Here is a 56,823-nt window from a genome sequence, read left to right on the forward strand (position 1 = left end):
GCCGCCGGGCCGCAGACGACCACGATGCCCGCACCTCAGCGCCGCGCGGGCGGAGATGGGGGTGCCCCCGGACGGAGTCTGGGGGAGAACCGGAGGATGCAGTGAACGGTCTTTCCACCGTCTTCATCCTCCTCGGGCTCTTCCTTCTCGGCGGTGTCTACTCGTTCTGGAAGCAGCAGCTGCCCAAGGGCCTGATCGTGCTGCTGTCCCTCGGTTCGGCGCTGTGTCTGGTCGCCGGCGTCCTGCGGCTGGAGGTATGGAATTGACCGCCCCGGCATCCCGTAAGAAGGTCGTCGTCTTCGACTACGGCTTCGGGAACGTCCGTTCCGCCGAGCGCGCCCTGGCGCATGTCGGCGCCGATGTGGAGATCACCCGTGACTTCGACCGGGCGATGAACGCCGAGGGGCTGCTGGTCCCCGGCGTCGGCGCGTTCGCCGCCTGCATGGCCGGGCTCAGGGAGGCCCGCGGCGAGTGGCTCATCGGCCGCCGGCTGTCCGGCGGACGCCCCGTCATGGGCATCTGCGTCGGTATGCAGGTCCTCTTCGGCCGCGGCATCGAGCACGGTGTCGAGACCGAGGGCCTCGACGAGTGGCCCGGCACGGTCGGCCCGCTCAAGGCCGAGGTCGTTCCGCACATGGGCTGGAACACCGTCGACGCCCCCGAGGGCTCGCGGCTCTTCGCCGGACAGCCCGCCGACGCCCGCTACTACTTCGTGCACTCCTACGCGGTGCACGACTGGGAGCTGGAGGTCGGCAACCCGCACATCGCCGCGCCGAAGGTCACCTGGGCCACGCACGGCGAGCGGTTCGTGGCCGCGGTCGAGAACGGCCCGCTGTGGGCCACCCAGTTCCACCCCGAGAAGTCCGGCGACGCCGGTGCCCAGCTCCTGACCAATTGGATCGAGACCCTGTAATGCCGAACGCATCGAAGCTCGAACTCCTCCCCGCCGTCGATGTCCGCGACGGCCAGGCCGTCCGCCTCGTGCACGGCGAGTCCGGCTCCGAGACCTCCTACGGCGACCCGCTGGAGGCGGCCCTCGCCTGGCAGCGGGCCGGCGCCGAATGGCTGCACCTCGTCGACCTCGACGCGGCGTTCGGCACCGGTGACAACCGGGCGCAGATCGCCGAGGTCGCCCGGTCCATGGACATCAAGGTCGAGCTGTCCGGCGGTATCCGCGACGACGACACGCTCGCCGCGGCCCTGGCCACCGGCTGCCGCCGGGTCAACCTCGGCACCGCCGCGCTGGAGACCCCCGAGTGGGTCGCCAAGGTCATCGCCGAGCACGGCGACAAGATCGCGGTCGGTCTGGACGTGCGCGGTACGACGCTGCGCGGCCGCGGCTGGACCCGCGACGGCGGCGACCTCTACGAGACGCTGGCCCGCCTCGACGCCGAGGGCTGCGCCCGCTATGTCGTCACCGACATCAACAAGGACGGCACCCTCCAGGGCCCCAACGTCGAGCTGCTCAAGAACGTCTGCGCGGCCACCGACCGCCCCGTCATCGCCTCCGGCGGTGTCTCCTCCCTCGACGACCTGCGGGTGCTGGCCTCGCTGGTACCGGAAGGTGTCGAGGGCGCCATCGTCGGCAAGGCGCTCTATGCGAAGGCATTCACCCTCGAAGAGGCGCTGGCAGCAGTGTCGTAACGGCGAACGAAAGGCCGCATGATGACCATCGAGCGCGTACGGACCGACAGTCCCTGGGAAGAGAAGATCGGCTTCGCACGCGCCGTGGCGGCCGGCGACCGCGTCCTGGTCGCCGGCACGATGCCACTGGTCGACGGCGTCCTCCAGGGTGAGGGCGACCCTTACGTACAGACCAAGGCCGCCTTCACCAACGCGCTGGCGGCGCTGCGGCCCTTCGGCCTCGGCGCCGACGCGGTCCTGCGCACCCGTATGTACCTCACCCACCTACGCGATGTGGATGCGGCCGGCCGCGCCCACCGGGAGCTGTTCGAGGCAGCGCCGCCCGCCTCGACCCTCGTCGTGGTCTCCGGCTTCGTCGACTCCCGCGTCCTGGTGGAAGTGGAAATCGAAGCATTCCGAGACGTGAGCCTCCCGGGGCGCGACCCCGGCACCCCTGAAGGAGCCTGAACCGACATGACCCTGGCGGTCCGAGTCATCCCTTGCCTGGACGTCGACAACGGCCGGGTCGTCAAGGGCGTCAACTTCAAGAACCTGCGGGACGCCGGCGACCCCGTCGAGATGGCGAAGATCTACGGCGAAGAGGGCGCCGACGAGCTGACCTTCCTCGACATCAGCGCCTCCTCCGGCAACCGCGAGACCACCTACGACGTGGTCCGCCGCACCGCCGAACAGGTCTTCATCCCCCTCACGGTCGGCGGTGGCGTCCGCACCCCCGAGGACGTCGACAAGCTGCTGCGGGCCGGTGCCGACAAGGTCGGCGTCAACACCGCCGCCATCGCCCGCCCCGACGTGATCCGCGAAATCGCCGAACGCTTCGGCAGCCAGGTCCTGGTCCTCTCGGTCGACGCCCGCCGCACCGACGCCGGGACCCCGTCCGGATACGAGGTCACCACCCACGGCGGCCGCCGCGGCACCGGCATCGACGCCGTGGAATGGGCGCACCGCGCCGCCGAACTGGGCGCCGGCGAGATCCTCCTCAACTCCATGGACGCCGACGGCACCAAGGACGGCTACGACGTCGAGATGATCGAGGCCGTCCGCAAGCACGTCACCGTCCCGGTGATCGCCTCCGGCGGGGCCGGCAAGCTGGACCACTTCGCCCCGGCCGTCGGCGCCGGCGCCGACGCGGTGCTGGCCGCCTCCGTCTTCCACTTCGGCGATCTGCGCATCGGCCAGGTCAAGGAAGCCCTCCGGGGGGCGGGGCACCCGGTGCGCTGACGCCCTCGCGCCCTCGGGGTGCCCCCCGTCTCCGCAGGCTGATCCACGGAGACCGGGGCGGCACCCCCTAGGCTCGCCCCATGAGCCGTGTCAACGATGTGGGTGGCCAGGCCGGGTTCGGCGCTCTGGAGATCGAGGCGGACGAGCCGCCGTTCCATGCCGACTGGGAGGCGCGGGTGTTCGCGCTGAACTCCGCGTTGGTACGGAACGGGGTCTACCGGCTCGACGAGTTCCGGGACGCCGTCGAGCGGATGGCCCCGCAGGAGTATCTGGCGGCGTCGTACTACGAGCGGTGGCTGCACGCGATCGAGACGCTGCTGGCCGAACGGGGGCTGCTCGGCGATGGCTGAGTTCCGGGCGGGGGAGCGGGTACGGGTACGCGCCGTCGATCCGGTGGGGCATACGCGGGTGCCGCGTTATGTGCGCGGGCAGGTGGGGCGGATCGTCGAGTGCCAGGGGCGCTGGGCGCTCGCGGACGAGAGCGCGGCGGGGGTTGCCGAGCCGCGGGTGGAGCCCGTCTACACCGTGGCCTTCGCGGCGGGCGATCTGTGGGGCGAGGGCGGTCACGAGGTGACGGTCGACCTCTGGGAGTCGTACATCGAGCGGGTGCGGAAGGACGGGGCATGAGCGGCGAGCACACGAGTGTGCCGGTGGCGGCGCGGGTCAGGCGGCTGGAGGAGCGGCTGATCGCGGCAGGAGTGGTCGGCGAGGCGCAGCTGGACCAGGCGCTCGCCACGATGCTGAAGGGGGCCTCGCCGGTCAACGGGGCGCGGATCGTGGCGCGGGCCTGGACCGACGAGGGGTTCCGGCGGCGGCTGCTGGCCGATGCGAACGCGGCGCTGCCCGAGGTGGGGCTCTCGATGGCCGGCGGCATCCAGGAGCAGCGGCTCAAGGTCGTCGAGAACACCGCCACCACGCACCACGTCCTCGTGTGCACGCTGTGCTCCTGCTATCCGATCGGGCTGCTGGGGCCGTCGCCGTCCTGGTACAAGAGCGAGGCCTACCGCTCGCGGGTGGTGCGCGAACCGCGGGCCGTGCTGGCCGAGTTCGGGCTGGAGCTGCCGGACGGCACCGCGATCACGGTGTGGGACTCCAGTGCGGAGAGCCGCTATATGGTCCTGCCCCGGCAGCCCGAGGGCACCGCGGGGAAGAGCGAGGCGGAGCTGGCCGCGCTCGTCACCCGGGAAGGGCTCATCGGGACCGCCGCGGTCTGACTCGGCGTTCCTGGCGTCTCGGCGTTCTTGCCGTCTCGGCGTCCCTCCCGTCTCAGCGCCCCTTCCGTGCCGCCCGGACGAACTCACGGTTCATCGTGGAGATGCTGAACAGCGGAATCCCCTTGGGGCAGGCCGTCGCACACTCCCCCGTGTTCGTGCACCCGCCGAACCCCTCCGCGTCCATCTGTCCCACCATGTCCAGGACGCGGCTCTCCCGCTCCGGGGCGCCCTGGGGGAGGGAGTTGAGGTGGACGACCTTGGCGGCGGTGAAGAGCATCGCCGAGCCGTTGGGGCAGGCCGCCACGCAGGCGCCGCAGCCGATGCACTCGGCGTGTTCGAAGGCGGCGTCGGCGGCCGGCTTGGGCACGGCGGTGGCGTGCGCCTCGGGGGCGGCGCCCGTGGGGGCGCTGATGTAGCCGCCGGACCGGATGATGCGGTCGAAGGCGGAGCGGTCGACGACCAGGTCCTTGACGACGGGGAAGGCGGCGGCGCGCCAGGGCTCGATGTCGAGGGTGTCGCCGTCCCGGAAGGACCGCATGTGCAGCTGGCAGGTGGTGGTGCGCTCGGGGCCGTGCGCCTCGCCGTTGATGACGAGCGAACAGGCGCCGCAGATGCCCTCGCGGCAGTCGTGGTCGAAGGCGACCGGATCGTCGCCGCCCAGGAGGAGTTCCTCGTTGAGGGTGTCGAGCATCTCCAGGAACGACATGTCCTGCGAGATGCCGTCCACCTCGTACGTGGACAGGGCGCCGGGGGCGTCGGCGTTCTTCTGGCGCCAGATGCGCAGGGTGAGCTTCATGCGTAGCTCCGCTGGGTGGGGTGGACGTACTCGAAGACCAGGTCTTCCTTGTGCAGGGTGGGGGCCGCGCCGGTGCCGCTGAACTCCCAGGCGGCCGCGTAGGAGAACGCGTCGTCCCGGCGGGCGGCCTCGCCGTCCGGGGTCTGCGACTCCACGCGGAAGTGGCCGCCGCAGGACTCGGCGCGGTGCAGTGCGTCGAGGCACATCAGCTCGGCGAGCTCCAGGTAGTCGACGACGCGGTTGGCCTTCTCCAGGGACTGGTTGAACTCCTGGCCGGTGCCCGGCACCTTGATGCGGCGCCAGAACTCGTCGCGGATCTGCGGAATCCGGTCGAGGGCCTTGCGCAGCCCCTCTTCGGTGCGGGCCATCCCGCAGTACTCCCACATGAGTGTGCCGATCTCACGGTGGAAGGAGTCGGGCGTGCGGTCGCCGTCGACGGCCAGCAGCAGGTTCAGCCGGTCCTCGGTCTCGGCCAGCGCTTCCTGTACGACGGGGTGCTCGGCCGTGAGCGTGTCGTGCTGCGGATGGCGGGCCAGGTAGTCGTTGATGGTCGAGGGGAGGACGAAGTAGCCGTCGGCGAGGCCCTGCATCAGGGCGGAGGCGCCGAGGCGGTTGGCGCCGTGGTCGGAGAAGTTGGCCTCACCGATGGCGAACAGGCCGGGGACGGTGGTCCGGAGGTCGTAGTCGACCCACAGGCCGCCCATGGTGTAGTGCACGGCGGGGTAGATCCGCATCGGCACCTCGTACGGGTTCTCCGCGGTGATCCGCGCGTACATGTCGAAGAGGTTGCCGTACTTCTCCTCGACCGCGGCCCTGCCCATCCGGGCGACGGCGTCGGCGAAGTCGAGGTAGACGCCCTGGCCGCCGGGGCCGACGCCGCGGCCCTCGTCGCAGACGTTCTTGGCGGCGCGGGAGGCGATGTCGCGGGGGACCAGGTTGCCGAAGGACGGGTAGAGGCGCTCCAGGTAGTAGTCGCGCTCGTCCTCGGGTATCCCGGCGGGCGGGCGGGTGTCGCCCTTGGCCTTCGGGACCCAGATACGGCCGTCGTTGCGCAGCGACTCGCTCATCAGCGTCAGCTTCGACTGGTGGTCGCCGGTGCGCGGGATGCAGGTGGGGTGGATCTGGGTGAAGCAGGGGTTGGCGAAGTACGCGCCGCGCCGGTGGGCCCGCCAGACGGCGGTGGCGTTGGAGTTCATGGCGTTCGTCGACAGATAGAAGACGTTGCCGTAGCCGCCGGACGCCAGCACCACCGCGTCCGCGAGGTGGCTCTCGATCCGGCCGGTGACCAGATCGCGGGCGACGATGCCGCGGGCGCGGCCGGCGACGACGATCAGATCGAGCATCTCGGTACGGGCGTGCAGCCGCACGCTGCCGGCCGCGATCTGCCGGGAGAGCGCCTGGTAGGCACCGAGCAGCAGCTGCTGCCCCGTCTGGCCGCGGGCGTAGAACGTACGGGAGACCTGGACGCCGCCGAAGGAGCGGGTGTCGAGCAGGCCGCCGTACTCGCGGGCGAACGGCACGCCCTGGGCCACGCACTGGTCGATGATCTCGACGGAGATCTGTGCCAGCCGGTGCACATTGGACTCCCGGGCGCGGAAGTCGCCGCCCTTGACGGTGTCGTAGAAGAGCCGGTGGATGGAGTCGCCGTCGTTGCGGTAGTTCTTCGCGGCGTTGATCCCGCCCTGGGCGGCGATGGAGTGCGCGCGGCGCGGGGAGTCCTGGTAGCAGAACTGCTCGACGTGGTAGCCCTGTTCGGCGAGGGTGGCACCGGCCGCGCCGCCCGCGAGCCCGGTCCCGACGACGATGACGGTGTGCTTGCGGCGGTTGGCCGGGTTGACGAGTTTGGCCTCGAAACGGCGGCGGTCCCAGCGCTCGGCGATCGGCCCGTCGGGGGCCGCCGCGTCGGCGACGGGCGTACCGGTCGTGTAGTCGGCGTAGCTGCCGTACGGCGTCCTGTCGGCGGTCGAAGTCATGTCAGCTCACTACTCCGGTCAGCACGGAGACGGGGACGGCGATGAAGCCCAGGGTCAGGGCGGCGGCGAGAGTGTTCGCCAGGGTCTTGAGGGTCCGGTCGCGGCCGGGCCGGCCCGCTCCCAGCGTCTGCGCGGCGCTCCAGAAGCCGTGCCGGATGTGCAGGCCGAGGGCCAGCATCGCCACGAGGTAGACGGTGTTGCCGTACCAGGTGGAGAAGGTCGCCACCACGTTCGCGTACGGGTGGCCGGCCTCGGCGCGCGGATTCACCGTCAGCGTCGTCAGGTCCAGGATGTGCCACACGATGAACAGGCCGAGGATGACACCGCCCCAGCGCATCGTCCGGGTGGCGTAGCTCGGGCGGCGGCGCAGAAGGAGGTGCGGCGCGAAGCGCCCCGGCCGGGGGTGGTGGCCGGGCGACGGGTGGGCATAGCGGGTGGGCCGGGCGGCGATGTCCCGCCGGCTGAGCTGGTACGCGGCCACCGCATGCACCACCACCGCGGCGAGGAGCACCACCCGCGCGATCCACAGGAACCACTCGTGGTGCAGGAACGGCTCGCCGATGGTGCGCAGCCAGGCGGCGTAGGCGTCGAAGTCCGCCGCCCCGAAGAAGATCTTGAGATTGCCCAGCATATGGACGACCAGATACAGCAGCATCACGATGCCGCTGACGGCCATCGCCGTCTTCTTGCCGACGGTCGAGCGCCACAGAAGGCCCGCGAAGGACGGCCGTCGATCCGTCCGTGTGTCCAGTGCCATGGGTCCCGACGGTAAGGACCTCGCCTCCCATCAGTCCAAGACATGGTCCGGCTCATCTCCATAGGCAGGGCCTATCGCCGCCGCCTAGCATTCCTCTTATGCAGTTGCAGCAGCTCCGCTACTTCACCGCCGTGGCCGACACCCGGCACTTCACCCGCGCCGCCGAGCGCGAACATGTCGCCCAGCCCTCCCTCTCCCAGCAGATCCGGTCGCTGGAACGCGAGTTGGGCGCGGAGCTGTTCCACCGCGCCCGTGGCCACATCACCCTCACCGACGCCGGGGAGACCCTGCTGCCGCTCGCCCGGCGCATCCTCGCCGATGCCGAGACCGCCCGCCGCGAGGTCCAGGAGGTCGCCCGGCTGCGCCGCGGCCGGCTGCGTCTCGGCGCCCCGCCCAGCCTCTGCGCCAGCCTCGTCCCCGACGTCCTGCGGGCCTTCCACACCACCTACCCGGGCGTGGAGCTGATCGTCACCGAGGACGGCTCGCAGGACCTCGTCCGGGCGCTGGCCGACGGCGCACTGGACCTGGCGCTGATCATCACCCCGCTCCCGGTCCAGGCCCCCGCCCTGGTCACGTCCGACCTGCTGCGCGAGGAACTCGTCGTGGTCTCCGCCCCCGACCGCCCCGGCCCCGTCGGCCGGCGCACCCGCATCCGGGTCGAGGATCTCCGAGGCCGGCCGCTGGCCATGTTCCGCCGCGGCTACGACCTGCGGGAATTCACCACCGCGGCCTGCCGCGCGGCCGGCTTCGAGCCCACCTTCACCGTCGAGGGCGGCGAGATGGACGCGGTCCTCGGCTTCGTCCGGGCCGGGCTGGGCATCGCCGTGGTCCCCAGCATGGTCGCCGAACGCTCCGGCCTGCGCGTCACCCGTTTCTCGACGCCCGGGATGCACCGTGTGGTGTCCGTCGCCCACCGGGGCGATGTCTCCCCGCCGCGCGCCGCCCGGGAGCTGGAGCGCATCCTGATGGACCACCTGGAGCCGGGCGGGCCCTGAACGGATACGGCCCGGCAGACGGGGGGAGCGGGGTCGATCAGGGGCGCGGCCCCATGGCAGGGGGCCACAGCCGGTCGTAGGCTGGCCGCATGTCGACCCATGCGAAGCGTGAACGGCTCCTTCTCGCCGACCTGTTGGAGAGCGCCGGCCCCGAGGCGCCGACGCTGTGTGAGGACTGGACCGCCCGGGAACTTGCCGCGCATGTGGTGGTGCGCGAGCGGCGCGCCGACGCGGCCGGCGGGATCCTCGTCAAACCGCTGGCCGCACGTCTGGAGCGGGTGCAGAAGGAGTTCGCCGGCCGGCCGTACGAGGAGCTGATCCGGCTGATCAGGACCGGCCCGCCGCGGCTGTCGCCGTACGCACTGAAGCAGATCGACGAGGCTGCCAACACCGTCGAGTTCTATGTCCACGCCGAGGACGTACGGCGCGCCCAGCCGGACTGGGCCCCGCGCGCGCTGGACCCCGTGTTCGCGGACGCCCTGTGGTCCAGGATCGAGAAGATGGCCCGGGTGCTGGGCCGTAAGGCGCCGGTGGGCCTGGTGCTGCGGCGGCCCGACGGGCGGACGGCGGTGGCCCACCGCGGCACCCCGGTGGTCACGGTCGTCGGCGAGCCGGGCGAGCTGACGATGTTCGCCTTCGGCCGGCAGGAGGCCGCCGATGTGGAGCTGGACGGCGACAAGGACGCGATCGGCCGGCTGATGGCGGCGAAGCTGGGGGTGTGAGCCCGCTCCGCCCTTCGCCTCACAAGTGGAACACCACCACCACGACCACCACGGCCACCACCACCGCCGCCACGAACACCGCCGCCAGCACCCGCGCCGCCACCCGCGCGGCGCGGTCCGGGTCCGGCGGCGGTGGCGGCACGGGCGGCTGCTGATGATGCATGGGTGCAGGATGCCGCACGGCACAATGGAGACCATGAGCAGCCGCGCCGCCACTCCGGACACCACCCCCGCCCTGGACCCCGCCATCGCCGCCCGCCTCAAGCGCGGCGCCGACGGCCTGGTCCCCGCCATCGCCCAGCAGTACGACACCGGCGAGGTGCTGATGCTCGGCTGGATGGACGACGAGGCCCTGCACCGCACCCTCACCACCGGCCGTTGCACGTACTGGTCCCGCAGCCGCCAGGAGTACTGGGTCAAGGGAGACACCTCCGGCCACGTCCAGCACGTCAAGTCGGTGGCCCTGGACTGTGACGCCGACACCCTCCTGGTCCGGGTCGACCAGGTCGGCGCCGCCTGCCACACCGGCGACCGCACCTGCTTCGATGCGGATGTGCTGGCCACCGAGGCTGCCCAGGACCAGTAGGCTCCGCTGCCATGACCACGGGAACCACCGGCACCGCCACTCCGGACCTCGACACCTTCCGCACCCTCGCCAAGGACCGGCGGGTCATCCCCGTCACCCGGCGCCTGCTCGCGGACGGCGACACACCGGTCGGGCTCTACCGCAAACTCGCAGACGAACGCCCCGGCACCTTCCTCCTGGAGTCCGCCGAGAACGGCCGTACGTGGTCGCGCTACTCCTTCATCGGCGTCCGCAGCGCCGCCACCCTCACCACCCGCGACGGGCAGGCGCACTGGCTCGGCACCCCGCCCGTCGGCATGCCCACCGGCGGCGACCCGCTCGCCGCGCTGCGTGCCACCGTCGAGGCGCTGCACACCCCCCGGGACCTGATCGAGGGCGAGGGGCTGCCGCCGTTCACCGGCGGCATGGTCGGCTACCTGGGCTACGACATCGTGCGCCGCCTGGAGAAGGTCGGCGAGCAGACCGCGGACGACCTCCGGCTGCCCGAGCTCACCATGCTGCTCACCTCCGACCTCGCCGTCCTCGACCACTGGAACGGCACGGTCCTGCTGATCGCCAACGCGATCAACCACAACGACCTCGACACCGGTATCGACGAGGCCTACGCGGACGCGGTGGCCCACCTGGACGCCATGGCCGACGACCTCGCCCGGCCCGCGGCCGCCAGTGCCGCCGCGCTGCCGCCGTCCGAGGTCCCGCCGTACAGCGTCAAATGGGGCGGCGCCGACTACCAGGACGCCGTCGTCGACATCAAGGAGCGCATCCGGGCCGGCGAGGCCTTCCAGGTCGTGCCCTCCCAGCGCTTCGAGACCCCGTGCACGGCGAGCGCGCTGGACGTCTACCGGGTGCTGCGGGCCACCAACCCGAGCCCGTACATGTACCTCTTCCGCTTCGAGGGGGGCGACGGCCCGGAAGGCGGCGCCTTCGACGTCGTCGGCTCCAGCCCGGAGGCGCTGGTGAAGGTCGAGGGCGGCCGGGCCATGGTCCACCCCATCGCCGGCACCCGCCCGCGCGGCGCCTCCGTCCAGGAGGACCAGGCCCTGGCCGACGAGCTGATGGCCGACCCCAAGGAGCGCGCCGAACATCTCATGCTGGTCGACCTGGGCCGCAACGACCTGGGCCGGGTCTGCGAACCGGGCAGCGTCGAGGTCGTCGACTTCATGTCCGTCGAGCGCTACAGCCATGTGATGCACATCGTCTCGACGGTCACCGGCCAGGTGGCCGAGGGCCGTACCGCCTTCGACGTGCTCACCGCCTGCTTCCCTGCGGGCACGCTCTCCGGCGCCCCCAAGCCGCGCGCCCTCCAGATCATCGAGGAGCTGGAGCCGACCCGGCGCGGTCTGTACGGCGGCTGCGTGGGCTACCTCGACTTCGCCGGTGACTCCGACACCGCCATCGCGATCCGCACGGCCCTGCTCCGGGACGGCACCGCCTACGTCCAGGCGGGCGCCGGGGTGGTCGCCGACTCCGACCCGGTGGCCGAGGACACCGAGTGCCGCAACAAGGCGGCCGCGGTGCTGCGCGCCGTCAACACCGCGAACCACCTGGGCAGGTAGCCCCTCCCCACCCCGCGCGCCGGTCCCCGGCGGCCGGTGCGCGATAGTGGTACGCGTGACTGCCGTACCCCAGACCCCCGCCGAGACCGAGCCCTCGGTCGCGTCCGTGTCCCCGCCGGCCGGGCCCGCGCCCGGCGCGAAACGCAGTCTCGCCCTGGCGCTGCTGGCCGGCGCGGCCGGCGCCGCCCTGGCGCTGCTGGCCTCCGGCCGCACCTGGGCCGAGGGCACCGCGGTGCTGGCCCAGGGCGAGCTGCCGCGCACCGTGACCGGCGCGGATGTGACCGGTGTGCCCGGCGCGCTGGCCGTCGTCGGCCTGGCCGCGCTGGTCGCCGTCTTCGCGGTGCGCCGGGCCGGCCGGCTCGCGGTCGCCGGTCTGCTCGCGCTCAGCGGGGTGGGCATCGTCGCCGCCGCGGTGCGGGGCAACTCCGACACCTCGGCGCTGCGCGAGAAGGCGGCCACCGCGGTCGGTCTGACCGGAGCCGATGTGCATCACGTCACGCACACCGGCTGGCCGTGGGTGGCCGCGGCCGGCGGTCTGCTGCTGCTGGTCGCCGGGCTGCTGGCGCTGGTGTACGGACGCCACTGGCCTGCAATGTCGGGCCGGTACGAGCGCACGCCCGGCGGCGCCCGCGGCCCGCGCCGTGCTCCGCCCGCGCCGGACCTGGACCGTCCGGAGGAGATCTGGAAGTCCCTGGACCGCGGTGAGGACCCCACCCGGTAACGGTGCTCCGCCCGGCATCGGTGACAATGGCCGACGAGGATCATCGCGCCCGGACCCGGCGCGGACAGAGCATCGAGGAGCATTCATGTCGAGCAGTGGCCACGGACACACCCCCGCCGCCTGGACCGGCGTCATCATCTCGTTCATCGGCTTCTGCGTCGCCGGAGCCTTCATCGTGCTGGCGAATGTGCCCGGCTTCTGGGCCGGGATGGCGCTGATCGGCCTCGGTGCCGTCGTGGGCGGTCTGATGCGCATGGCCGGTCTGGGCTCGGAGCCCAAGCGCGCGGCCAAGCCGCGCCCCCAGGCACAGGCACAGCCGCAGGAGGGCTGAGCTCCCGCTCCCCGTGGCGCCGCGCTCCGGCGCCACCCTCGTGGCATCCCTCGAAGGCGCCGCTTCCCGGCCCGTACGCACCCCCGGTGCCGTACCCGCCGTCCGTGCCCGTTCCGTACGGCGGCCGAGAAGCTGCGCCTTTGCGCGTGCGGCCGCACAATCGGCACGTGAGCGAACCCGTGGCGCGGCCCCGGCCCGAAGCCCCACTCCACGGCGGCCTGCCGCGCCGCCTCGCGGCGCCCCTGGGCTCATTGGCCGCCGCCACCGCCGCCTTCGGCTGGCTCGGTGCCGTCGACCCGAACGAGCCCGGCCACTACCCGGTGTGCCCGCTGCTGCACCTCACCGGCCTCTTCTGCCCGGCCTGCGGCGGTCTGCGCAGCGCCCATGCCGTCGCCCACGGCGATCTCGCCGCGGCGCTCGGCGCCAATGCCCTCGCCGTGGCCGGATACGCCGCCTGTGCGGCCTTCTGGGCGGTCTGGGTGAGCCGTGCGGTGCGCGGCCGCCGGACGGCGGGCCCGCGGCCGCGAGCCGTCCACTGGTGGGCGCTGGGCGGCCTGCTGCTGGTCTTCACCGTCGTACGCAATCTCCCCTTCGGCAGCGGTCTGGCACCGTGAGGCGCCGGCCGCCCGGTTCGGCTGCGGAGCCCCGCATGCGACCCGGAAATGTCCAGGTCGTGGGACCGCGGTCCACCGGATGTGAGACCTGCGTCCCATGGCGGATACCATCGGAGTGCCGGATGGGTCAGCGTGTCCCACAGGCCACTGTCCACCTCCACCGCTCAAGAAGGAGGCCGCTCGCGTGAGTGTGCTCGACGAGATCATCGACGGCGTCCGTGCCGACCTCGCAGAGCGGCAGGCGCGCGTCGGCCTCGACGAGCTCAAGGAGCGGGCCCAGAAGGCGCGTCCCGCCAAGGACGGCGTCGCGGCGCTGAAGGGCGAGAGCGTCACGGTGATCTGCGAGGTCAAGCGCTCCAGCCCCTCCAAGGGCGCGCTCGCCGCGATCGCCGACCCGGCCGGTCTGGCCGCCGATTACGAGGCGGGCGGCGCGGCGGTCATCTCCGTCCTGACCGAGCAGCGCAAGTTCGGCGGTTCGCTGGCCGACCTGGAGGCCGTCCGCGCCAAGGTCGACATCCCCGTCCTGCGCAAGGACTTCATCGTCACCGCCTACCAGCTGTGGGAGGCCCGTGCCTACGGCGCCGACCTCGCGCTGCTGATCGTCTCCGCGCTGGAGCAGGAGGCCCTGGTCTCGCTGATCGAGCGGGCCGAGTCGATCGGGCTGACGCCGCTGGTCGAGGTGCACGACGAGGACGAGGTCGCCCGCGCGGTGGACGCCGGCGCCAAGATCATCGGCGTCAACGCCCGCAACCTGAAGACCCTCGAGGTCGACCGCGGCAACTTCGCCCGGATCGCCCCCGAGATCCCCGACCACATCGTCAAGATCGCCGAGTCCGGCGTCCGCGGGCCGCACGACCTGATCGCGTACGCCAACGACGGCGCGGACGCGGTGCTGGTCGGCGAGTCGCTGGTGACCGGCAAGGACCCCAGGACCGCGGTCGCCGATCTGGTCGCCGCGGGCTCCCACCCGGCGATCCGGCACGGCCGGTCCTGAGCGGCCGGGGACGGCACACACCGACATGACCGCCACCGCCGCAGGCATCCGCTGCCAGGCCCGGGTTCCGCACCCGGGCCCGGTCGGCGTGCGCGCCGCGGCGGGGTCCGCCCGCGTCCCCTGCCCGGCGCTCGGCCGGGGATTCCCGCCCGTCGCCCGCCGCCGCCCCGAGCCGACGAGGCGCTGCGCGCTGCCCCCGTGGCACCGCGGCTGCCGGGCGCCCGCACGGCGGGTCCACGGGCGCAGGGTCAGGTATCACATCGGCTCCGAGCCGGGACAGATCAACGGCATGCGATGGCGACCGGGGTCCGCGCGCTGACGCGTCGGCCCCGTACCGGCGCCGGGTTGCCAGGGGGCACGGCGGTCGTCTGACCGCCTGCTCGTCCCCCCCCACCCCCGCCCCCTCCCTCGAAGGGGGAGAGGGGGGAGGGGCGGGGGAGCGCTGCGGCCGCGTCCCGTGACGTCGGCCCACCCCTCCGCGGAACCGCCGCTCGCGGCTCCCCGGAGGCAGCGACCCGTCCGCGCGCGCCGCATACCGTGATGCTCGAATCCCGAATCGCGAAATATCGCTGACATAACCGGACTTCCGGGGCAGCTGCCCCGGCAGAGGAGTGCGTCTGATGTCCTCCGATTTCTTCCTTCCCGACCCTGAGGGACGTGTGCCCAGCGCCGAGGGCTACTTCGGTGCCTACGGCGGCAAGTTCATCCCCGAGGCACTGGTCGCCGCGGTCGACGAGGTCGCCGCCGAGTACGAGAAGGCCAAGGCGGACGCCGCCTTCGCGGCCGAACTCAACGACCTGATGGTCAACTACACCGGGCGCCCCAGCGCGCTCACCGAGGTGCCGCGGTTCGCCGAACACGCCGGCGGGGCCCGGGTGTTCCTCAAGCGTGAGGACCTCAACCACACCGGCTCGCACAAGATCAACAACGTGCTGGGCCAGGCACTGCTCACCAAGCGGATGGGCAAGACCCGGGTCATCGCCGAGACCGGCGCCGGCCAGCACGGCGTCGCCACCGCCACCGCCTGCGCCCTCTTCGGCCTCGACTGCACCATCTACATGGGCGAGATCGACACCCGGCGCCAGGCCCTCAACGTCGCCCGGATGCGGATGCTCGGCGCCGAGGTCATCGCCGTGAAGTCCGGCAGCCGCACCCTCAAGGACGCCATCAACGAGGCCTTCCGCGACTGGGTCGCCAACGTCGACCGCACCCACTACCTGTTCGGGACCGTCGCGGGACCGCACCCGTTCCCCGCGATGGTCCGCGACTTCCACCGCGTCATCGGCGTGGAGGCGCGCCGCCAGATCCTGGAGCGCGCGGGCCGCCTGCCCGACGCCGCCGTCGCCTGTGTCGGCGGCGGCTCCAACGCCATCGGGCTCTTCCACGCCTTCATCCCGGACGCCGGCGTCCGGCTCATCGGCTGCGAGCCCGCAGGCCACGGCATCGCGACCGGGGAGCATGCCGCCACCCTGAGCGCCGGTGAGCCGGGAATCCTGCACGGGTCCAGGAGTTACGTCCTCCAGGACGAGGAGGGCCAGATCACCGAGCCCTACTCCATCTCGGCCGGCCTCGACTACCCGGGCATCGGGCCCGAGCACGCCTTCCTCAAGGACACCGGCCGCGGTGAGTACCGCGCCGTCACCGACGACGCCGCGATGCAGGCGCTGCGCCTGCTCTCGCGGAGCGAGGGCATCATCCCCGCCATCGAGAGCGCCCACGCCCTGGCCGGCGCCCTGGACCTCGGCAAGGAGCTCGGCACGGACGGGCTGATCGTGGTCAACCTGTCCGGGCGCGGCGACAAGGACATGGACACCGCCGCCCGTTACTTCGGCCTGTACGACACGGACGCCGCCGTCGAGGCGGACACCGACACCGCGGACGCGGAGATCGAGGGGGACGTCAAGTGAGCGGGAACATCAAGCTGCTGAGTGACACCCTGGCCGCCGCGAAGGCCGAGGGCCGGTCCGCCCTCATCGCCTATCTGCCGGCCGGGTTCCCGACCGTCGACGGCGGCATCGAGGCGGCCAAGGCCGTCTTCGACGGCGGCGCGGACGTCGTGGAGATCGGGCTCCCGCACAGCGACCCCGTCCTCGACGGCCCCGTCATCCAGACCGCCGACGACATCGCCCTGCGCGGGGGCGTGAAGATCGCGGACGTCATGCGGACCGTCCGCGAGGCGCACGAGGCCACCGGCAAGCCCGTCCTCGTCATGACGTACTGGAACCCCATCGACCGCTACGGCATCGAGCGCTTCACCGCCGAGCTCGCCGAGGCCGGCGGTGCGGGCTGCATCCTGCCCGACCTGCCCGTCCAGGAGTCCGCGACCTGGCGGGAGAACGCCGACAAGCACGGGCTTGCCACCGTCTTCGTCGTCGCCCCCAGCAGCAAGGACGCGCGGCTCGCCGAGATCACGGCGGCGGGCTCCGGCTTCGTGTACGCCGCCTCGCTGATGGGCGTCACGGGCACCCGCGCGTCGGTGGGCGAGCAGGCGCAGGACCTCGTGCGGCGCACCAAGGCGACCACCGGGCTGCCGGTCTGCGTCGGCCTCGGCGTCTCCAACGCCGAACAGGCCGCCGAGGTGGCCCAGTTCGCGGACGGTGTGATCGTCGGCTCGGCGTTCGTCAAGCTGATGCTGACCGCGGACGGTGACATGGCGGCCGGCCTCGCCGGGATCCGCGCCCTGGCCGCCGAGCTGGCCGAGGGCGTGCGCAAGCGGGCCTAGGGGACGTCTCCCCTGGAGGCACTGCGGCGACCGGACCTGGCAGGTACGCAGGTCCGGTCGCTGTCCCTCGATAGGGCGAACATCGGTGCGGAGGAGTGCGGCGGCACCCCTCCGCTTCGTTGTCCAGGGGCGTGAGCCAGAAGAATCATGAGGGTAAGAGAACCGCCCGCGAGCGGCTACAGGAACAGCGGGAAAAGGAGAGGGTGCGCGCCCGGCGCGGCCGTCAGGCCATCGTCGCCGGATCGGTGGTGGTGGTGCTGGCGATCGCCGGCGGTATTGCCGTCTGGGCGACTTCGGCCAACAGCGGCGGGACCAGTTCCGACAACGAGACGGCCCGCCCCAAGCAGGCCAGCGGCGGCAGCCGGCCCGCCATCCCCGTCGGCGCTCCCAATGCCCCTTCCACACTCACCGTGTGGGAGGACTTCCGCTGTCCCGCCTGCCAGCAGTTCGAGACCGGCTTCCGCCCGGCCATCCATGAGCTGGAGGACTCCGGCCGGCTCAAGAGCGAGTACCACCTCGTGACGATCATCGACGGGAACGCCGGCGGCAAGGGTTCCCGCAATGCCGCCAACGCCGCCATGTGCGCCCAGGACGCGGGGAAGTTCCGCGCGTACCACGACGTCCTCTACTCCCACCAGCCGCCCGAGCAGCAGGACAAGTTCGCCGACAAGAAGTACCTCCTCCAACTGGCCGGCAAGGTCAAGGGGTTGGTGACCCCCGCCTTCACCACATGCGTCAACGACGGCAGGTACGACGCCTTCGTGCAGAAGTCCACCGACGCCTTCGCCGAGACCGGTTACCGCGGCACCCCGACCGTTCTGCTCAACGGCAAGGACCTCGCCAAGGAGAAGGGCGGCCGGTTCAGCCCCGCGGACCTGAAGAAGATGGTGCAGGACGCCAACAAGGGCAAGCAGCCGGGGAAGAGCTCCTCACCGCACCCGGGCGCCGCACCGCACATGAGCACCTCGCCCCAGGGCAAGCAGGCCGGACGGAGCGCCTCGCCCCGGGCACAACACCCCGCAACGAGCGCCCCGCCGGGCTACTAGGCCCTGTCGTAGGCCTCCGCCCCGAGGAGCGCCGCGGCCCTCGCGGACACGCAGCGTCATGGTGTGCTCGCGGGGTCGTTACGCAGCCGTTGCCGGGTGGGTTGTCGTCGACCCCGCCCGGCGCGGTAGCGTCGTCCCTGCCATGGACCTCGCATTCATTCCCAGCCCGTCGGTCGGCGTCGTACATCTCGGCCCGATTCCGCTGCGCGGCTACGCGTTCTGCATCATCATCGGCGTCTTCGTCGGCGTCTGGCTCGGCAACAAGCGCTGGGTGCAGCGCGGGGGCCGCTCCGGCACCGTTGCCGACATCGCCGTGTGGGCCGTGCCCTTCGGGCTGGTCGGCGGACGCCTCTACCACGTCGTCACGACGTACGAGCCCTACTTCGGCCCGAACGGCCATCCCCTCGACGCCTTCAAGGTGTGGGAGGGCGGCCTCGGCATCTGGGGCGCGGTCGCGCTGGGCGCCGTGGGCGCCTGGATCGGCTGCCGCCGGCGCGGTATCCCGCTCCCCGCGTATGCCGACGCGCTCGCGCCCGGTCTGGCGCTCGGGCAGGCGATCGGCCGCTGGGGCAACTGGTTCAACCAGGAGCTGTACGGCAAGCCGACCGATGTCCCGTGGGCGCTGAAGATCAGCTCCGACCCGGCCATCGGGCGGATCGGCGGTACCTACCACCCGACCTTCCTCTACGAGTGCCTGTGGTGCATCGGTGTCGCCGCGCTGGTGATGTGGGCCGACAAGCGCTTCCGGCTCGGGCACGGGCGGGCCTTCGCGCTGTATGTCGCCGCCTACTGCGCGGGCCGCGCGTGGATCGAGTACATGCGGGTCGACGAGGCGCACCACATCCTGGGCCTGCGGCTGAACGTCTGGACCGCGCTGATCGTCTTCGTCCTCGCCGTCGCCTACTTCGTGGTCTCCGCCAAGAAGGCACCAGGACGGGAAGCGGTCGTCGAGCCGGGGGCGCAGCTCGCCGAGGGTGCGGACGGCGCGGCGGCCGAGGACACCGACCGCGCCGACGATGCCAAGGTCTCGGTCGAGAAGCCGTCGTCGAAGACGGCGTCCGAGGACGACGGGGAGACGGAGACGGAGGCGGGTGCCGACGGCGCCGACGGTGCCTCCGGGTCCGCGACGGACGAGCCCGGCGACAAGAAGGCCGCGGGCGCGTCGGATGCCCCCGCGGCCGACGCCCCCGCCGCGGATGCCGCCAAGCCCGCCGGGAGCGGCAGCACCAAGAAGCCCTGAGGCGGCCACCGGCTGCCGACCGCGCCGGGCGGACCCGATACGTCGGATCCGCCCGGCGCGGTGCTGTTCCGGCCCGGCGGCGCTCGGTCAGCGTCGGCGCTCGGCCAGCTCCAGCACCCGCCGGGCCCCCGCGACCACCGCCGCATCCACGAACCGGCCGTCCGGCAGCGCCAGCGCCCCGCCGCCCTCCGCCGCGGCCGCCCGCACCGTCTCCCGTGCCGCCGCGATCTCCTCCGCCGAGGGGAGGAACGCCGTTTTGATGACCGGAAGCTGGCGGGGGTGGAGCGCTGCCCGCCCCAGGAACCCCAGGGCGCGGCCCAGGGCACAGGACCGGGCCAGGCCGTCCAGGTCGTGGACGTCCGGGTAGACCGACTGCGGCGGCGGGGCCAGCCCGGCCGCGCGGGCGGCGACCACGGTCCGGCCGCGGGGCCAGGCCAGCCCCGTGTCGTCCCGCACCCCCAGCTCCCCGCACAGATCGGCCTCGCCGAGCGCGATCCCGCGGAGCGCCGGATGCGCGGTGGCGATGGCGAAGGCGTGCTCGATGCCCAGCGCGGATTCGAGCAGGGCGAACAGGGCCGGGGTGGCGGGGAGGGCGCCCGTGGCGGGGGTGGCCGTGGGGGCGAGGGTGGCGGTGGTGCTTCCCGGGGCCGTGCGGGCGGGGGTGAAGTGACCCGCGAGGGTGCGTCCGGCCGGTCGTACGGCCCCCTCCGCGGCGTAGGGGAGAGGCCCGGGAACGGGGTCCGCGGCGGTCGTCGCCCAGCCGGCGGCGCGGTGCACATCCGCCGGGCCCTGCACCTTGGGCAGCCGCAGACCGGCCAGGCCCGGCAGCGTGGCCAGCGTGCGGATCTCGGTCTCGGCGAGCGGACCGTCCAGCGCATTGACGCGGACATGGACCGGGCAGGGGCCCGGGGCCGGGCCGCTCAGCAGCTCGGCGGTGGCGCGCAGCGCGTACTCCTTGCGGTCCGGGGCGACCGCGTCCTCCAGGTCGACCACGACCACATCGGCCCCGCAGGCGAGCGCCTTGGCCACCACCTCCGGGCGGTCCCCGGGCACATACAGCCAGGTCAGCGGCGTGGGAACGGTCTCGTGCCGAGGCGTCGGGGAAGCCGGCCTCACAGCGCACCCGCCGCACGCAGCCCGTCGATCTCGGGGCCGGTCAGTCCGAGGGCGGCCAGCACCTCGTCCGTGTCCGCGCCGTGCGGGCGGCCCGCCCACCGGATGGCGCCCGGCGTCTCGGAGAGCCGGAAGAGGACGTTCTGCATCCGGAGGGTGCCGAGCTCGTCGTCCGGGACCTCGGTGATCGAGCCCAGTGCCTGGTACTGCGGGTCCGCCATCACCTCGCGGATGTCGTAGATGGGCGCCACCGCCGCCTCGGCCTTCTCGAAGGCGGCCATCACCTCGGCCCGGTCGTGCCGGGCGATCCAGCCGGCGACCGCCGTATCGAGCTCATCGGCGTGCCGGGCCCGTCCCGCGCCGGTCGCGAACCAGGGCTCGTCGATCACCTCGGGCCGGCCGACCAGCCGCATCACCCGCTCGGCGACCGACTCGGCCGAGGCGGAGACCGCCACCCATGAGCCGTCGGCGGTGCGGTAGGTGTTGCGCGGCGCGACGTTGGCGGAGCGGTTGCCGGTCCGCGGCTGGACATGGCCGAGCTGGTCGTACCAGAGCGGCTGCGGGCCGAGGACGGTCAGCATCGGTTCGATCAGCGCCAGGTCGATGACCTGGCCGCGGCCGGTCGCCGTCCGCCCGTGCAGCGCGGCCATCACGGCGTACGACGTGGCCATCGCGGCGATCGCGTCGGCGAGCCCGAACGGCGGCAGGGTCGGCGGCCCGTCCGGCTCACCGGTGATCGCGGCGAAGCCGCTCATGGCCTCGGCGAGCGTGCCGAACCCGGGGCGGCGGGCGTAGGGGCCGAACTGCCCGAAGCCGGTGACCCGGGCCAGCACCAGACGCGGGTTGGCGGCGGACAGCTCGTCCCAGCCCAGCCCCCATCGCTCCAGTGTCCCGGGCCGGAAGTTCTCGATGACGACGTCCGCCCCGGCGGCCAGCCGCAGCAGGACGTCCCGGCCGTCCGGGTGGGACAGATCGAGCGTGAGGGTCTTCTTGTTGCGGCCCAGCAGCTTCCACCACAGTCCGATGCCGTCCTTGGCGGGCCCGTGGCCGCGCGACGGGTCGGGCCGCTGCGGATGCTCGACCTTGATCACCTCGGCGCCGTAGTCCCCCAGCAGGGTGGCGGCGAGCGGACCGGCGAACAGCGTGGCGAGATCGAGCACCCGCAGTCCGGCGAGCGGACCGGAGGCGGGGGGATCCGGGGCGGTGCGCTCGCCGGCGGCGGGCCCGGCCATCGCGGACAGGGACGGGTCGGTCATGGTGCGGGTGCCTCCGGTCGGTGGGGCGGGGGACAGGGCGCGGCCAGTGCGGCGGTACGGGCCGCGAGGGCGTCGAAGCCGATGCCGTCGAGCCCGCCGACGCTCGTGGCGAGCCGGTTGCGCAGCGGTGCCGTCCAGCGGGCGGGCAGCGCCTCGGGCGATCCGGCGAGCAGTCCGGCCAGCGAACCGGCCGTGGCACCGTTGGAGTCGGTGTCCCAGCCTCCGGACACCGCACGGCAGATGGAGCCGGTGAAGTCACCGTCGGCGTGGGTGAGCGCGGCGGCCAGCAGCGCCGCGTTCGGCACGGCGTGCACCCAGTGGTGGTGCCCGTAGGCGGTGTGCAGCCGGTCGACGACGGCCGCGAAGCCGGCCGGCGTACCGGTGGGTTCGTCGTGTGCCGCCGCGATGCCGCAGCGCACGGCCTGTGCGAGGCGGGAGCGCGCGGGGATCACGGCCAGCCCGGCCCGCAGCGCGCCGTGCACATCGGCGCCCGCCGCGCCCGCCCCGGCGAGTGCGGCGGCGGTGAACATCGCGCCGTACACACCGTTCGCGGTATGGCTGAGCGTGGCGTCCCGCCAGGCCGCGGCCGCGGCGGCCGCCGGGTCGCCGGGGTGCGTCCAGCCGAAGATGTCGGCGCGGATCTGCGCGCCGATCCACTCCCGGAACGGGTTGCGGTGCCGCGCGGTGTGCGGTGGCTCGATGCCGTCCAGGAGATTGCGGTACGCGAGGCGCTCGGCGGTGAAGGTACGGCCGGCCGGCAGTTCGTCCAGCCACAGCCGCGCCACATCGGCGGTGGTGAAGCCGTGCCCGTGCCGTTCGAGGAGCAGCAGACCGAGCAGCGGGTAGTTGAGGTCGTCGTCCTCCGGCATGCCGTCGATGTTCTCGGCCAGCGAGGTGGCGCGGCTGCGGCGGTTCCACGGGTAGCGCGCGGCCACCGCCGGATCGAGACCCCGCTCGGTGAAGTACGAGGCCAGCGGCCAGTTGCCGGTCGAGTGGGCGAGCGCCCGTACCCCGCCGAGCGGCAGCTTCTCGACGGGCTTGCCGAGCAGACAGCCGGCCGCCCGCCCGAGCCAGGCGGCCTCCAGCCGGGCGGCCGGCACCGCGCCGCACGACTGCTGCTGCGGCTCGGGCCGCGGCCCGCCGCCCGTGGCCCGCGCTTCCCACCCCGCCCGGATCGCCGCCAGGGCGGTGGGCTCGTCCGTCTCCGACGGGCAGGGCAGCAGCGCGAGTTCATCGAGCAGAGTCCCGGCGAGTGCCCGCAGCGCCGGATCCGCCGGGCCGGGGGAGGCGCCTGCCCGGCCGGGTGCCGTCCCGCCGCCCGCCGCGCGCCACCGCCGCGCGATCCCGGCGGCGTCCCGGCCGTCCTCCGCCGCCTGCCGCAGCTCGTGACCGATCAGGTCCTCGGGCTGCACCCAGGTCACCCGGAGCGGCGGCGCGCAGGCGGTCCTGGCGACGGCCGCCGTGGTCGTCACCGCTCGCCCGCCTCCGTCATCGCCGGGATGGCCGAGATCGCGGTGAAGGCCTGCTCGTGGGTGCGGGCGCGGGCCCGGTCGCGGGTGAAGATCTCGCGGGTGACGGTGGCCAGCGCGGCCCCGGGCGCCTGGAGATCGAGGCGGCTGGCGCGGGCGACCTCCGTGCTCCACTCGGCCGGCACGGCGGACTCGCCGCGCAGGGCGCCGACCAGCGCGCCGCTCATCGTGGCGATCGAGTCGCAGTCACGGCCGTAGTTGACGGAGCCGAGGACCGTGGCCCGGTAGTCGCCGCCACCGATCAGCAACATGCCCAGGGCGATGGGGAGTTCCTCGACGGCATGCAGCCGGGAGGGGCGCCGGGCGCCGAGCGACGGGTTGCGGTAGTCGGGGCCCACGGTGTCGAAGGGAGCGATCGCCGCACGCAGCGGCACCAGCGCCGACTCGGGGTCGGTGAGCGACGACGCGGCCTCGCAGACCGCCTCGATCGCGGCGCGGGTGCCGTCCTTGGCCAGCCGCAGCGCCTGGACGACGACGGAGGACACCGTGGCGTCGGGCGTGAAGGCGGCGGCCACGGCCGCGGCGAACACCCCCGCCGCCTCCCGCCCGTACGAGGCCTGATGCGCGCCGGAGATGTCCAGCGCCTCGGCGTACGCCCGGTCCGGGTTGCCGGCGTTGACGATGCCGACCGGTGCCATGTACATCGCCGCACCACAGTTGACGATGTTTCCGACGCCCGCCTCGCGCGGGTCCGCATGCCCGTAGTGCAGCCGCGCCACGATCCACTTCTCGGCGAGGAAGATCCGCTGCAACGGCAGCGCCTCGGTCTCCAGCTCCGGGATCCAGCGCGGGGTGCCGATCAGATCCGGTACGAGGTGGTCGGCGATGTCATAGGCGTCGAGGTGGTCGCGCACCGTCTCGTAGACCCGTACCAGCGCATGCGTCATCAAGGTGTCGTCGGTGACGTGGCCGTCGCCCTTGTGGTACGGCGCGATCGGGCGGGCGGTGCGCCAGTCGTCGTGGAACGGTCCGACGATGCCCCCGACCCGGCCGCCGTGCCGCTTGACGATCTCCTCCGGCGACCAGCCCTCCACCGGCCCGCCGAGCGCGTCGCCGACGGCGGCGCCGACCAGGCAGCCGGCCGCCCGGTCCTCCAGGGACGGCGGGACGGGGACGGCGGGGGGCACAGGACCCGTCGGCGACGGCTTCGCGACCGGGGTGACAGTGACGGCCGGCAGGACCTGGGCGGCCGGGGGGCCGGAGGCGTTCGCCGCGCCCGGTGCCGCGGCCGGTGTCTGCTCGCTTGCGTAGGTCATGTGCGGGTGAGTCCTTCCACGGTGGGGGAGGGGCAGGGGGCCAGAAGGGCGCCGGAGACGGCTTCGGGGACGGCCGGAGGGACGGCCGCGTCCGCGGCTTCGGGGGCGGTCAGCTCCGTGAGGGCGAGCAGCCCGGCCAGCTCGACTAGGTCCGTGCCGGCCAGCCGTGGCAGCGCGCAGCCGGACAGCACCCGGCAGGCGTCGCGCCAGGTGCGGGGCAGGGCGTGGGCACCCCCGAGCGCTCCGGTCAGGGCCCCGGCCAGGGCCGGCGCGGAGTCGGCGACCCGGGAGAGGCAGGCGGCGGCCGGTACCGCCTCGGCGACCTGCCCGTCCGTGGCCAGCGCGAGCGCCAGTGCCACCGGGACGGTCTCGGCCGCGGCGATGCCGTAGCTGTAGACGTGGTCGACGATCTCGTGCTCCAGCACGGGCACCAGGGCGAAGGCGGTGCCGGGGCGGCCGGACGGGCCGTGGCCGTCGGTGGCGAAGGCCTGCGCGAGACGGACCGCATGCAGGGCGTTGCGGCGGATCTCGGTGCCCTCGGGGAGCTGGTCCAGCGCCGCTTCCACACAGCCGCCGGCCGCCGTGCCGCCGAGCGCGGCCGCGACCGCGGCGGCCATCGCACGGGCACCGTGCACCCCGTCGCCGTCCTGGGTGTAGCGCGCGTCGTACTCGGCCAGGTCGGCCGCCGCGGACGGCTCGCCCGGGTGCACCACGGCCAGCACGGCGGCGCGTACGCAGGCCGCGTCGTCGAAGAAGTGCGGGTTGTCGTGGCCGGTGGCCGGCGGCCGCAGCCCGGCGGCGAGATTGCCCAGCCCGGCCCGTACGGAGATCCGGGCGCGCAGCGGCAGCACGGCGGACTCCACCTCGGGCGCCCGTTCGGCGGCCGCGGCGACCTCGCAGGCCAGCGCGTTCCAGGCCAGATCGATCGCGGCGCGCATCCGGCGGTCCCGGCCCAGGTCGCTGAGCAGCGCACCGGCCGCCGTGAGCACCGATCCGGCGGTGAAGGCCGCCCACTCGGCGTCATCGGAGGGCCCCAGCCGCAGCGGCTCGGGCGGCTGATTGAGGGCGATCGGCACGGGCAGCGTGGTGGTCGCGTTCTGCTCGGCGAAGGTGTCCAGCTCACGGGTCAGCCGCCGGGTCCACTCCGGCATCCGCGCCGCCCGGTGCCGGGCCGCGGGCCACCCGGCGGCGTCGCCCGCGGCCACCCCGAGCAGTAGCCCTTCGATACGGCTCCGGGCGCCCGTGGTGTCCCGGGGGCCGTCCACGGCGGGGGCGGCGGCCTCCCGCGCGGTGCGCCCGCCGTTCATCCGGCCCCCACCCCGGCCTCGGCACCGGTGCCGATCCCGATGCCCGTTGCCGGCCCTGGGCCCGCCCCGGCGCAGGCTCCCTGTGGCGTCAGCAGATCCGCGATGTCCAGGACGTGATAGCCCGCCATCGACGGCAGACAGCTGCCCCGCGCCGGGCCGATGGCGCCGGCCCAGGCCTCGGGGATCGCGGCGACGCCGCAGAGCGCTCCGGCCAGCGCTCCGGCGACGGCCGCCGTGGTGTCGGCGTCGCGCCCCATGTTGACCGCGGTCAGCACCGAGGCGGAGAAGTCACCGCGGGCCGCCGCGAACGCGCCGAAGGCCAGGCCGACGGCCTCCGGCGCCAGATCCGTCCAGGGGTAGCCGCCGACCACGACGGCGGAACGCACCGCCCGCTCGGTGCCGAGCCGGGTGATGCCCGGGTCGTAGCGGGAGCGCTGGGCGGCGCCGACCGCCCGGCGCAGCGAGCGGGCGGTCCAGGAGTCCTCCGGTACGACGGACAGCGCCGCGGCGATCACCGCGTCGGTGTTGGGGGTTCCTCCTGGACCGGAGGCTGTCGAGGGTCCTTGGGGGAGGGCGACCATGGCGGCGGCGACCCCGGCGGCCACCGCCCGGCCCCCGTAGATCCCCTCGCCGTCGTGACTGACCGTGCCGTCGATGGCGACCAGCCGGGCCGCCTCGGCGGGCCGCCCGGCGGCGAACACCCCGAACGGCGCGGCGCGCATCGCCAGCCCGTCGCTCCAGGCGTGCCGGTGCTGGGCGGAGATGGGGGCGGCCAGGCCCCGGCGCAGGTTCTCCAGGGTGCCGCGCTCGCTGAAGCCCGCGCCGCGGAACGGCCCCTCGTCGCGGTCGGCGATCCACTGGTGCCAGGCGGCCTCGACCTGGGCGACGGTCAGCGCCGAGCCGTGCGCGGCGAGCAGCAGCCCCGAGAAGATGGCGTACTCGGTGTCGTCGGTGCCGGCCGGGTCGTCCTCGACATACCCCTCGATGCGGCCCCAGCGGCGGCGGATCTGCGAGGGCTTCATGTTCTCCGCCGGGGCGCCGAGCGCGTCACCGACGGCGAGCCCGAGCATCGCGCCGCGGGCCCGGTCGCGCACCGAGTCGCCCGCGGTGGGCACGGCCGGGTCCGCGGGCGGGAGGTGCACTGCGCTCATGGTGCGTGCCGTTCTGTCGTACGGGCCGGACCGCCGCCCGGGACCGCGGGGCGCCGGCCGGTTGCGGGCCGCTGGGCTGTATCCGTGCCACGCGACGGACCCGCTCTCCTGTCCCGGGCGGCAGGGTCACCCGGTCGACTCCCTGGGACGGCACCAGGACGGACCGTCCAAAGGGCCCCGAAAGGGCATGTGACCCGGATCTCATCACCGGCCGCGCGGAAAACCCGCAGGTCAGCGCGGTAAGTTCGGCCTTCCTTGCTAGCGGCGGAGGGTAATGGGCGCATAACTTCGAGGTGTTGGAGGGGGAAGTGCCGCCATCGGCCCACACCTCGATGCAGGGAGTAGGTACCGATATGTCCGTCATGGAGATCATGGATGCGGCGGCGCCGACGCATGTGGCCCACCGCGACAACCACACCCACCGCGATGTGAACGGCGGCTGGCTGCGCCCCGCCGTCTTCGGCGCGATGGACGGGCTGGTCTCGAACCTCGCCCTGATGACGGGTGTCGCCGGCGGTGCGCTGTCGCAGCAGACGATCATCATCACCGGCCTCGCGGGCCTGGCCGCCGGCGCGTTCTCGATGGCCGCGGGGGAGTACACCTCGGTCGCCTCGCAGCGTGAGCTGGTGCAGGCCGAGCTGGATATCGAGCGGTCCGAGCTGCGCAAGTACCCGGCCGACGAGCTGGACGAGCTGGCGGCCCTCTATGTCTCACGCGGGGTCGAGCCGGCGCTCGCCCGGCGGGTCGCGGAACAGCTCTCCCGGGACCCCGAGCAGGCCCTGGAGATCCATGCCCGCGAGGAGTTGGGCATCGACCCGTCCGACCTTCCTTCGCCCACCGTGGCCGCGCTCTCCTCCTTCGGATCCTTTGCGCTGGGCGCGCTGCTGCCTGTCCTTCCCTACCTGCTGGGGGCATCCGCCATCTGGCCCGCGGTGCTGCTCGCGCTGGTCGGACTGTTTGCCTGCGGGGCGGTCGTGGCGCGGGTGACGGCACGTTCCTGGTGGTTCAGCGGGCTGCGCCAGCTGGCCCTCGGCGGCGCCGCGGCGGGTGTGACGTACGCCCTGGGAGCGCTGTTCGGAACCGTCGTAGGGTGACGTGTCATGCGGGTGACTGCATAATTACCGCGTTACCCAGCGGTTTCGGTTTGTTGACGACCGGGCATAAGGCCCAGGCGTCGCGGGCAATGTCGCTCGGCGAACGCCGCCTTGCAGGACGGCGCAGATTCCGTCCGCGTACTGACTCACCGCATGCGCGGTGTCCGCATGTTGGAAGCCCCTTTTCGCTTTTCGAGAAGGGAGCGATCCTGTAACCTGCACGAAATTTCGCGGAGGGCCAACGTCGTCCCTCGGCAATGCCTATGCCACGACGACGTTGGGAGAGCCGATGCGTTTCGCGTCCACGCACTCCGCGACCACCAGCAGCGCCAGCGCCGCCGCCTGGTCGCCCATGGACGGCCGCCCCGCCCAGCAGGGGATGTACGACCCCCGCAATGAGCACGACGCCTGTGGCGTCGGCTTTGTGGCCACCCTCACCGGCGAGGCCAGCCACGCACTGGTCGAGCAGGCACTGACCGTCCTGACGAATCTGGAGCACCGCGGTGCCACCGGCTCCGAGCCCGACTCGGGTGACGGCGCGGGCATCCTGCTCCAGGTGCCGGACGCGTTTCTTCGCGAGAACGTCACCTTCGAGCTGCCCGAGGCCGGCGCCTACGCCGTCGGCATCGCCTTCCTGCCGTCCGATGCCCAGGAAGCGGCCGACGCCGTCTCACGCATCGAGACGATCGCCGGTGAAGAAGGCCTGGACGTCATCGGCTGGCGGGTGGTCCCGGTCGCCCCGCAGCTGCTGGGCAACGGCGCCCGCGCCACCATGCCCGCCTTCTCCCAGATCTTCGTGAGCGACGGTGAGAACACCGGTCTGGCGCTGGACCGCAAGGCCTTCGCGCTGCGCAAGCGCGCCGAGCGCGAGGCCGGGGTCTACTTCCCCTCGCTGTCCGCCCGGACGATTGTCTACAAGGGCATGCTGACCACCGGCCAGCTGGAGCCCTTCTTCCCGGACCTGTCCGACCGCCGCTTCGCCACCGCCATCGCGCTGGTCCACTCGCGGTTCTCCACCAACACCTTCCCGAGCTGGCCGCTCGCCCACCCGTACCGCTTCGTCGCGCACAACGGCGAGATCAACACGGTCAAGGGCAACCGCAACTGGATGCGGGCCCGCGAGTCCCAGCTCGCCTCGAAGCTCTTCGGTGCGGACAACGCCGAGCAGCTGGACCGGCTGTTCCCGGTCTGTACCGCGGACGCCTCCGACTCCGCCTCCTTCGACGAGGTCCTGGAGCTGCTCCACCTCGGCGGCCGCTCGCTGCCGCACTCCGTGCTGATGATGGTCCCCGAGGCGTGGGAGAACTCCCCCTCCATGGACCCGGCCCGGCGCGCCTTCTACCAGTACCACTCCACGATGATGGAGCCCTGGGACGGCCCGGCCTGTGTCACCTTCACCGACGGCATCCAGGTCGGCGCGGTCCTCGACCGCAACGGTCTGCGCCCCGGCCGCTACTGGGTCACCGACGACGGCCTGGTCGTGCTCTCCTCCGAGGTCGGCGTCCTGGACATCGACCCCGCCAAGGTCGTCCGCAAGGGCCGCCTCCAGCCCGGCCGGATGTTCCTCGTGGACACCGCCGAGCACCGCATCATCGAGGACGACGAGATCAAGGCGCAGCTCGCCGCCGAGCAGCCCTACCAGGAGTGGCTGGACTCCGGCCTGATCGAGCTCGCGGACCTGCCCGAGCGTGAGCACATCGTGCACACCCACGCCTCGGTCACCCGCCGCCAGCAGACCTTCGGCTACACCGAGGAAGAGCTGCGCGTCATCCTCGCGCCGATGGCCAAGGCCGGCGCCGAGCCCATCGGCTCGATGGGCACCGACTCGCCGATCGCCGCGCTCTCCGAGCGTCCCCGGCTGCTCTTCGACTACTTCACCCAGCTCTTCGCGCAGGTCACCAACCCGCCGCTGGACGCCATCCGCGAGGAGCTCGTCACCTCGCTGATCTCCTCCCTCGGCCCCCAGGGCAACCTCCTGGAGCCGAGCGCGTCCTCCTGCCGCAGCGTGACCCTGCCGTTCCCGGTCATCGACAACGACGAGCTGGCCAAGCTCGTGCACATCAACGCCGACGGCGACATGCCCGGCATGAAGGCCGTGACCCTCTCCGGCCTCTACCGGGTCTCCGGCGGCGGCGAGTCGCTGGCCGCCCGGATCGAGGAGATCTGCGCCGAGGCCGACGCCGCCATCGACGACGGCGCCCGGCTGATCGTGCTCTCCGACCGCCACTCCGACGCCGAGCACGCGCCGATCCCGTCGCTGCTGCTCACCGCCGCGGTCCACCACCACCTCATCGGCACCAAGGAGCGCACCCAGGTGGGTCTGCTCGTCGAGGCCGGCGATGTGCGCGAGGTGCACCACGTCGCGCTGCTCATCGGCTTCGGTGCCGCCGCGGTCAACCCGTACCTGGCCATGGAGTCGGTCGAGGACCTGGTCCGCGCCGGCACCTTCCTGCCCGGTGTCGAGGCCGAGACCGCCATCAAGAACCTCATCAAGGCGCTCGGCAAGGGCGTCCTGAAGGTCATGTCCAAGATGGGCATCTCGACCGTCGCCTCCTACCGGGGCGCGCAGGTCTTCGAGGCCGTCGGCCTGGACGAGGCGTTCGTCGAGAAGTACTTCCACGGCACCGCCACCAAGATCGGCGGCGCCGGCCTGGATGTCATCGCCAAGGAGGTCGCGGCGCGGCACGCCAAGGCCTACCCGGTCTCCGGCATCGCGGCCACGCACCGCGCGCTGGACATCGGCGGCGAGTACCAGTGGCGCCGCGAGGGCGAGCCGCACCTCTTCGACCCGGACACCGTCTTCCGGCTCCAGCACTCCACCCGCTCGCGCCGCTACGACATCTTCAAGCAGTACACCGAGCGGGTGAACGAGCAGTCCGAGCGGCTCATGACGCTGCGCGGCCTGTTCTCCTTCGCCTCCGAGCGCTCCTCGATCCCGATCGAGGAGGTCGAGCCGGCGTCCGAGATCGTCAAGCGCTTCTCCACCGGCGCCATGTCGTACGGCTCCATCTCGCAGGAGGCGCACGAGACCCTCGCCATCGCCATGAACCAGCTGGGCGGCAAGTCCAACACCGGTGAGGGCGGCGAGGACCCCGACCGTCTCTACGACCCGGCGCGCCGCTCGTCCATCAAGCAGGTCGCCTCCGGCCGCTTCGGTGTGACGTCCGAGTACCTGGTCAACGCCGACGACATCCAGATCAAGATGGCCCAGGGCGCCAAGCCCGGCGAGGGCGGCCAGCTGCCCGGCCACAAGGTCTACCCGTGGGTCGCCAAGACCCGGCACTCCACCCCGGGCGTCGGCCTGATCTCCCCGCCGCCGCACCACGACATCTACTCCATCGAGGACCTGGCCCAGCTGATCCACGACCTCAAGAACGCCAACCCGCAGGCCCGCATCCACGTGAAGCTGGTCTCCGAGGTCGGCGTCGGCACGGTCGCCGCGGGTGTCTCCAAGGCGCACGCGGACGTGGTCCTGATCTCCGGCCACGACGGCGGTACGGGTGCCTCCCCGCTCACCTCGCTCAAGCACGCGGGCGGCCCCTGGGAGCTCGGCCTGGCCGAGACCCAGCAGACGCTGCTGCTCAACGGCCTGCGCGACCGGATCGTGGTGCAGACCGACGGCCAGCTCAAGACCGGCCGCGATGTTGTCATCGCCGCCCTGCTGGGGGCCGAGGAGTACGGCTTCGCGACCGCACCGCTGGTCGTCTCCGGCTGCATCATGATGCGGGTGTGCCACCTGGACACCTGCCCGGTCGGCATCGCCACCCAGAACCCGGCGCTGCGCGAGCGGTTCAGCGGCAAGGCCGAGTACATCGTCAACTTCTTCCAGTTCATCGCGGAAGAGGTCCGGGAGATCCTCGCCGAGCTGGGCTTCCGCAGCCTGCGCGAGGCCATCGGCCATGCCGATCTGCTGAACACCTCCCGCGCCGTGAAGCACTGGAAGGCGCAGGGCCTGGACCTGGCCCCGCTGCTGCACGTCCCCGAGCTGGCCGAGGGCGCCGTCCGTCACCAGGTCATCGAGCAGGACCACGGCCTGGAGAAGGCGCTCGACAACGAGCTGATCAAGCTCGCCGCCGACGCGCTGGCCGCGGACACCGCCGAGGACGCCCAGCCGGTCCGCGCGCAGATCGCGATCCGGAACATCAACCGGACCGTCGGCACCATGCTCGGCCATGAGGTCACCAAGAAGTTCGGTGGCGCCGGCCTGCCCGACGACACCATCGACATCACCTTCACCGGCTCGGCCGGCCAGTCCTTCGGCGCGTTCCTGCCGCGCGGCGTCACGCTGCGCCTGGAGGGCGACGCCAACGACTACGTCGGCAAGGGCCTGTCCGGCGGCCGGGTCGTCGTCCGCCCGGACCGCGGCGCCGACCACCTCGCCGAGTACTCCACCATCGCCGGCAACACCCTCGCCTACGGCGCCACCGGCGGCGAGCTGTACCTGCGCGGCCGGGTCGGCGAGCGCTTCTGCGTCCGTAACTCCGGTGCCACGGTGGTCTCCGAGGGCGTCGGCGACCACGGCTGCGAGTACATGACCGGCGGCAACGCGGTCGTGCTGGGCGAGACGGGCCGCAACTTCGCGGCCGGTATGTCCGGCGGCTTCGCCTACGTCATCGACCTCGACAAGGCCAACGTCAACAAGGAGCTCGTCGACGCGGTGAACGCGCTGGACGACACCGACAAGCAGTGGCTGCACGACGTCGTGCGCCGCCACCAGGAGGAGACCGGCTCCACCGTCGCCGCCAAGCTCCTCGCCGACTGGGATGCCGCAGCCGCGCGCTTCAGCAAGGTCATCCCGCCCACCTACCAGGCAGTGCTCGTCGCCAAGGACGCCGCTGAGCAGGCCGGACTCTCCGAGTCCGAGACCCACGAGAAGATGATGGAGGCGGCGACCAATGGCTGACCCCAAGGGCTTCCTGAACCACGAGCGCGAGATCGCCAAGACCCGCCCCGTCGAGGAGCGCGTCAAGGACTGGAACGAGGTCTACCAGCCCGGCTCCCTGCTGCCGATCATCAGCAAGCAGGCGTCGCGCTGCATGGACTGCGGTATTCCGTTCTGCCACAACGGCTGCCCGCTCGGAAACCTCATCCCCGAGTGGAACGACTACGCCTACCGCGAGGACTGGACCGAGGCCAGCGAGCGGCTGCACGCGACCAACAACTTCCCGGAGTTCACCGGTCGTCTGTGCCCCGCGCCCTGTGAGGCCGCCTGTGTGCTGGGGATCAACCAGCCGCCGGTGACCATCAAGAACGTCGAGGTCTCCATCATCGACAAGGCGTGGGACAACGGGGACGTCACCCCGCAGCCGCCCGAGCGCCTCTCCGGCAAGACCGTCGCCGTCATCGGCTCCGGCCCGGCCGGGCTCGCCGCCGCCCAGCAGCTGACCCGGGCCGGCCACACCGTCGCCGTCTACGAGCGCGCGGACCGTATCGGCGGCCTTCTCCGCTACGGCATCCCCGAGTTCAAGATGGAGAAGCGCCACATCAACCGCCGCATCGAGCAGATGCGCGCGGAGGGCACCAAGTTCCGTACGGAGGTGGAGATCGGCCGGGACCTCGACGCCAAGAAGCTGCGCAAGCGCTACGACGCCGTGGTCATCGCCGCCGGTGCCACCACCTCCCGCGATCTGCCGGTGCCCGGCCGTGAGCTGAACGGCATCCACTTCGCGATGGAGTACCTCCCGCTCGCCAACAAGGTGCAGGAGGGGGACCTGACGGTCGCCCCGATCAGCGCCGACGGCAAGCACGTGGTTGTCATCGGCGGCGGCGACACCGGCGCGGACTGCGTCGGCACCGCCCACCGCCAGGGCGCGGCCTCCGTCACCCAGCTGGAGATCATGGGCAAGCCGGGCGACGAGCGGAACCCGAACCAGCCCTGGCCGACCTTCCCGATGCTCTACAAGGTCACCTCCGCGCACGAGGAGGGCGGGGAGCGGCTCTACTCCGTCTCCACCACCCACTTCGAGGGCGACGAGGACGGCAACGTCCAGTACCTGCACCTGACCGAGGTGGAGTTCAAGGACGGCCGCCCGGAGCCGAAGCCCGGCACCGAGCGGAAGATCCCGGCCCAGCTGGTCACCCTCGCCATGGGCTTCACCGGCACCGACCGGGAGAACGGCCTGGTCGAGCAGTTCGGTCTGGAGCTCGACGAGCGCGGCAACGTCGCCCGCGACGCGGACTTCGCCACCAACGTCCCCGGCGTGTACGTCGCCGGTGACGCCGGCCGCGGCCAGTCCCTGATCGTGTGGGCCATCGCCGAGGGCCGTTCCGCGGCCAAGGGCGTGGACCGCTTCCTGACCGGAGCCAGCGCCCTGCCGGCTCCCATCAAGCCGACGGATCGCGCACTGACCGTGTGACCGTCCCCTGATGTCCCGTACAACGTCGTACGGAACAGCCGCGGCGCCTGTCCCCCTCCCCCGACCGGGAGGGCAGGCGCCGCGGATTTTTGCCGTGGAGCGCTCCACCCGAGCGTCCCCGGCGTCCTAGGAGCCGCCGCTTCCGGCGGGGTAGCGCCGTCCCAACTGCCGTGCCATCTCCCGGGCGGGCGCCGGCACGGCCTGCGGCGGGGGAGTGCCCGACGGCCGGAAATCATGCACCGGCGGAAGCCACGCCCCCAGGTCGATCCGCCGGTCGCTCAGCGGCAGCACCCACCGCGGATCGGCATGCACCCGCAGCACCTGTGCCTCGATCTGCGTCCACGCCCCGTCCGTGACCGTCCGCTCCCCGAGCCGGCGCGCCTCCAACTGCACCGGACAGTGCACCAGTCGGGGCGGCCGCACCAGCTCGGACGGCTCCGTCCACGGTGCCTCCGTGGAGCCGGGCAGGGCGCTCGTCCCCTCCTCGGACCCCGTCCCGTCCGGCGGCAGATTGAAGACCACGTCCGGGCGTACCGCGAGATTCTGCGCGGTGCGGCCACGGGCCGGCAGCCAGACGCTGACGACCGGTCCGAGCTCCCACCGGATGCGCAGCTCGACCAGCACGAAGGTGCCGTCGTCGTTCTCCGTGGACAGCAGCGCCGGGGTGACCGAACTGCTCTTCTCCAGCGCGCCTTTCATGGACCCGAGGATAGAAGCCGGTTGATTCGGTGCTCACCGAAATGTTATGAGAGGTTACTCTGTGTACATGAAACGATGGGACGCCGATCAGGAAAGCGTCGCGGAGACCCCCGATCTGGCCGCCCTCGCGGCGCTGCTCGCGGACCGTACCCGTGCCGCCATCTGCATGGCCCTGCTCGACGGCGGCAGCTGGACCGCCGGTGAACTGGCCGAATTCGCCGCGGTGGCGCCGTCCACCACCACCGAGCACCTCAACCTCCTGGTCGCCGGGGGCCTGCTGGCCGAGGAGCGCCAGGGGCGGCGGCGCTACGTACGCCTGGCCGGACCGGAGACCGCGGAAATCCTGGAGAACCTCGCCGGGCTGGCCCCCTACCGCCGGGTCCCGGTCCGCTCCCTGGCCGAGGCCCATCACCGCAGAGCCCTGCACCACGCCCGCACGTGCTACGACCACATCGCCGGTGCGCTCGGCGTCGCCATCGCCGAGGCGATGACCGAACGCGGCTTGCTGGGACGGGACTACGGCCTGGTGCTGACCGGTGCCGGCGCCACCTGGCTGACCGCCCTCGGCATCCCCGACACCGACCCCGCGGCCGCCCACCGGGCCCATGTCCGCACCTGCCTGGACTGGACGGTGCGCCGCCGGCATCTCTCCGGCGCGGTCGGCGCCGCCCTCTACCGCCACGCCCTGGAACACGGCTGGATCGTCAAGGCCGTTGCCACCCGCATCCTCACCGTCACCGCGCCGGGCCGCACGGCCTTCCGCGCCCAGCTCGGCCTGCCCGACGACGCGCTCTTCCCCTCCCTCGCCCTCTCCGCTCCCCGCGCCTGACCGGTCAGGGCGCTCAGTCCGCGCCGACCTGGCCGATCCGGTCATCGCCGAGCTTGCGCTGGGTGTCCTGGAGCAGGATCCGCAGCAGGCCGGCGAGCTGCTCCTGCTGCCCGGGGGTCAGGCCGTCGATCAACTCGGCCTCGCGGTAGAGCACTTGGTCGACTGTGGACTCGACCAGCTCATGGCCGGCCGGGGTCAGTTCGACCAGGACCGCCCGCGGGCGGCCCTCGCCGGGCCGCCGGGCGACCAGCCCCTCGCGCTCGGCGCGGGCCACCCGCTGGGAGACCGCCCCCGCGGTGATCAGGGAGCGGTGGCCGAGCTCACGGGTGGTGAGGGTGTAGGGCTCGCCGCTGCGGCGCAGCACACTGAGCAGATCGAGAGTGGCCGGGTCCATCCCGGCGCGGGCCAGCACCCGCCGTCGGTCGTCGCCCAGCAGCTTCGCCAGCTGCCAGATCGGTGTCACGATGCCGATCGAGGAGACCGGTGTGCCGGGGCGCTCACGCTCCCAGGCGGCGGCGATCTCCTCGACGGGGTACGAGGAGGCGCGGGGTGCCGGCTGGCCGCAGTCGTCCTTCGCCTCGAATTCTCTTGCCACGGGCCCTCCCGGCGATGTTATGTTCAGCTCTAAATTCAGCTCTAAATTTAGAGCTGAACGTGATGGACGGAGTTCAGCATATGTCACGCACCATCCTGATCACCGGCGGTGGAACCGGCATCGGACGCGCCGTTGCCCACCACTTCGCGGACGCCGGTGACGACGTCCTCGTCACCGGCAGGCGCACCGGGCCCCTGGAGGAGACCGCGGCCGCCCGCCGCACCGTCCGTCCGCTGGCGTGCGACCACACCGACCCCCGGGCGCTCGCCGAGCTGCTCGCCGAACTCCCCGAGCGGATCGACGTCCTGGTCAACAACGCCGGCGGCAACACCGACCTGGACGCGGACGGAGCCGACGACCTGGCGGCCTACGCCCGGAACTTCCGCGCCAACCTCGACGCCAACCTGCTCAGCGCCGCGCTGACCACCAAGGCGCTGGACGGCCGGCTCGCGGCCGGCGGCGCGGTGGTCCAGATCGGGTCGATCGCCGCCGACCAGGGGGGCGGCGCCTATGGAGCGGCCAAGGCCGGGCTCGCCTCCTGGAACGTCGAGCTGTCCCGGATCCTCGGCCCCCGCGACATCACCGCCAACGTCGTCTCGCCCGGCTATATCGCCGGCACCGACTTCTTCCGTGACCGGCTCACCGACGAGCGCCGCGACCGCCTGGTGGCCGCCTCGGCGGTGGGCCGCCCGGGGTCCCCGGACGACATCGCGGGGACCGTGGCCTTCCTGGCGTCACCGGCGGCCCGGCACCTCACCGGCCAGGTACTGAACGTCAACGGCGGTACCCGCACCACCCGTTGACGCGCGCCCGGCCGGTGCGCGGGACTCGCGGCGGGGCGGGTCAGGAGTCGCCGTCCTCCGCGAGCCGGGCCGGGAAACCGCCGGTCGCGACCGGCCCCCAGCGCAGCGGCGTCACCCGGATCAGCGACTTGCCCTGCTTGCGCATCGCCTCCCGGTACTCGTCCCAGTCCGGGTGCTCCCCGGCGATGTTGCGGTAGTACTCGACGAGCGGCTCGATCGAATCCGGGGTGTCGACGACCTCGGCCTCGCCGTCGATCTGCACCCACGGGCCGTTCCATTCGTCGGACAGCACGATGACGCTGACCGACGAGACCCGGCGGGCGTTACGGACCTTGGCGCGCTCCGGATACGTCGACATGACCAACCGCCCGGAGTCGTCCACCCCGCAGGTCAGCGGCGAGCCCTGCGGGGTGCCGTCGCTGCGGCGGGTGAGCAGGATCGCACGATGACGGGGGCGGACGAACTCCAGCAGCTCGGGCAGCTCGACACGGGTGTTGCTGGCGATGGAAGGGCTCATACGGCGAGCCTAGGGGGTGTCTCCCCGAACTCCGTGGAGCAGCCTGCGACGCCTGGCACCGCAGGCTGCTCCACGGAGGTCAGACGCCGGTCCCGCCCCTCAGTCCTTGAGGAGCTGCTTGCCGGTCGCCGCGTCCACGACCTTGCGGCCGTCCAGCGCGCTCTTGAGGTGCACCGTCACCTTGTCGGTGGCCAGCTGCTCGGTGCACATCCCCTTGGAGCTCTTCCGCTTGCCCCAGCCGGTGATCACCACCAGGTCCTTCGACTCATGGCTGCGCGCACCGAAGCGCACATCGCAGGCGCTGTGCCCGACGGTGACCGTGATCTCCCGTACGTCCTTCTTCTCGGGGCGCTGGGCGGCGACCAGCGGCAGCAGTGCCTGCTGCCGGCCGTGGACCGGGGAGACCTTCGGCCAGTCCCGCACGATCTGGTCCGCGCGCTGCTCGAACGCATCCTGCTTCTTCGGCGGGGCCGCGGGGGTCACCTTCTGCTGATCCTGGCCACAGCCGGACAGTGCGACGGCGCCGGCCGCCGTCAGCGCGAGCAGGGCGGTGAGGGTACGGGTGCGGGAGAGGTGGGATCCTCGCATGACATGCCTCCTTGTGTCACCGATGGGACGTGCCAGGCGCAAGACAGGTTCCGGCCGCTTTCCGTCGAAGTCTGCGGGGTGGGGAGACGTCCCTCCGACCGGTCCGCCCACGGCATAACCCGGTCAGCCCAGGGCGTAACGGCGGCGGAACCGGGCCGCCCGCCCGTTAGCGTCCGGGCCATGGACGCACCCATCGAAATCACCCCCACCGTCTGGCAACTCCCCTTCCCTGTCGGGCATGTGTATCTCGTCGCCCTCCCCGACGACGGTTACGCGGTGGTCGACACCGGCATCCCCGGCTCGGCCCCCGCCATCCTCGACGCACTGGCCCGGCTCGGCGGCCGGCCCGGACAGCTGCGGCAGATCGTGCTCACCCACTTCCACCTGGACCACATGGGCTCCGCCGCCGACCTGGCCGCGGCCACCGGGGCCCGGGTCCTGGCCGGCGCACAGGAAGTCCCGTACATCCGGGGCGCCGCCCCCGAACCCGCGCCGGCGTTCACCCCCATGGAACGGTCGCTGCACGAAGGGGTCATGGCGGACCTGGCGGCCGCCGGACTCCCGCCGCTGCGCACCACCGAGGTCGATGTCGCCCTGCACGACGGGGACACCCTCGACGGCTGGGGGGAACCGGTACGGGTGCTGCATGTCCCCGGCCACACACCCGGCGGGATCGCCCTGCACCTCCCCGCGAGCCGGCTGCTCTTCCCCGGCGACATCATCGCCACCAGCCCCGACGGCAGCCGCGTCATCCTCGGCCCGGGCAACGTCGCACGCGAGGAGGCCGTCGCGTCCTTCCGCCGGCTCGCCGCCCTCGATGACGTCGACACGGTGTGCGTCCCGCACGGCATACCTCTGCGCACCGGCGTACGGGCCGCACTGGCCGCGGCCACGCCGGAGAAGGACTGGCTGTGAGGGGCGGGGCGGCCAGGGCCCACAGGAGCCGGGCCGGCCGGCCCGGCCGGTGGGTCACGGGCGCGGCGGCGGGGTCCCGGATCAGGGCGGCGACCAGGCGGCCTGCCCGTTCGGGACGTAGGGGACCGTGGCGCGCGAGACCCCGGCGCGGCGGGCAACGGCCGTACCCATAGGGGGAGTTGGGGTGGTCCGTGGGCCGGTCCGGTCGGTCATGCTGCCGGGCGGCCTCGCACAGGGGATTTGTGCGGCGGGTCGGGGCGGGGCGCACCTGCCGCGCCTGTTGACACGTGTAATCTCGCGCGGGTGCGGCCCGGCCCGGGGAACACGGGCCGAGGACCATCGGCAGGCGGAGAGCGCGCGCACCGGAGAGCGCGGGCACCGGAGAGAGGCACGGGCATGCAGCTGCACACCCACGAGTGGGGCACCGGCGAACGGACCGCGGTGCTGGTCCACGGGCTGATGTCCGATCACCGCACCTGGCACCGCGTCGGTCCGGCGCTCGCCGACCGGGGCTACCGGGTCATCGCCGTCGATCTGCGCGGCCACGGCCGCAGCCCGCGCGGCGACTACCACACCGAGCTGTACGCCGAGGACCTCGTGGAGACCCTGCCCGCCGCTCCCGAGGTCGTCGTCGGGCATTCCCTGGGCGGTCTGGCGCTGTCCCTCGCGGTGGAGCGGCTCCAGCCGCGGCGGGCGGTCTACAGCGATCCGGCGTGGGCGTTCCCTCAGTTCCAGGAGCCCGTCGACCCGGCCCTGTTCGTCGCGTTCAAGCGGGCCGACCGGGCGATGCTCCAGACCTTCAATCAACGCTGGAGCGATGTCGATCTCGACATCGAGCTGGCCACGATCGCGGACTGGGACACCGCCACCGCCCTCGCGCTGTCCGCCGTGCACCGGCAGGACCATGTGCCCGAGAAGCCGGTCGTCCCGTCGCTGGTGCAGTTCGCGGGGGAGGGGTTCCTCTTCTCCGAGCAGGCCGCGGCCGAGCTGACCGGCCGCGGCTTCGAGGTCCGTACGGTGCACGGCGTCGGACACACCATCCACCGCGACGACTTCGACGGCTTCATGGCGGGCCTGGAGGGGTGGGTCTAGGGCCTGCCCCGCCGTCCACTGGAGAACATCCAGGGTTTCGGCCGCCGCCCCGTCACGTATCGCAGTCCAGCAGCGTCTTGCACAGCCCGCAGCGTGCCTGGAGCCGGCCGCGGACCGGGACGCGGATCCGCTGGTGGCAGGCGGGGCAGGGGAACGACACCCGCAAGGGCGGCGGGCCCTCGAAGTCGTAGTCGGCGGTGGCGGGCGGCCGGCCGGCGCGCCGCGGATCCTGTGCCGCCCGGCGGTCCTTGGCGTAGCGCAGCCGGGCGGCCCAGCCGGCGGCGGCGAGCGGCGGCCGGCGCGCGTCCTGACGGGCCCGCGCCGCGCCCGCCGTGTACGCGTCGTACGCCTGCGGGCTGGTGAACCACGGCGCCGGGTCCTCGCCGAAGAACTCGGCCCGCTGGGCGAGGACATAGCCGAACTCCTCCGGCGTCAGATAGCCGAGCTTCTGCGAGAACGGGCCGTGCTCGCGGTAGGCGTCGAGCAGCAGCCAGCCCGCGCCGAGGTAGGCGGCGGCGGTGTCGGTGAGGATCTCGTTGTCGCGGGTGCCGGGGAACGACAGGTCCAGGCGGTGCAAGTACACATGCATCACCTCATGGGCCAGCGCGGCGCCGATGTCCTTGCGGTGCTTCTTGAAGCGGTCGTTGAGCTCGATGAAGTACTCGGGACCCGCGGTCAGTTCGACATACGCGGCGTGTTCCATCTCGCGGAAGGTGATCACCACCCGGGCGTCCGGCAGATGCAGCTGCCGCACCATCGCGCGGGCGACCCGCTGCGCCCCCAGATGCAGATCCTCGGTCTCGTCGAAGGCCACATCGACGGGCAGCACGCTGGTGGCAAAGGTGCTCACCGTGTCGTACGACAGGCGTTTGAACAGCGCATGGACGGCCGCACGCACCGTGTCGAGATGGGGGTATCCGTGCTCGATCTCACTGCCGCCCGTGGTCACCCGGCCACTGTACGGGGGGCCGGGAAGGTCCGGTATGGGCCGTACGGGGCCTGTGGGGCAGGGGAGTTGGCTGGATGCGCACCCTTGTCACCCCGATCGGGCAGTCCACATAATCACAGGGCGCTCTACGGACTCATCCCCCACTGGGTCCGGACGCCTTGCGGCGTGCTGCCCTCCTTCCACGCACCTTCTGCGGCGGCCACGTCCGGCTCCGGTGTTGGCATGGGCTCGTCAGCGACGGCAACCCCCCACGAAAGGAAGCCCGTTGCGCAGCTACCGGAAGCACCTCAAGAGAACCACTGCCGCCGGCGCGATCGCCCTGGCCGCCTTCAGCCTTCAGCCCGGTTCGGCCACGGCCGCCCCCTCTCCGGGCCCGTCCGGCTCCGTCCACACCAAGGTCGTCGGCGGCACCAAGGCCGACCAGGGTGAATTCCCCTTCATGGTCCGGCTGTCGATGGGCTGCGGTGGCGCGCTCTACGCCAAGGACATCGTGCTCACCGCGGCGCACTGCGTCGACGGCAGCGGCGACAACACCTCCATCACGGCCACCGCGGGCGTGGTCGATCTGGAGGACTCCGCCGCCGTCAAGGTCAACTCCACCAAAGTCCTTCAGGCCCCCGGCTACAACGGCAAGGGCAAGGACTGGGCGCTGATCAAGCTCGCCAAGCCGATAGACCAGCCCACGCTGAAGATCGCCGAGGACGACAAGCTCAACAACGGCGACTTCACCATCGCCGGCTGGGGCGCCGAGAAGGAAGGCGGCAGCCAGCAGCGCTACCTCCTCAAGGCGACCGTCCCGTTCATCGACGACGCCACCTGCCAGAAGGCCTACGGCGACCAGTTGACGCCCGGCGACGAGATCTGCGCCGGCAAGCTGGACACCGGCGGCGTCGACACCTGCCAGGGTGACTCCGGCGGCCCGATGTTCCGCAAGGACGACGCCGGGCAGTGGCTCCAGGTCGGCATCGTCTCCTGGGGCGAGGGCTGTGCGCGGCCCGGCAAGCCCGGTGTCTACAGCGAGGTGAGCGCCTTCGCTGCGAACATCAAGAAGGCCGCGGGCGAACTGGGCTGACGCGGCACGCACGCGAGGACGAAGGGCCCGGGGAGCCGCTCCCCGGGCCCTTTGCCGGGCCGGAGGTCCCGGACCTTGGTCCCGTCGCCGTACGGCCGTTGGTCCCACCGCCCCGGGACCAAGCTCGTGCTTCCGGCCGGGCCTTGTGCCGTCATGGATGACCGGACGGCCTATGGGCGGGGCCGCGACGGCTCCCTAGCGTGAACGGCATGACCACCGAGCCCCGTACCCGACCCCCGGCACGCGACCGCGACCGCCGTGCGACGGTCCTCGCCACCCTGCTCCTCGCCGCCTCCGCCGCGACCCTCGCCTATGTGCTGCTCGGCGGTCACCACGATGCCGTCGAGCTGCCGGCCGACGCCCCCTCGAACGCGGCCCGGGGCTGATCCGCACGTACCCCGGCGCCGGTCCGGGACGCCGCCCCCGGCCGCGGTTGCGGTCCGCGCGCACCGCCGTTCGGATGGACGGAGCGGGCCCGCGACCCCGAGGGCGCCGAGGAGGAACGACATGCCGATCAGTGTGGTGATCGCGGACGACCAGGAAGTGGTCCGGATGGGCTTCCGGATGGTCCTGGAGAGCCAGCACGACATCCAGGTCCTCGCCGATGTCACCGACGGCGAGGCCGCCCTCGCGGCCGTCGAACGGCTGCGCCCCGATGTGCTGTTGCTGGACATCCGGATGCCCAGGACCGACGGGCTGGAGGTCACCCGCCGGCTGACCGAGCGCGCCGCCGCCCGCCCCGGGCACCGGCCCACCCCAGGGATCGTCATCGTGACCACCTTCGACCTGGACGAATATGTGCACACCGCGCTGCGCGGCGGCGCCTCGGGCTTCCTCCTCAAGGACGCCAGCCCCGCGCTGCTGGTGGAAGCCGTACGGGCCGCCGCCGCCGGCGAGGCACTGCTCTCGCCCGCGATCACCGCCCGGCTGCTGCGCGACATGGTCCCCGCCGCCGGCCGGGGACGGACCGCCCGCACCCCCTCCGAGCCGCTCACCGACCGCGAACGGGACGTCGTCCGCGCGCTGGCCGGCGGCCGGACCAACGCCGAGATCGCCGGCGCCCTCTACCTGTCGCTGTCCACGGTCAAATCCCATCTGGCGAACGTGCAGACCAAGCTGGACGCCCGCAACCGGGTCGAGATCGCCTTCTGGGCCTGGCAGAGCGGTCTGTCCTCCGGCAGCTCGTGAGCACCCCGCGAAGGCCCCCGAAGGCGGCGCGACCCGGGCGGCGGCCGGAGGACGCCCGCCCGGCCGCGCGCAGGAGACCGCCCGGGCGGTGGACCAGGGCCCATCCGCGGGAAGCCGTCGTCGCCAGAGCCGCGCTGGCGGTCGTGCTGCTGCTCCTCGTCGGATTCGAAACCATGCAACTGGCCGGCCGGCCCACCCTCCCGCAGGCGGTCGTGGTGGCCGCCGGCGTCGTGGTCTGTCTGTGCGCGGTGCCCTCCGTCCGGATCCCGCTGACCGTACGGGCCCAGGCCGCGGCCGCGGTCTCCCTCACCGGGTCGGCGGTGCTGATCGCCGGGCAGCACGCGCCGCAGGTGTGGGGCCTGGGCGAGGGCATCGCCCTGCTCGTCCTGCTCACCGCCGTGATCCGCCGCGCGCCCGGCCGCACCGCCGCTGTCCTCGGCCCGGCGCTGGGCCTGGCCTGCGCACTCGCCCCGATGCGGGACGTCCGGCCGGGCCTGTTCACCGTCGTCTCCGCCGTGCTCACCGTGGTCGTCGCCGCGTACTCGACGATCCTGCGCCGGCAGGACGCCCGGCGACTGCGCGATCTCGCGGCCGTACGGGCCGCCGAGCGCCTGGAACTGGCGCGGGAGCTGCACGATCTGGTCGCCCACCATGTCACCGGCATCGTCGTCCAGGCCCGCGCCGCCCGCTTCACCGCCCTCGAAGGCCGGCAGGCCGGCGCCACCCTCGAACGGATCGAGGTCTCCGGCAGCGAGGCGCTGGGCGCGATGCGGCGGCTGGTGCGGGTGCTGCGCGAGGACGGGACGCAGCCCCACCCGGTCGCCGGGCTCGCCGACGTCCGCGCACTGACCGAGGCGTTCGCCCGCACCGGCCCGCCGGTCGTCCTCTCCCTCGACAGGGACCTGGCGCAGGCGCTGCCCGCCGAGGTGGCCGCGGCGGTCTACCGCATCGTGCGCGAGGCGCTGACCAACGTCCGCAAGCACGCCGCGGACGCCACGGCGATACGGATCGGACTGCGGCCCGTGCCCTGCGGGGCGGAGCTGCGCATCGCCAACGACGGAGGCAGCCCGGCCCGGCTGTGCGAACAGGCCCGCGGCGGCGGCTTCGGCCTGGCCGGACTCGCCGAGCGGGCCGAGGCGTTGGGCGGACGGCTCGCCGCGGGCCCCGCGGCGGAGGGCGGCTGGGAGCTCACCGCCGTACTGCCCCTCGACGGCGGGGCGACGGCCTGACGCCACCCGGCCGCACCGGCCGTCACCCGGCCGCACCGGCCGTCACCCGGCCGCACCGGCCGTCACCCGGCCGCACCGGCCGTCACCCGGCCGCACCGGCCGCCACCCGCCCACGGGTCCCACATCTGTCCAACACCTGCCCCTCCTTTGTCCATAGGCGCACGCCCCGCACGCGCAGCACGCTGTCCGCCGACAGGCAGTGCAGGCACGAAGGAGGACAGCGCGCGTGAACGAACAGACAGGCGCCCCGCGCGGGCCCAGCCGCAGAACGGTCGTCGCCGCCACCGCGCTCGCCGGGGCCGCCGGCGCCCTCCCGCTCGGCGCGCACTCCGCCACGGCCGCACCGCGCGGCGGCGAGGCGGTGCTCCGGTCCGGTGCACTGGAGGTCCGCGTCGACACCGCCTTCCCGCGCATCGTCTCCTACACCGACCGCGGCACCGGCGCCGTCCTGCACGGCCAGGACACCCCGGTCACCCAGGTCGTCATCGACGGCACCGCCCGCACCCCCCACGTCACCCACCGCGCCCGCGCCGACCGCGCGACCTACACCCTCGGCTTCGACGGCGGCACCAGGATCACCGTCGAGATCGCCGTCCACGGCCGGCAGACCACCTGGCGGGTCACCACCCTCACCGACACCCCGGCACTGCGCGTCGGCACCCTGGAGATCCCCGGCCTCGCCCTGCTGAGCGTCCGCAGCGACCAGCCCGGCGCCGCCCTGCTGGCCGCCCGGATCGAACTGGACAAGGACAAGAGCGGCGACACCCTGGTGCAGGTCACCGCCGAGACCCCCGTCGAGGCCTCGCCCACCGGCTGCGCCTACGCCGTCGTCGCCACCGACGAGCTGGCCGGCGCCATCGAGACCAACACCTGCTACGACAAGCCCGCCGGAGCCACCACCTGGGAAAACGGGCGGCTCTGGCGGCAGACCGCCAAGGGCGACGGCTTCGTCAAAGCCCAGTTGTCCTGCGGCCAGTGGACATACCGGGCCGCCGGGCAGCCGGTGGACTCCACCGACCCGCTGCCCTACGCGACCGTCATCGTCACCCGCGACCGCAACGGCGACGGGAAGACCGACTGGCAGGACGCCGCCATCGCGCTGCGCGACATCATGGTCATGCCGCTGGGCGCCGACGAACAGCATCTGCGGGTCGTCCCGCACATCCCGTTCAACTTCGCCAGCCAGGCCACCAACCCGTTCCTCGCCACCCTCGACCACATCAAGCGGATCGCCCTGGCCACCGACGGGCTGCGGCAGTTCACCCTCCTCAAGGGCTACCAGTCCGAAGGCCACGACTCCGCACACCCCGACTACGGCGGCAACTACAACACCCGGGCCGGCGGCCTGGCCGGCCTCAACGCCCTGCTCCGCGCCGGCAAGAAGTGGCACAGCGACTTCGCGGTGCACGTCAACGCCACCGAGTCCTATCCCGTCGCCCATGCCTTCTCCGAAAAGCTCGTCGACAAGGACGACAAGCAGTGGGACTGGCTCGACCAGTCCTACCGCATCGACGCCCGCCGCGATCTGCTCTCCGGCGACATCGCCCGGCGCTTCGCGCAGCTGCGCAAGGAGACCGACCCCGCGCTGAACACCCTCTACCTCGACGTCTTCCGCGAGTCCGGCTGGAACTCCGACCGCCTCCAGCGCCACCTGCGCGACCAGGGCTGGCAGGTCGCCACCGAATGGGGCCACGGCCTGGAGCGCTCCGCCCTGTGGTCGCACTGGGCGAACGAGACCGACTACGGCCCCGACACCTCCCGCGGCATCAACTCCCGGCTCATCCGCTTCCTGCGCAACCACCACAAGGATGTCTTCGCCGACAAGTGGCCCACCCTGCTCGGCAACGCCCGGATGGGCAACTTCGAGGGCTGGGTGGGCAAGACCGACTGGAACGCGTTCCACACGGTCATCTGGACCGACGCCCTGCCCGCCAAATACCTCCAGGCGTACCCGATCAGGACCTGGGGCGCGCACGAGATCACCTTCGAGGGGCCCACCAGGACGGTCGTCAGCGATGCAGGCTCCGCTTCCGGGGACGCGTCGCGGAGCGGCGGCGCAACGCAGCCGAGCGGCACCCGCAGGATCACCACCGACGGCCGGCTGGTCTACGACGGCGGCACCTACCTGCTCCCCTGGGAGCCCCGCCGGGCCACCGACCCCGACAAGCTCTACCACTACAACCCCCGCGGCGGCAGCACCAGTTGGGACCTGCCCCGCGGCTGGTCGGGCAGCCGGTCCGTCTACGCCTACCGGCTCACCGACCAGGGCCGCACGCAGGAGACCCGCGTCCCCGTCAGCGGCGGCAGCATCACCCTCACCGCCGAGCCCGGCGTGGCCTACGTCCTCCACCGCACCAAGGCCCCGGCCCAGGGCGACCCCGACTGGGGCGAGGGCACCCCGCTGACCGACCCCGGCTTCCACTCAGGGAACCTGGCCGGCCGGCAGGTCACCGGCCCGGCCGCCGTCCGGCTCAGCAGGCGGGGCGACTACGAACTGGTCATCGGCGCGGGCGGCGCCGCCACCGTCGCCCAGAAACTCGCCCGCCTCGCCCCCGGCCACTACGCCGCCTCGGTACAGGTCGAGGTCGGCGCCACGGCGGGCGAACGGCGACGGGCCGCCCTGGAGGTCCGTACCGCCGACGGCGTCACCGCCGCCAACTGGACGGACACCTCCACCGCCGTCAACTACGTCGCCGCCGACCGGAAGTCCGGCACCCGCTTCCAGCGCCTCTTCACCCCCTTCACCGTCCCGGAAGGCGGCGGCCCGGTCACCCTCACCCTCACCTCGGCGGCCGGCCGGGCCCGGATCGGCTTCGACAACCTCCGCGTCGTACCCGCCGAGCCCACCACCAAGAAAGGCACCCTGGCCTACGAGGACTTCGAGCACGTGCCCCAGGGCTGGGGCGTCTTCGTCAAGGGCGACGCCGGCGGCAGCACCGACCCCCGCACCCATATCGCCCAGCGGCACGCCCCGTTCACCCGGCGCGGCTGGAACGGCAAGGCGGTCGACGACGTCCTCGACGGCGGCCAGTCGCTCAAATCACGCGGCGAGAACAGCGGCCTGGTCTACCGCACGGTCCCGCACACCGTCCGCTTCACCGCGGGCCGCCGCTACCGGGTCACCTTCCGCTACGCCAACGAGAAGGCCGGCCAGTACGCCTGGGTCACCGCCGTCGACGCACCCGCGCCCCGCGAACTGACCCGCACCCCGCTGCCCGTCGCCGGCCGGCCCGCCACCCACACCTACGAGTTCACCGCCCCCGCCGCCGGCGAGGCCTGGGTGGGACTGCACAAGGTGGGCGACGACGGCACGGCGGAGTTCGTCCTGGACACCTTCGAGGTCCGCGAGGTGTGACCCCCGTGGGGGCGGGCGCCCGCCCCCACGGACATCTCAGCGCCCCGCCGCGCAGGGATACAGACCGGGCGCCCCCGCCTCTTCCCCCACGGTGGCCGGGGCGCCCTCCCACTCCCACAACAGCAGCTCGTTGGCGCCCTCGCGCAGCACCGGACCCGGCACATACAGGGTGCGCTGCGGCCCCAGCTCCCAGTAGCGCCCCAGACAGAAACCGTTGATCCAGACGACACCGTGGCGCCAGCCCGGCAGCGCAAGATCGGCATCACCGGGCCGCCCGGCCACCGTCAGCGTCCCCCGGTACAGCCCCGCGGCCCCGCCCGCCCCCGCCACCGCCCGGAACGGAACCCGCGACAGCGCCCCGGGCTCCTCCATCGCGTCCAGCCGCAGCCCCCGCGACCGTACGCCGTGCAGATACTGCCGCTCGTGCAGCAGCCCGCCCACGATCCCCTTGGACTCGCCGAGCCGCGGGCCGTAGTTCACCCGCCCCAGCGACGCCACCCACAACTCCACCGACGCGGGCCCGGCCACCTCCCCGAGCACCGCGTCCTCGGTGTCCACCACGGGCCCGCGCACCCCGTCGACCCACACCACCGCCCGGTCCCGCAGCCCGGTCACCCGCAGCGGACAGCCCTCCCGCGGCCCCGGCACCGCCACCCGGTAGCGCACCACACCCCGGTCCACGCCCAGCTCCTCGAACGTCGCCGGAGTGCCCCCCTCGACCTCCGCACCCCCCAGCGCCTCCATCACGTCCTCCGCGGGCGCCCACTCCTCGACCACCGCACGCACCGGTGACGGCAGCACCCGCAGCGGCTCCGGCACCCGGGGCAGCGGCCCGTCCGCCCACTCGGCGAGCACCTCCCGGAACCGCCAGAACTTCTCCGTGGGACGCCCGCGTTCATCGACCGGCGCCCCGTAGTCGTACGAGGTGACCGTCGACCGCAGCGCCCCGTCATGCAGTTCACCGGCCCGGTTCGCCCCCGCCCACCCGCCGAAAGTCGTCCCGCCGTGCGCCATGTAGATATTGACCGACGCACCGCACTCCAGAATCTCGCGCAGCGCCGCCGCAGCATCCTCCGGAGCGCGCGGCACCTGAGCCTGCCCCCAGTGCGCGAACCACCCGCACCAGAACTCCATGCACATCAGCGGCCCGTGCGCCTGATGACGCCGCAGCGCCGCCAGCGCCTGTCCGGCCCCGGAACCGAAGTTGACGGTGGCCAGCGCCCCCGGCACCGCACCACCGCTGAGCATGTGCCCCTCGGGCCCGTCCGAGGTGAACAGCGGCACCCGTACTCCCAGTTCACGCAGCCGCTCCACGAGGTGCGCCAGGTAGACGCCGTCGCTGCCGTACGAGCCGTACTCGTTCTCCGCCTGCACCATGATCACCGGCCCGCCGCCCGGCCCCCCGGGCCCGGACGCCGCGGTGCACTGGCGCGCCACGACCTGCGGCAGCAGCCGCGCGAACCAGGCGTCCACGGCCCGCAGATACGCCGCATCCCGCGTCCGCACCCGCCGCCCCAGCGGCCCGGTCAGCCACTGCGGCAGCCCGCCGTTCTCCCACTCCGCGCAGATGTACGGCCCCGGCCGGACAATGGCCCACAGCCCCGCCGCCTGCACCGCGTCGAGGAACCGCCCCAGCGCCTCCGGGTCCTTGAACTCACCGGGCCGCGGCTCGTGCAGGTTCCACGGCACATAGGTCTCCACACAGTTCAGGCCCATCGCCCGCAGCATCGCCAGCCGGTGGTCCCACTGCGCCTCGTGCACCCGGAAGTAGTGCAACGCCCCGGACAGCAGCCGCACCGGCCGCCCGTCCAGTACGAAGTCCCGCTCGCCCACCTCGAACTGCGTCACGTCAGCCGCCCTTGAGTCGTCTCCCGTGCGCCACCGGCCGGGCGCTCACGGTCACCGGTCACCCTCGCCCTCTGGCGGTGTGACGGTCCATGGACAAAGATCGAGTGTGATTGGACGGTTCGACGGCTCAACGGCCCGACGGTCCGACGGAGCGGTACGCAGAGGTACGGAGCGACGGGAGGCCCGGGCGTGTACCACACCTGGATGCGCTACTTCACCCCGAGCCCGGTCCACCACCGGCTCGGCCTGGTGTGCCTGGGCGTCGGACTCCAGCACGGCACCCTGCCCACGGTCGGCCCGCGCACCCTCGACCACCATGTCGCCATCGTCATCAGCGCCGGTCGCGGCTGGTTCGCCACCCCCGACGGCCGGCGGCACCCGGTGACCGCCCCCGCCCTGCTGTGGATCATGCCGGGAGTCCCGCACCACTACGGGGCCGACCCGGAGACCGGCTGGGACGAGAGCTTCGTCGACTTCACCGGCCCGGCCACCACGACCTACACCGAACTCGGCTACATCGAGCCCGACCGTCCGCTCGTACCGCTCGCGGACACCGGCCCGGCACGGGCGGCCGTGGGGCGCATCGCCCGCGCGGCGCGCCGCGGCAACCCCCTCCTGGAGGTGGAGACCTCCGCCGCGGTCCACGAACTCCTCGTCGTCCTGCGCCGGGCACGGGCCGATACCGACGCCGACGGCGACCCCGTCCTCCAGGCACTGGCCCGCGACGCGTTCCTGCCGCTCTCGGTCGCCGAGCACGCCGCCCGGCACGGTATGACACCCGCCGAACTCCGCACCGCCGTACGGCGCGGCGCCGGTTGCAGCCCCAAGGACTACCTGCTGGGGATACGCCTGGGCCGGGCCAAGGAACTCCTCGTGGGCACCGAACTCCCGGTGGCGGCGGTGGCCCGCAGGGTCGGTTACGACGACCCGGCGTACTTCAGCCGCCTGTTCACCCGCCGGGTCGGTACCGCCCCCGTGCGCTTCCGCGACCGCCAGGTCCGCAGCGTGCCCGGCGGCTGGTCCACGCAGATCCCGGATCCCGACGACCCGCCACTGGTCAGCGGGTGGAACGGCTGACGGGCCCGCCGTCGGGACGCAGGCGGCCGTCGCCGTCCGCGGCGGCGCCGGCCACTGCCCCACCGCCCCCGCGGCACCCCACCTCCCACCAGACGCCCGCCCCACCAAGCCCCCACGGCCTCCGAGCCCCGGCTGTCCCAACCCCCGTGCACCACCCACCGGCCGTACGGCAGCATGAACGCATGCCCGCACTACAGCGCGACGAGGCGCAGATCCGAGCCCGGCTCATCGACGTCCACCGTTACGACATCGCACTCGACCTGACCCAGGGCGAGGACCGGTTCGGCTCCCGTACGGTCATCCACTTCACCGCGCGCACGGACGGCGACACCTTCGTCGAGCTCCGGCCCGCCGAGCTGCACTCCGTGACCCTCGACGGCCACCCGCTCGACCCCGCGGACCTGGATGGCAACCGCCTCCCGCTCACCGGCCTGGCCCCCGGCGCCCACGAACTGCGCCTGGACGCCACCATGCGCTACTCCCGCACCGGCGAGGGCATGCACCGCTTCACCGACCCCGCCGACGGTGAGAGCTACGTCTACACCCAGCTGTTCCTGGACGACGTCCAGCGCGTCTTCGCCGCCTTCGACCAGCCCGACCTGAAGGCCGTCTTCGCCCTCACCGTCACGGCCCCCACCGACTGGTCCGTCCTCGGCAACGGCATCGCCACCCAGCGCGACCCCGGCCACTGGACCCTCGCCCCCACCCCCCTCATCAGCAGCTACCTCGTCGCCGTCGCCGCCGGCCCCTGGCACTCCGTACGCACCGAACACGCCGGACTGCCCTTCGGCATCCACTGCCGCCGCTCCCTCGCCCCGCACCTCGACGCCGACGCCGACGAGATCCTCGACCTCACCCGCCGCTGCTTCGACCGCTACCACCAGATCTTCGAAGAGCCCTACCCCTTCGACTCCTACGACCAGGCCTTCGTCCCCGAGTTCAACGCCGGCGCCATGGAGAACCCCGGCCTGGTCACCTTCCGCGACGCCTACGTCTTCCGCTCCGCCGTCACCGACACCGAACGCCAGACCCGCGGCGTGACCATCGCCCACGAAATGGCCCACATGTGGTTCGGCGACCTCGTCACCCTCCAGTGGTGGGACGACATCTGGCTCAACGAGTCCTTCGCCGAATACATGGGCTACCAGGTCCTGTCCGAGGCCACGCGCTTCACCGACACCTGGACCGACTTCGCCGTCGCCCGCAAGGGCTGGGGCTACGACGCCGACCAGCGCCCCTCCACCCACCCCGTCGCCCCCGCCCCCGAGGACGTCCCCGACACCGCCTCCGCACTCCTCAACTTCGACGGCATCTCCTACGCCAAGGGCGCCTCCGCACTGCGCCAACTCGTCGCCTGGATGGGGGAGAAGGACTTCCTCGCCGGCATCAACGACCACTTCGCCCGGCACCGCTTCTCCAACGCCACCCTCGCCGATTTCATCGACTCGCTCTCCCGCGCCACCGACCGCGACGTCCACGCCTGGGCCGAACGCTGGCTGCGCACCACCGGAGCCGACACCCTCACCCCCGTCGTACGGGAAGCCGCGGACGGCAACTGGAGCGTGTCCGTCGAGCAGACCGGAAGCCCGGACGGCACCCGCCCGCACCGGCTCACCGTCGGCCGCTACGACCACGACCGCACCAGCACCGGCCGCCTCGTCCCGCGCGAGCCGCTGACCTGGGACGTCCCCGACGACGGCGCCCGCTCCGCCACGGGCGGCCGCCCCGCCCTGCTCCTCCTCAACGACCAGGACCTCACCTACGCCAAGGTCCGCCTCGACCCCGTCTCCTGGGACACCGCCCTCGGCGCACTGTCCGGGCTCCCCGACCCGCTGACCCGCGCCGTCGTGTGGAACGCCGCCCGCGACATGGTCCGCGACGGCGAACTCGCCCCCACCGCCTACCTCGACGCCGCCCGTGCCCACCTTCCGTACGAAACCGACCTCGCCCTCGTCCAGGGCGTCCTCGCCTTCGCGCGCACCCAGATCGCCGACCGCTACCTCCCTCGCACCCAACGCCACGCCGCCCTCGCCACCCTCACCGCCCTCAGCCGCGACATACTCCGCCGCACCGAAGGCCCCGAGCACGGCGCCGAAGCCGGACTGCGGCTCACCGCCGTCCGCGCCTTCATCGACAGCGCCACCACCCCCGAAGGCATCCAGGACTGGCTCGACGACGGCAGCGTCCCCGGCGGCCCCCGCCTCGACCCCGAACTGCGCTGGCGCATCCTCGGCCGGCTCGCCACCCTCGGCGCCGCACCCCTCGACGAACTCTGCGCCGCCATCGACGCCGAATTCGCCCGCGACCCCAGCGCCACCGGCCGTGAGGGCGCCGCCCGCTGCCACGCCGCGCTCCCCGACCCGGCCGCCAAACAAGCCGCCTGGGACGCCCTGTTCACCACCGACGGCCCGGCCGCGCTCTCCAACTACCTCTTCACCGCCACCGCCACCGGTTTCTGGGCACCCGAGCAGCTCGACCTGCTCCGCCCCTACGTCGCCCGCTATTTCACCGACGTCCCCGCCCTCGCCGCCGCCCGCGGCCCCGCCCTCGCCGAAGCGGCCGGCCGCCACGCCTTCCCCGCTCCCTTCGTCGAGGACCACACCCTCCACCTCGGCGAGGCCTGCCTCACCGACGGCAACCCGACCCCCGCCCTGCGCCGCAAACTCATCGACCAGCTCGATGACCTGCGCAGGGCGGTGAAGGTGCGCACCGCGGCGGAGAACGCCTGAGGGGTGCCCGCAACGTCCCGCCCGATGCGCGGGCGGGACGCCGGGGACCCGCCCCGGCCCGCGCAGCGGGTGCCGCCGGACCGGCAGGACGACGGCACCCGAACACCTGCGGTACACCCGTACCACTTACGGGTGGTATGACCACGACCAGTGGATACGCAGCGTGCAGGGAAAGTAACTTAGGGCTGCCTAAGGGCTCGTTTGCCTGAGCCCGACACCCCCAACTCCCCTGACAGAAGAGCACATTGATGACTGTGCCCCCTGCCGGCACCGCCCTCGCAGGCGGCACCAACGGCCCCCGCGCGCTCCGCCCCCTCCTCGACACCGTCCTCGACGCCCTCACCACCGGCGCCGAGGACCGCGCCGGCCCCCTCCCGCCCGGCGGCCCCGACACCGTCACCCGTGCCGTACGCGACGCCTGCCACCCCGTGTTCCCCGACCACGGCACCGGCCCGCACACCGCCCTGCGCACCCTCGTCCACACCCTCGCCGCCGGCGCCGCCGACCCCGCCGACCCCCTCTGCGCCGCCCATCTGCACTGCCCGCCGCTCGCCCTCGCCACCGCGGCGGACCTCGCCGCCTGCGCCCTCAACCCCTCCATGGACTCCTGGGACCAGGCCCCCGCCGCCTCCGCACTGGAGGCCCTCACCAGCCGCGCACTCGCCGCCCTGGTCTACCCCCAGGCCACCGGCCCCGACGCGCTGATCACCACCGGCGGCACCGAATCCAACCAGCTCGCCCTGCTCCTCGCCCGCGAAGCCGCCGCCCCCGCCGGCACCGCGACCGACCCGCACCGGCCCGCCCGCCCCCTCCAGATCGTCTGCGGCGCCAACGCCCACCACAGCATCCCCCGCTCCGCCTGGCTCCTCGGCCTCCCCGAACCCCTCACCCTCCCCACCCCCGACGGCATCCTCACCCCCGACACCGTCCACACCTGCCTCGCCAACCTCGCCGGACGCGCCGGACCCGTCCTCCTCACCGCCACCGCAGGCACCACCGACTCCGGCGCCATCGACCCCCTCGACGCCCTCGCCGACGTCGCCGCCCAGCACGGCGCGCGCTTCCACATCGACGCCGCCTACGGCGGGGCCCTCCTCTTCAGCGACACCCACCGCAGCGCGCTCAACGGCCTCGCCCGCGCCCATACCGTCGGCCTCGACCTGCACAAACTCGGCTGGCAACCCGTCGCCGCCGGCCTCCTCGCGGTCCCCGGCCCCGCCACCCTGGCCCCCCTCGCCCACCAGGCCGATTACCTCAACGCCGACGACGACACCGAAGCCGGCCTCCCCGACCTGCTCAGCCGCTCACTGCGCACCACCCGCCGCCCCGACATCCTCAAAATCGCCGTCACCCTCAAAGCCCTCGGCCGCCACGGCCTCGGCGAACTCGTCGACCACACCCTCGCCGCCGCCCAGACCCTCGCCGACCTCATCGAGGCCCACCCCCGCTACGAGCTCCACTCCCGCCCCGCGCTCAGCACCGTCCTCTTCCGCCCCACCGGCGCCGACGACACCACCCTCGCCACCATCCGCCGCACCCTCCTCACCGACGGACGGGCCGTCCTCGGCCGCGCCACCACCCCCACCGGCCTCTGGCTCAAAGCCACACTCCTCAACCCCCACACCCAACCCGGAGACCTGACCAGCCTCCTCAAACTCGTGGAAGGCCACATCCCCAGATGAGCAGCACTCCCGAAGCGCCCCTCACCACCGACACCACGAGCCCCGACGCACCCCTCGACCTCGCCGGCATCGGCATCGGCCCCTTCAACCTCTCCCTCGCCGCCCTCGCCCACCCCGTCACCCCCCTGCGCACCGCCTTCTACGACCAGCGCCCCGCCTTTCACTGGCACCCCGGCCTCCTCATCGACGGCGCCACCCTCCAAGTCCCCTTCCTCGCCGACCTCGTCACCCTCGCCGACCCCGCCAGCCCCTGGACCTTCCTCAACTACCTCAAAACGCGCGAACGTCTCTTCCCCTTCTACTTCGCCGAGCGCTTCCACATCCACCGCGCCGAATACGACGCCTACTGCCGCTGGGTCAGCGAAAACCTCCCCGGCCTGCACTTCGGCCACCAGATCGACGCCGTCCGCTGGAACCCCGAACACGAAGTCTTCGAAGTCGACTACACCCAGCTCGACCCCGAAGGCGAAGCCGAAGCCCTCGGCCGCACCTACGCCCGCAACCTCGTCCTCGGCATCGGCACCACCCCCCACATCCCCGTCCCGCTCCGCCCCCTCGCCGAAGCCCCCGCCGTCCCCGTCATCCACTCCGCCGACTACCTCGACCACCGTGAAAGCCTGCTCGGCGCCGACCACATCACCGTCATCGGCGCCGGCCAGTCAGGCGCCGAAATCTTCCTCGACCAGCTCCGCGCCCGCCCCGCAGGACGCGAAGGCCTCCACTGGCTCGCCCGCACCCCCGCCTTCGCGCCCATGGAATACAGCAAACTCGGCCTCGAACACTTCACCCCCGACTACACCCGCTACTTCCACGCCCTCCCCGAACGCGTCCGCGACGACCTCCTCCCCGCCCAATGGCAGCTCCACAAAGGCATCGACCACGACACCCTCGGCGCCATCCACGACGAGCTCTACCGCCGCACCCTCGACGGCGGCTGGCCCGACGCCACCCTCACCCCAGGAGTCTTCGTCCGCACCGCAGGCCGCGTCGGCACCACCAAGGTCGAACTCCACCTCGACCACACCCAGCAAGGCACCCGCTCCCGCCTCACCACCGACGCCGTCATCCTCGCCACCGGCTACCGCGAACGCCGCATCGACACCCTGCTCGCCGCCATCGATCCCTACCTGCGCCGCGACTCCGGCGCACGCCCCCGCATCGACGCACAGCACCGCCTCGTCCTCGACCCCGCCGTCACCGGCTCGGTCTACGTCCAGAACGCCGAAACCCACACCCACGGCGTAGGCACCCCCGACCTCGGCCTCGCCGCCTGGCGCAGCGCCACCATCCTCAACTCCCTCACCGACCACACCCCCTACCCCCTCCCCACCCGCACCGCCTTCACCACCTTCGGCCTCCCCCAGCCCTCCACCGGACGCACCGGCATGGTCCCCCGCCAGGGCTCCACCCTCGTCCCCCGCCGCTGACCCGCCCCGCGCCCCGCAGCCCCGCCCCCTTCGCGCGA

The 56,823-nt window shown here is 72.9% G+C and carries 52 protein-coding genes and 1 pseudogene; 37 read left to right on the forward strand and 16 right to left on the reverse strand.

Annotated elements, in window-relative coordinates; translation table 11 throughout:
• Positions 1–101: 101 nt before the first annotated feature.
• The 8 genes from IF67_RS44355 to IF67_RS0123240 all read left to right on the forward strand — a co-directional run bounded on the left by IF67_RS44355 (position 102) and on the right by IF67_RS0123240 (position 4,076).
• Positions 102–266, forward strand: coding sequence for a hypothetical protein (locus IF67_RS44355; protein WP_030085938.1), 165 nt, complete (start codon positions 102–104; stop codon positions 264–266).
• Positions 257–913 (forward strand): imidazole glycerol phosphate synthase subunit HisH, encoded by a 657-nt coding sequence (gene hisH / locus IF67_RS0123210; RefSeq protein WP_030988637.1) that lies wholly within the window; start codon positions 257–259, stop codon positions 911–913. The genes IF67_RS44355 and hisH overlap by 10 nt, the downstream gene beginning before the upstream one ends.
• Positions 913–1,644, forward strand: a complete 732-nt coding sequence (gene priA / locus IF67_RS0123215) for a bifunctional 1-(5-phosphoribosyl)-5-((5-phosphoribosylamino)methylideneamino)imidazole-4-carboxamide isomerase/phosphoribosylanthranilate isomerase PriA (protein WP_030988639.1) — start codon at positions 913–915, stop codon at positions 1,642–1,644. Before hisH ends, priA begins: the two co-directional genes overlap by 1 nt.
• 21 nt (positions 1,645–1,665) lie before the next feature.
• A complete protein-coding gene (locus IF67_RS0123220) occupies positions 1,666–2,091 on the forward strand; it encodes a Rid family hydrolase (protein WP_051818486.1) in 426 nt (141 codons plus the stop codon).
• 6 nt (positions 2,092–2,097) lie between these two features.
• Complete coding sequence (hisF, locus tag IF67_RS0123225) at positions 2,098–2,862, forward strand: imidazole glycerol phosphate synthase subunit HisF (protein WP_030988643.1); 765 nt, start codon at positions 2,098–2,100, stop codon at positions 2,860–2,862.
• Positions 2,863–2,942: 80 nt separating this feature from the next.
• Positions 2,943–3,212, forward strand: a complete 270-nt coding sequence (locus tag IF67_RS45790; protein WP_030988645.1) for an SH3-like domain-containing protein — start codon at positions 2,943–2,945, stop codon at positions 3,210–3,212.
• Positions 3,205–3,489, forward strand: a complete 285-nt coding sequence (locus tag IF67_RS45795; RefSeq protein ID WP_030988647.1) for an SH3-like domain-containing protein — start codon at positions 3,205–3,207, stop codon at positions 3,487–3,489. Before IF67_RS45790 ends, IF67_RS45795 begins: the two co-directional genes overlap by 8 nt.
• Positions 3,486–4,076 carry a nitrile hydratase subunit alpha gene (locus IF67_RS0123240; RefSeq protein ID WP_030988649.1) on the forward strand — a complete coding sequence of 197 codons (591 nt, stop codon included), beginning with the start codon at positions 3,486–3,488 and terminating at the stop codon, positions 4,074–4,076. The genes IF67_RS45795 and IF67_RS0123240 overlap by 4 nt, the downstream gene beginning before the upstream one ends.
• A gap of 52 nt (positions 4,077–4,128) precedes the next feature.
• Here the strand turns inward: IF67_RS0123240 and IF67_RS0123245 are convergent, their stop codons facing one another.
• The 3 genes from IF67_RS0123245 to IF67_RS0123255 are packed head-to-tail and all read right to left on the reverse strand — an operon-like array spanning position 4,129 to position 7,602.
• Positions 4,129–4,872 (reverse strand): succinate dehydrogenase/fumarate reductase iron-sulfur subunit, encoded by a 744-nt coding sequence (locus IF67_RS0123245; protein WP_030988650.1) that lies wholly within the window; start codon positions 4,870–4,872, stop codon positions 4,129–4,131.
• Entirely contained in the window at positions 4,869–6,845 is a 1,977-nt protein-coding gene (locus tag IF67_RS0123250; RefSeq protein ID WP_030988652.1) for a fumarate reductase/succinate dehydrogenase flavoprotein subunit, read from the reverse strand. The genes IF67_RS0123245 and IF67_RS0123250 overlap by 4 nt, the downstream gene beginning before the upstream one ends.
• A 1-nt stretch (position 6,846) precedes the next feature.
• Complete coding sequence (locus IF67_RS0123255) at positions 6,847–7,602, reverse strand: succinate dehydrogenase (RefSeq protein WP_030988654.1); 756 nt, start codon at positions 7,600–7,602, stop codon at positions 6,847–6,849.
• Between the two features lie 98 nt (positions 7,603–7,700).
• Between IF67_RS0123255 and IF67_RS0123260 the strand changes: the two genes are divergently transcribed.
• The gene (locus tag IF67_RS0123260) at positions 7,701–8,597 is read left to right on the forward strand and encodes a LysR family transcriptional regulator (RefSeq protein ID WP_030988655.1); all 897 of its coding nucleotides are present in this window, start codon (positions 7,701–7,703) and stop codon (positions 8,595–8,597) included.
• An 89-nt stretch (positions 8,598–8,686) separates the two neighbouring features.
• A complete protein-coding gene (locus IF67_RS0123265; RefSeq protein WP_030988657.1) occupies positions 8,687–9,319 on the forward strand; it encodes a TIGR03085 family metal-binding protein in 633 nt (210 codons plus the stop codon).
• A gap of 19 nt (positions 9,320–9,338) precedes the next feature.
• Here the strand turns inward: IF67_RS0123265 and IF67_RS43835 are convergent, their stop codons facing one another.
• On the reverse strand, positions 9,339–9,482 hold the full coding sequence (locus IF67_RS43835) for a hypothetical protein (RefSeq protein ID WP_158713146.1): 144 nt from the start codon (positions 9,480–9,482) through the stop codon (positions 9,339–9,341).
• A gap of 33 nt (positions 9,483–9,515) precedes the next feature.
• Between IF67_RS43835 and hisI the strand changes: the two genes are divergently transcribed.
• The 11 genes and pseudogenes from hisI to lgt form a co-directional block, all read left to right on the forward strand.
• On the forward strand, positions 9,516–9,905 hold the full coding sequence (gene hisI, locus IF67_RS0123275) for a phosphoribosyl-AMP cyclohydrolase (protein WP_030988659.1): 390 nt from the start codon (positions 9,516–9,518) through the stop codon (positions 9,903–9,905).
• Between the two features lie 11 nt (positions 9,906–9,916).
• Positions 9,917–11,461 carry an anthranilate synthase component I gene (locus IF67_RS0123280; RefSeq protein ID WP_030988661.1) on the forward strand — a complete coding sequence of 515 codons (1,545 nt, stop codon included), beginning with the start codon at positions 9,917–9,919 and terminating at the stop codon, positions 11,459–11,461.
• A gap of 55 nt (positions 11,462–11,516) precedes the next feature.
• Positions 11,517–12,182 (forward strand): TIGR02234 family membrane protein, encoded by a 666-nt coding sequence (locus IF67_RS0123285; protein ID WP_030988663.1) that lies wholly within the window; start codon positions 11,517–11,519, stop codon positions 12,180–12,182.
• Positions 12,183–12,267: 85 nt separating this feature from the next.
• Positions 12,268–12,513 carry an HGxxPAAW family protein gene (locus IF67_RS0123290; protein WP_030988665.1) on the forward strand — a complete coding sequence of 82 codons (246 nt, stop codon included), beginning with the start codon at positions 12,268–12,270 and terminating at the stop codon, positions 12,511–12,513.
• A 167-nt stretch (positions 12,514–12,680) separates the two neighbouring features.
• Complete coding sequence (locus IF67_RS0123295; protein ID WP_030988666.1) at positions 12,681–13,127, forward strand: DUF2752 domain-containing protein; 447 nt, start codon at positions 12,681–12,683, stop codon at positions 13,125–13,127.
• Positions 13,128–13,311: 184 nt separating this feature from the next.
• On the forward strand, positions 13,312–14,121 hold the full coding sequence (trpC, locus tag IF67_RS0123300) for an indole-3-glycerol phosphate synthase TrpC (protein WP_030988668.1): 810 nt from the start codon (positions 13,312–13,314) through the stop codon (positions 14,119–14,121).
• Positions 14,122–14,146: 25 nt separating this feature from the next.
• Positions 14,147–14,440 carry a tryptophan biosynthesis modulator TrpM gene (gene trpM / locus IF67_RS46355; RefSeq protein WP_107050278.1) on the forward strand — a complete coding sequence of 98 codons (294 nt, stop codon included), beginning with the start codon at positions 14,147–14,149 and terminating at the stop codon, positions 14,438–14,440.
• Positions 14,441–14,741: 301 nt separating this feature from the next.
• Positions 14,742–16,028: a tryptophan synthase subunit beta gene (gene trpB, locus IF67_RS0123305; RefSeq protein ID WP_030988670.1), complete on the forward strand. Its 1,287-nt coding sequence runs from the start codon at positions 14,742–14,744 to the stop codon at positions 16,026–16,028.
• Complete coding sequence (gene trpA, locus IF67_RS0123310; RefSeq protein ID WP_030988673.1) at positions 16,025–16,843, forward strand: tryptophan synthase subunit alpha; 819 nt, start codon at positions 16,025–16,027, stop codon at positions 16,841–16,843. The genes trpB and trpA overlap by 4 nt, the downstream gene beginning before the upstream one ends.
• Before the next feature lie 203 nt (positions 16,844–17,046).
• Positions 17,047–17,889, forward strand: coding sequence for a DsbA family protein (locus IF67_RS0123315; RefSeq protein ID WP_234341259.1), 843 nt, complete (start codon positions 17,047–17,049; stop codon positions 17,887–17,889).
• A 142-nt stretch (positions 17,890–18,031) separates the two neighbouring features.
• Positions 18,032–18,884 (forward strand): annotated as a pseudogene (gene lgt, locus IF67_RS0123320) (prolipoprotein diacylglyceryl transferase); the annotation flags it as partial.
• Between the two features lie 332 nt (positions 18,885–19,216).
• Here lgt and IF67_RS0123325 read toward each other — a convergent pair.
• Genes IF67_RS0123325 through IF67_RS0123350 form a run of 6 tightly spaced genes read right to left on the reverse strand, consistent with a single transcriptional unit; the run spans position 19,217 to position 26,741 of the window.
• Positions 19,217–20,245 carry an HpcH/HpaI aldolase/citrate lyase family protein gene (locus IF67_RS0123325; RefSeq protein WP_051818479.1) on the reverse strand — a complete coding sequence of 343 codons (1,029 nt, stop codon included), beginning with the start codon at positions 20,243–20,245 and terminating at the stop codon, positions 19,217–19,219.
• The gene (locus tag IF67_RS0123330; RefSeq protein WP_030988683.1) at positions 20,242–21,498 is read right to left on the reverse strand and encodes a CoA transferase; all 1,257 of its coding nucleotides are present in this window, start codon (positions 21,496–21,498) and stop codon (positions 20,242–20,244) included. Before IF67_RS0123330 ends, IF67_RS0123325 begins: the two co-directional genes overlap by 4 nt.
• Complete coding sequence (locus IF67_RS0123335) at positions 21,495–22,970, reverse strand: ADP-ribosylglycohydrolase family protein (protein ID WP_051818482.1); 1,476 nt, start codon at positions 22,968–22,970, stop codon at positions 21,495–21,497. Before IF67_RS0123335 ends, IF67_RS0123330 begins: the two co-directional genes overlap by 4 nt.
• Entirely contained in the window at positions 22,967–24,283 is a 1,317-nt protein-coding gene (locus tag IF67_RS0123340) for an ADP-ribosylglycohydrolase family protein (protein ID WP_030988687.1), read from the reverse strand. Before IF67_RS0123340 ends, IF67_RS0123335 begins: the two co-directional genes overlap by 4 nt.
• Positions 24,280–25,590 carry an ADP-ribosylglycohydrolase family protein gene (locus IF67_RS0123345; RefSeq protein WP_030988689.1) on the reverse strand — a complete coding sequence of 437 codons (1,311 nt, stop codon included), beginning with the start codon at positions 25,588–25,590 and terminating at the stop codon, positions 24,280–24,282. The genes IF67_RS0123340 and IF67_RS0123345 overlap by 4 nt, the downstream gene beginning before the upstream one ends.
• Positions 25,587–26,741, reverse strand: a complete 1,155-nt coding sequence (locus tag IF67_RS0123350; RefSeq protein WP_030988691.1) for an ADP-ribosylglycohydrolase family protein — start codon at positions 26,739–26,741, stop codon at positions 25,587–25,589. The genes IF67_RS0123345 and IF67_RS0123350 overlap by 4 nt, the downstream gene beginning before the upstream one ends.
• Positions 26,742–27,103: 362 nt before the next feature.
• On the opposite strand from IF67_RS0123350, the gene IF67_RS0123355 reads away from it, so the two are divergent.
• From IF67_RS0123355 to IF67_RS0123365, 3 genes are all read left to right on the forward strand, one after another.
• A complete protein-coding gene (locus tag IF67_RS0123355; protein WP_030988694.1) occupies positions 27,104–27,835 on the forward strand; it encodes a VIT1/CCC1 transporter family protein in 732 nt (243 codons plus the stop codon).
• Positions 27,836–28,124: 289 nt separating this feature from the next.
• A complete protein-coding gene (gene gltB / locus IF67_RS0123360) occupies positions 28,125–32,738 on the forward strand; it encodes a glutamate synthase large subunit (protein ID WP_051818484.1) in 4,614 nt (1,537 codons plus the stop codon).
• A complete protein-coding gene (locus tag IF67_RS0123365) occupies positions 32,731–34,191 on the forward strand; it encodes a glutamate synthase subunit beta (RefSeq protein WP_030988697.1) in 1,461 nt (486 codons plus the stop codon). The genes gltB and IF67_RS0123365 overlap by 8 nt, the downstream gene beginning before the upstream one ends.
• Before the next feature lie 126 nt (positions 34,192–34,317).
• On the opposite strand, the gene IF67_RS0123370 is transcribed toward IF67_RS0123365, so the two are convergent.
• Positions 34,318–34,890 carry a hypothetical protein gene (locus tag IF67_RS0123370; RefSeq protein ID WP_030988699.1) on the reverse strand — a complete coding sequence of 191 codons (573 nt, stop codon included), beginning with the start codon at positions 34,888–34,890 and terminating at the stop codon, positions 34,318–34,320.
• A gap of 67 nt (positions 34,891–34,957) precedes the next feature.
• Between IF67_RS0123370 and IF67_RS0123375 the strand changes: the two genes are divergently transcribed.
• Positions 34,958–35,719 (forward strand): ArsR/SmtB family transcription factor, encoded by a 762-nt coding sequence (locus IF67_RS0123375; protein WP_030988702.1) that lies wholly within the window; start codon positions 34,958–34,960, stop codon positions 35,717–35,719.
• A 13-nt stretch (positions 35,720–35,732) separates the two neighbouring features.
• Here IF67_RS0123375 and IF67_RS0123380 read toward each other — a convergent pair whose 3' ends face one another.
• The gene (locus IF67_RS0123380) at positions 35,733–36,314 is read right to left on the reverse strand and encodes a MarR family winged helix-turn-helix transcriptional regulator (RefSeq protein ID WP_030988704.1); all 582 of its coding nucleotides are present in this window, start codon (positions 36,312–36,314) and stop codon (positions 35,733–35,735) included.
• Between the two features lie 80 nt (positions 36,315–36,394).
• Between IF67_RS0123380 and IF67_RS0123385 the strand changes: the two genes are divergently transcribed.
• A complete protein-coding gene (locus IF67_RS0123385; RefSeq protein WP_030988706.1) occupies positions 36,395–37,117 on the forward strand; it encodes an SDR family NAD(P)-dependent oxidoreductase in 723 nt (240 codons plus the stop codon).
• 40 nt (positions 37,118–37,157) lie between these two features.
• Here the strand turns inward: IF67_RS0123385 and IF67_RS0123390 are convergent, their stop codons facing one another.
• Together IF67_RS0123390 and IF67_RS0123395 are read right to left on the reverse strand one after the other, a co-directional pair.
• Positions 37,158–37,634, reverse strand: a complete 477-nt coding sequence (locus IF67_RS0123390; RefSeq protein ID WP_030988708.1) for a PPOX class F420-dependent oxidoreductase — start codon at positions 37,632–37,634, stop codon at positions 37,158–37,160.
• Positions 37,635–37,733: 99 nt separating this feature from the next.
• Positions 37,734–38,222 (reverse strand): hypothetical protein, encoded by a 489-nt coding sequence (locus tag IF67_RS0123395; RefSeq protein WP_030988710.1) that lies wholly within the window; start codon positions 38,220–38,222, stop codon positions 37,734–37,736.
• A 180-nt stretch (positions 38,223–38,402) separates the two neighbouring features.
• On the opposite strand from IF67_RS0123395, the gene IF67_RS0123400 reads away from it, so the two are divergent.
• Positions 38,403–39,137 (forward strand): MBL fold metallo-hydrolase, encoded by a 735-nt coding sequence (locus IF67_RS0123400; protein WP_030988712.1) that lies wholly within the window; start codon positions 38,403–38,405, stop codon positions 39,135–39,137.
• A gap of 396 nt (positions 39,138–39,533) precedes the next feature.
• Positions 39,534–40,229 carry an alpha/beta fold hydrolase gene (locus IF67_RS0123405; RefSeq protein WP_030988713.1) on the forward strand — a complete coding sequence of 232 codons (696 nt, stop codon included), beginning with the start codon at positions 39,534–39,536 and terminating at the stop codon, positions 40,227–40,229.
• Between the two features lie 52 nt (positions 40,230–40,281).
• Here the strand turns inward: IF67_RS0123405 and IF67_RS0123410 are convergent, their stop codons facing one another.
• A complete protein-coding gene (locus IF67_RS0123410; RefSeq protein ID WP_030988715.1) occupies positions 40,282–41,178 on the reverse strand; it encodes a hypothetical protein in 897 nt (298 codons plus the stop codon).
• Positions 41,179–41,443: 265 nt separating this feature from the next.
• Between IF67_RS0123410 and IF67_RS0123415 the strand changes: the two genes are divergently transcribed.
• The 5 genes from IF67_RS0123415 to IF67_RS0123435 all read left to right on the forward strand — a co-directional run bounded on the left by IF67_RS0123415 (position 41,444) and on the right by IF67_RS0123435 (position 48,022).
• A complete protein-coding gene (locus tag IF67_RS0123415; RefSeq protein ID WP_030988717.1) occupies positions 41,444–42,250 on the forward strand; it encodes a S1 family peptidase in 807 nt (268 codons plus the stop codon).
• Between the two features lie 209 nt (positions 42,251–42,459).
• Complete coding sequence (locus IF67_RS43840) at positions 42,460–42,636, forward strand: hypothetical protein (RefSeq protein ID WP_158713147.1); 177 nt, start codon at positions 42,460–42,462, stop codon at positions 42,634–42,636.
• 121 nt (positions 42,637–42,757) lie between these two features.
• Positions 42,758–43,438: a response regulator transcription factor gene (locus IF67_RS0123425; RefSeq protein ID WP_030988719.1), complete on the forward strand. Its 681-nt coding sequence runs from the start codon at positions 42,758–42,760 to the stop codon at positions 43,436–43,438.
• 134 nt (positions 43,439–43,572) lie between these two features.
• Complete coding sequence (locus IF67_RS0123430) at positions 43,573–44,667, forward strand: sensor histidine kinase (RefSeq protein WP_051818487.1); 1,095 nt, start codon at positions 43,573–43,575, stop codon at positions 44,665–44,667.
• Between the two features lie 226 nt (positions 44,668–44,893).
• Positions 44,894–48,022: an endo-alpha-N-acetylgalactosaminidase family protein gene (locus tag IF67_RS0123435; protein WP_030988722.1), complete on the forward strand. Its 3,129-nt coding sequence runs from the start codon at positions 44,894–44,896 to the stop codon at positions 48,020–48,022.
• 36 nt (positions 48,023–48,058) lie between these two features.
• Here IF67_RS0123435 and IF67_RS0123440 read toward each other — a convergent pair whose 3' ends face one another.
• A complete protein-coding gene (locus IF67_RS0123440) occupies positions 48,059–49,870 on the reverse strand; it encodes a glycoside hydrolase family 35 protein (RefSeq protein ID WP_030988724.1) in 1,812 nt (603 codons plus the stop codon).
• Positions 49,871–50,059: 189 nt separating this feature from the next.
• Between IF67_RS0123440 and IF67_RS0123445 the strand changes: the two genes are divergently transcribed.
• From IF67_RS0123445 to IF67_RS0123460, 4 genes are all read left to right on the forward strand, one after another.
• On the forward strand, positions 50,060–50,947 hold the full coding sequence (locus tag IF67_RS0123445) for a helix-turn-helix domain-containing protein (RefSeq protein WP_030988725.1): 888 nt from the start codon (positions 50,060–50,062) through the stop codon (positions 50,945–50,947).
• A gap of 182 nt (positions 50,948–51,129) precedes the next feature.
• Positions 51,130–53,676 (forward strand): aminopeptidase N, encoded by a 2,547-nt coding sequence (gene pepN / locus IF67_RS0123450; protein WP_030988727.1) that lies wholly within the window; start codon positions 51,130–51,132, stop codon positions 53,674–53,676.
• A gap of 248 nt (positions 53,677–53,924) precedes the next feature.
• Entirely contained in the window at positions 53,925–55,358 is a 1,434-nt protein-coding gene (locus IF67_RS0123455; RefSeq protein ID WP_030988729.1) for a pyridoxal phosphate-dependent decarboxylase family protein, read from the forward strand.
• The gene (locus IF67_RS0123460; protein ID WP_030988731.1) at positions 55,355–56,785 is read left to right on the forward strand and encodes a lysine N(6)-hydroxylase/L-ornithine N(5)-oxygenase family protein; all 1,431 of its coding nucleotides are present in this window, start codon (positions 55,355–55,357) and stop codon (positions 56,783–56,785) included. Before IF67_RS0123455 ends, IF67_RS0123460 begins: the two co-directional genes overlap by 4 nt.
• The last annotated feature ends 38 nt before the right edge of the window (positions 56,786–56,823 follow it).

The sequence above is a fragment of the Streptomyces sp. NRRL S-1813 genome, assembly GCF_000719605.1.
Lineage (GTDB): Bacteria > Actinomycetota > Actinomycetes > Streptomycetales > Streptomycetaceae > Streptomyces > Streptomyces decoyicus.

Excerpts from the sequence above, each read along its gene's own strand:
- pepN (WP_030988727.1), top strand. The coding sequence starts at position 51,130 with ATGCCCGCACTACAGCGCGACGAGGCGCAGATCCGAGCCCGGCTCATC.
- IF67_RS43835 (WP_158713146.1), bottom strand. The coding sequence starts at position 9,482 with ATGCATCATCAGCAGCCGCCCGTGCCGCCACCGCCGCCGGACCCGGAC.
- IF67_RS0123425 (WP_030988719.1), top strand. The coding sequence starts at position 42,758 with ATGCCGATCAGTGTGGTGATCGCGGACGACCAGGAAGTGGTCCGGATG.
- IF67_RS0123220 (WP_051818486.1), top strand. The coding sequence starts at position 1,666 with ATGACCATCGAGCGCGTACGGACCGACAGTCCCTGGGAAGAGAAGATC.
- IF67_RS0123240 (WP_030988649.1), top strand. The coding sequence starts at position 3,486 with ATGAGCGGCGAGCACACGAGTGTGCCGGTGGCGGCGCGGGTCAGGCGG.
- trpB (WP_030988670.1), top strand. The coding sequence starts at position 14,742 with ATGTCCTCCGATTTCTTCCTTCCCGACCCTGAGGGACGTGTGCCCAGC.
- IF67_RS0123290 (WP_030988665.1), top strand. The coding sequence starts at position 12,268 with ATGTCGAGCAGTGGCCACGGACACACCCCCGCCGCCTGGACCGGCGTC.
- IF67_RS0123365 (WP_030988697.1), top strand. The coding sequence starts at position 32,731 with ATGGCTGACCCCAAGGGCTTCCTGAACCACGAGCGCGAGATCGCCAAG.
- IF67_RS0123355 (WP_030988694.1), top strand. The coding sequence starts at position 27,104 with ATGGAGATCATGGATGCGGCGGCGCCGACGCATGTGGCCCACCGCGAC.
- IF67_RS0123370 (WP_030988699.1), bottom strand. The coding sequence starts at position 34,890 with ATGAAAGGCGCGCTGGAGAAGAGCAGTTCGGTCACCCCGGCGCTGCTG.
- IF67_RS0123460 (WP_030988731.1), top strand. The coding sequence starts at position 55,355 with ATGAGCAGCACTCCCGAAGCGCCCCTCACCACCGACACCACGAGCCCC.
- IF67_RS0123345 (WP_030988689.1), bottom strand. The coding sequence starts at position 25,590 with ATGAACGGCGGGCGCACCGCGCGGGAGGCCGCCGCCCCCGCCGTGGAC.
- IF67_RS0123350 (WP_030988691.1), bottom strand. The coding sequence starts at position 26,741 with ATGAGCGCAGTGCACCTCCCGCCCGCGGACCCGGCCGTGCCCACCGCG.
- IF67_RS0123250 (WP_030988652.1), bottom strand. The coding sequence starts at position 6,845 with ATGACTTCGACCGCCGACAGGACGCCGTACGGCAGCTACGCCGACTAC.
- IF67_RS43840 (WP_158713147.1), top strand. The coding sequence starts at position 42,460 with ATGACCACCGAGCCCCGTACCCGACCCCCGGCACGCGACCGCGACCGC.
- trpM (WP_107050278.1), top strand. The coding sequence starts at position 14,147 with ATGACCGCCACCGCCGCAGGCATCCGCTGCCAGGCCCGGGTTCCGCAC.
- IF67_RS45795 (WP_030988647.1), top strand. The coding sequence starts at position 3,205 with ATGGCTGAGTTCCGGGCGGGGGAGCGGGTACGGGTACGCGCCGTCGAT.
- hisI (WP_030988659.1), top strand. The coding sequence starts at position 9,516 with ATGAGCAGCCGCGCCGCCACTCCGGACACCACCCCCGCCCTGGACCCC.
- IF67_RS0123375 (WP_030988702.1), top strand. The coding sequence starts at position 34,958 with ATGAAACGATGGGACGCCGATCAGGAAAGCGTCGCGGAGACCCCCGAT.
- IF67_RS0123260 (WP_030988655.1), top strand. The coding sequence starts at position 7,701 with ATGCAGTTGCAGCAGCTCCGCTACTTCACCGCCGTGGCCGACACCCGG.
- IF67_RS0123395 (WP_030988710.1), bottom strand. The coding sequence starts at position 38,222 with ATGCGAGGATCCCACCTCTCCCGCACCCGTACCCTCACCGCCCTGCTC.
- hisF (WP_030988643.1), top strand. The coding sequence starts at position 2,098 with ATGACCCTGGCGGTCCGAGTCATCCCTTGCCTGGACGTCGACAACGGC.
- IF67_RS0123400 (WP_030988712.1), top strand. The coding sequence starts at position 38,403 with ATGGACGCACCCATCGAAATCACCCCCACCGTCTGGCAACTCCCCTTC.
- IF67_RS0123245 (WP_030988650.1), bottom strand. The coding sequence starts at position 4,872 with ATGAAGCTCACCCTGCGCATCTGGCGCCAGAAGAACGCCGACGCCCCC.
- IF67_RS0123340 (WP_030988687.1), bottom strand. The coding sequence starts at position 24,283 with ATGACCTACGCAAGCGAGCAGACACCGGCCGCGGCACCGGGCGCGGCG.
- IF67_RS0123455 (WP_030988729.1), top strand. The coding sequence starts at position 53,925 with ATGACTGTGCCCCCTGCCGGCACCGCCCTCGCAGGCGGCACCAACGGC.
- gltB (WP_051818484.1), top strand. The coding sequence starts at position 28,125 with ATGCGTTTCGCGTCCACGCACTCCGCGACCACCAGCAGCGCCAGCGCC.
- IF67_RS0123405 (WP_030988713.1), top strand. The coding sequence starts at position 39,534 with ATGCAGCTGCACACCCACGAGTGGGGCACCGGCGAACGGACCGCGGTG.
- IF67_RS0123280 (WP_030988661.1), top strand. The coding sequence starts at position 9,917 with ATGACCACGGGAACCACCGGCACCGCCACTCCGGACCTCGACACCTTC.
- IF67_RS0123390 (WP_030988708.1), bottom strand. The coding sequence starts at position 37,634 with ATGAGCCCTTCCATCGCCAGCAACACCCGTGTCGAGCTGCCCGAGCTG.
- IF67_RS0123330 (WP_030988683.1), bottom strand. The coding sequence starts at position 21,498 with ATGACCGACCCGTCCCTGTCCGCGATGGCCGGGCCCGCCGCCGGCGAG.
- priA (WP_030988639.1), top strand. The coding sequence starts at position 913 with ATGCCGAACGCATCGAAGCTCGAACTCCTCCCCGCCGTCGATGTCCGC.
- hisH (WP_030988637.1), top strand. The coding sequence starts at position 257 with ATGGAATTGACCGCCCCGGCATCCCGTAAGAAGGTCGTCGTCTTCGAC.
- IF67_RS0123255 (WP_030988654.1), bottom strand. The coding sequence starts at position 7,602 with ATGGCACTGGACACACGGACGGATCGACGGCCGTCCTTCGCGGGCCTT.
- IF67_RS45790 (WP_030988645.1), top strand. The coding sequence starts at position 2,943 with ATGAGCCGTGTCAACGATGTGGGTGGCCAGGCCGGGTTCGGCGCTCTG.
- IF67_RS0123385 (WP_030988706.1), top strand. The coding sequence starts at position 36,395 with ATGTCACGCACCATCCTGATCACCGGCGGTGGAACCGGCATCGGACGC.
- IF67_RS0123265 (WP_030988657.1), top strand. The coding sequence starts at position 8,687 with ATGTCGACCCATGCGAAGCGTGAACGGCTCCTTCTCGCCGACCTGTTG.